57 protein-coding genes (2 of these 57 cut by a window edge) are annotated in these 55,530 nt (G+C 56.7%); 27 read left to right on the top strand and 30 right to left on the bottom strand.

Annotated elements, in window-relative coordinates; genetic code table 11:
* Nucleotides 1–728: the 3' portion of a 3-hydroxyacyl-CoA dehydrogenase gene (locus tag RYZ18_RS03095; protein ID WP_317654915.1), read on the top strand. Its footprint begins 205 nt before the window's first position; the window shows 728 of its 933 coding nt (coding positions 206–933); its start codon lies beyond the left edge, outside the window; its stop codon occupies nt 726–728.
* Nucleotides 729–733: 5 nt separating this feature from the next.
* Here the strand turns inward: RYZ18_RS03095 and RYZ18_RS03090 are convergent, their stop codons facing one another.
* From RYZ18_RS03090 to RYZ18_RS03035, 12 genes are all read right to left on the bottom strand, one after another.
* Entirely contained in the window at nt 734–2,365 is a 1,632-nt protein-coding gene (locus tag RYZ18_RS03090) for an acyl-CoA synthetase (RefSeq protein ID WP_317654914.1), read from the bottom strand.
* Nucleotides 2,362–3,171 carry an enoyl-CoA hydratase gene (locus tag RYZ18_RS03085; protein ID WP_317654913.1) on the bottom strand — a complete coding sequence of 270 codons (810 nt, stop codon included), beginning with the start codon at nt 3,169–3,171 and terminating at the stop codon, nt 2,362–2,364. Before RYZ18_RS03085 ends, RYZ18_RS03090 begins: the two co-directional genes overlap by 4 nt.
* Nucleotides 3,172–3,195: 24 nt before the next feature.
* A complete protein-coding gene (locus RYZ18_RS03080) occupies nt 3,196–3,642 on the bottom strand; it encodes an OsmC family protein (protein ID WP_317654912.1) in 447 nt (148 codons plus the stop codon).
* A gap of 27 nt (nt 3,643–3,669) precedes the next feature.
* Entirely contained in the window at nt 3,670–4,848 is a 1,179-nt protein-coding gene (locus tag RYZ18_RS03075; RefSeq protein ID WP_317654911.1) for an NAD(P)/FAD-dependent oxidoreductase, read from the bottom strand.
* Nucleotides 4,845–5,909: an Ldh family oxidoreductase gene (locus RYZ18_RS03070; RefSeq protein WP_317654910.1), complete on the bottom strand. Its 1,065-nt coding sequence runs from the start codon at nt 5,907–5,909 to the stop codon at nt 4,845–4,847. The genes RYZ18_RS03075 and RYZ18_RS03070 overlap by 4 nt, the downstream gene beginning before the upstream one ends.
* Before the next feature lie 76 nt (nt 5,910–5,985).
* Complete coding sequence (locus RYZ18_RS03065) at nt 5,986–7,179, bottom strand: FAD-binding domain-containing protein (protein WP_317654909.1); 1,194 nt, start codon at nt 7,177–7,179, stop codon at nt 5,986–5,988.
* A gap of 67 nt (nt 7,180–7,246) precedes the next feature.
* A complete protein-coding gene (locus RYZ18_RS03060) occupies nt 7,247–7,795 on the bottom strand; it encodes a carboxymuconolactone decarboxylase family protein (protein ID WP_317654908.1) in 549 nt (182 codons plus the stop codon).
* A gap of 15 nt (nt 7,796–7,810) precedes the next feature.
* A complete protein-coding gene (locus tag RYZ18_RS03055) occupies nt 7,811–9,847 on the bottom strand; it encodes an NADH:flavin oxidoreductase (protein ID WP_317654907.1) in 2,037 nt (678 codons plus the stop codon).
* A 109-nt stretch (nt 9,848–9,956) separates the two neighbouring features.
* Nucleotides 9,957–10,598 carry a nucleoside/nucleotide kinase family protein gene (locus RYZ18_RS03050; RefSeq protein WP_317654906.1) on the bottom strand — a complete coding sequence of 214 codons (642 nt, stop codon included), beginning with the start codon at nt 10,596–10,598 and terminating at the stop codon, nt 9,957–9,959.
* The gene (locus RYZ18_RS03045; protein WP_317654905.1) at nt 10,582–11,358 is read right to left on the bottom strand and encodes an ATP-binding cassette domain-containing protein; all 777 of its coding nucleotides are present in this window, start codon (nt 11,356–11,358) and stop codon (nt 10,582–10,584) included. Before RYZ18_RS03045 ends, RYZ18_RS03050 begins: the two co-directional genes overlap by 17 nt.
* Complete coding sequence (locus tag RYZ18_RS03040) at nt 11,355–12,443, bottom strand: ABC transporter permease (RefSeq protein ID WP_317654904.1); 1,089 nt, start codon at nt 12,441–12,443, stop codon at nt 11,355–11,357. The genes RYZ18_RS03045 and RYZ18_RS03040 overlap by 4 nt, the downstream gene beginning before the upstream one ends.
* Nucleotides 12,444–12,652: 209 nt before the next feature.
* Nucleotides 12,653–13,672 carry a substrate-binding domain-containing protein gene (locus RYZ18_RS03035; protein WP_317654903.1) on the bottom strand — a complete coding sequence of 340 codons (1,020 nt, stop codon included), beginning with the start codon at nt 13,670–13,672 and terminating at the stop codon, nt 12,653–12,655.
* Nucleotides 13,673–13,821: 149 nt separating this feature from the next.
* Between RYZ18_RS03035 and RYZ18_RS03030 the strand changes: the two genes are divergently transcribed.
* Complete coding sequence (locus RYZ18_RS03030; protein ID WP_317654902.1) at nt 13,822–15,024, top strand: ROK family transcriptional regulator; 1,203 nt, start codon at nt 13,822–13,824, stop codon at nt 15,022–15,024.
* 106 nt (nt 15,025–15,130) lie between these two features.
* Nucleotides 15,131–16,597: a methyl-accepting chemotaxis protein gene (locus RYZ18_RS03025; protein ID WP_317654901.1), complete on the top strand. Its 1,467-nt coding sequence runs from the start codon at nt 15,131–15,133 to the stop codon at nt 16,595–16,597.
* A 523-nt stretch (nt 16,598–17,120) separates the two neighbouring features.
* Here the strand turns inward: RYZ18_RS03025 and RYZ18_RS03020 are convergent.
* Genes RYZ18_RS03020 through RYZ18_RS02990 form a run of 7 tightly spaced genes read right to left on the bottom strand, consistent with a single transcriptional unit; the run spans nt 17,121 to nt 22,219 of the window.
* On the bottom strand, nt 17,121–17,567 hold the full coding sequence (locus RYZ18_RS03020; protein WP_317654900.1) for a hypothetical protein: 447 nt from the start codon (nt 17,565–17,567) through the stop codon (nt 17,121–17,123).
* 51 nt (nt 17,568–17,618) lie between these two features.
* On the bottom strand, nt 17,619–18,005 hold the full coding sequence (locus RYZ18_RS03015; RefSeq protein WP_317654899.1) for a response regulator: 387 nt from the start codon (nt 18,003–18,005) through the stop codon (nt 17,619–17,621).
* A 2-nt stretch (nt 18,006–18,007) separates the two neighbouring features.
* Nucleotides 18,008–18,916, bottom strand: coding sequence for a protein-glutamate O-methyltransferase CheR (locus RYZ18_RS03010; RefSeq protein WP_317654897.1), 909 nt, complete (start codon nt 18,914–18,916; stop codon nt 18,008–18,010).
* Entirely contained in the window at nt 18,913–19,386 is a 474-nt protein-coding gene (locus RYZ18_RS03005; protein WP_317654896.1) for a chemotaxis protein CheW, read from the bottom strand. The genes RYZ18_RS03010 and RYZ18_RS03005 overlap by 4 nt, the downstream gene beginning before the upstream one ends.
* 2 nt (nt 19,387–19,388) lie before the next feature.
* Nucleotides 19,389–21,530 carry a chemotaxis protein CheA gene (locus RYZ18_RS03000; RefSeq protein ID WP_317654895.1) on the bottom strand — a complete coding sequence of 714 codons (2,142 nt, stop codon included), beginning with the start codon at nt 21,528–21,530 and terminating at the stop codon, nt 19,389–19,391.
* A gap of 24 nt (nt 21,531–21,554) precedes the next feature.
* A complete protein-coding gene (locus tag RYZ18_RS02995; RefSeq protein ID WP_317654894.1) occupies nt 21,555–21,923 on the bottom strand; it encodes a response regulator in 369 nt (122 codons plus the stop codon).
* A complete protein-coding gene (locus RYZ18_RS02990; protein WP_317654893.1) occupies nt 21,920–22,219 on the bottom strand; it encodes a hypothetical protein in 300 nt (99 codons plus the stop codon). Before RYZ18_RS02990 ends, RYZ18_RS02995 begins: the two co-directional genes overlap by 4 nt.
* Nucleotides 22,220–22,445: 226 nt before the next feature.
* Here RYZ18_RS02990 and RYZ18_RS02985 point away from each other — a divergent pair, with 226 nt between their 5' ends.
* The 3 genes from RYZ18_RS02985 to RYZ18_RS02975 all read left to right on the top strand — a co-directional run bounded on the left by RYZ18_RS02985 (nt 22,446) and on the right by RYZ18_RS02975 (nt 26,237).
* Nucleotides 22,446–23,417, top strand: a complete 972-nt coding sequence (locus tag RYZ18_RS02985) for a CheB methylesterase domain-containing protein (protein WP_317654892.1) — start codon at nt 22,446–22,448, stop codon at nt 23,415–23,417.
* Nucleotides 23,414–23,962, top strand: a complete 549-nt coding sequence (locus RYZ18_RS02980) for a chemotaxis protein CheD (RefSeq protein WP_317654891.1) — start codon at nt 23,414–23,416, stop codon at nt 23,960–23,962. The genes RYZ18_RS02985 and RYZ18_RS02980 overlap by 4 nt, the downstream gene beginning before the upstream one ends.
* Before the next feature lie 136 nt (nt 23,963–24,098).
* Entirely contained in the window at nt 24,099–26,237 is a 2,139-nt protein-coding gene (locus tag RYZ18_RS02975; RefSeq protein WP_317654890.1) for a methyl-accepting chemotaxis protein, read from the top strand.
* Nucleotides 26,238–26,308: 71 nt separating this feature from the next.
* On the opposite strand, the gene msrA is transcribed toward RYZ18_RS02975, so the two are convergent.
* From msrA to RYZ18_RS02960, 3 genes are all read right to left on the bottom strand, one after another.
* On the bottom strand, nt 26,309–26,809 hold the full coding sequence (msrA, locus tag RYZ18_RS02970) for a peptide-methionine (S)-S-oxide reductase MsrA (RefSeq protein WP_317654889.1): 501 nt from the start codon (nt 26,807–26,809) through the stop codon (nt 26,309–26,311).
* Between the two features lie 3 nt (nt 26,810–26,812).
* A complete protein-coding gene (gene msrB, locus RYZ18_RS02965) occupies nt 26,813–27,256 on the bottom strand; it encodes a peptide-methionine (R)-S-oxide reductase MsrB (protein ID WP_317654888.1) in 444 nt (147 codons plus the stop codon).
* A 142-nt stretch (nt 27,257–27,398) separates the two neighbouring features.
* Nucleotides 27,399–27,953, bottom strand: coding sequence for a YcbK family protein (locus RYZ18_RS02960; RefSeq protein ID WP_317654887.1), 555 nt, complete (start codon nt 27,951–27,953; stop codon nt 27,399–27,401).
* Nucleotides 27,954–28,376: 423 nt separating this feature from the next.
* Between RYZ18_RS02960 and RYZ18_RS02955 the strand changes: the two genes are divergently transcribed.
* From RYZ18_RS02955 to RYZ18_RS02940, 4 genes are all read left to right on the top strand, one after another.
* Nucleotides 28,377–30,083 carry a murein L,D-transpeptidase gene (locus RYZ18_RS02955; RefSeq protein ID WP_317654886.1) on the top strand — a complete coding sequence of 569 codons (1,707 nt, stop codon included), beginning with the start codon at nt 28,377–28,379 and terminating at the stop codon, nt 30,081–30,083.
* 66 nt (nt 30,084–30,149) lie between these two features.
* Entirely contained in the window at nt 30,150–31,241 is a 1,092-nt protein-coding gene (locus RYZ18_RS02950; RefSeq protein ID WP_317654885.1) for a UDP-3-O-(3-hydroxymyristoyl)glucosamine N-acyltransferase, read from the top strand.
* Between the two features lie 32 nt (nt 31,242–31,273).
* Nucleotides 31,274–31,540, top strand: coding sequence for an acyl carrier protein (locus RYZ18_RS02945; RefSeq protein ID WP_317654883.1), 267 nt, complete (start codon nt 31,274–31,276; stop codon nt 31,538–31,540).
* Nucleotides 31,537–32,748, top strand: a complete 1,212-nt coding sequence (locus tag RYZ18_RS02940) for a beta-ketoacyl-[acyl-carrier-protein] synthase family protein (RefSeq protein WP_317654882.1) — start codon at nt 31,537–31,539, stop codon at nt 32,746–32,748. The genes RYZ18_RS02945 and RYZ18_RS02940 overlap by 4 nt, the downstream gene beginning before the upstream one ends.
* A 22-nt stretch (nt 32,749–32,770) precedes the next feature.
* On the opposite strand, the gene RYZ18_RS02935 is transcribed toward RYZ18_RS02940, so the two are convergent.
* Entirely contained in the window at nt 32,771–33,283 is a 513-nt protein-coding gene (locus tag RYZ18_RS02935) for an invasion associated locus B family protein (protein ID WP_317654881.1), read from the bottom strand.
* A gap of 480 nt (nt 33,284–33,763) precedes the next feature.
* On the opposite strand from RYZ18_RS02935, the gene RYZ18_RS02930 reads away from it, so the two are divergent.
* From RYZ18_RS02930 to rpsI, 10 genes are all read left to right on the top strand, one after another.
* Nucleotides 33,764–35,308 (top strand): helicase HerA-like domain-containing protein, encoded by a 1,545-nt coding sequence (locus RYZ18_RS02930; protein ID WP_317654880.1) that lies wholly within the window; start codon nt 33,764–33,766, stop codon nt 35,306–35,308.
* A 152-nt stretch (nt 35,309–35,460) separates the two neighbouring features.
* Nucleotides 35,461–37,440, top strand: coding sequence for a heme lyase CcmF/NrfE family subunit (locus tag RYZ18_RS02925; protein ID WP_317654879.1), 1,980 nt, complete (start codon nt 35,461–35,463; stop codon nt 37,438–37,440).
* Complete coding sequence (locus tag RYZ18_RS02920) at nt 37,440–37,913, top strand: cytochrome c-type biogenesis protein (protein ID WP_411567087.1); 474 nt, start codon at nt 37,440–37,442, stop codon at nt 37,911–37,913. Before RYZ18_RS02925 ends, RYZ18_RS02920 begins: the two co-directional genes overlap by 1 nt.
* 27 nt (nt 37,914–37,940) lie before the next feature.
* Nucleotides 37,941–38,717 (top strand): enoyl-CoA hydratase-related protein, encoded by a 777-nt coding sequence (locus RYZ18_RS02915; RefSeq protein ID WP_317654877.1) that lies wholly within the window; start codon nt 37,941–37,943, stop codon nt 38,715–38,717.
* A 113-nt stretch (nt 38,718–38,830) separates the two neighbouring features.
* Complete coding sequence (fabZ, locus tag RYZ18_RS02910; protein ID WP_317654876.1) at nt 38,831–39,313, top strand: 3-hydroxyacyl-ACP dehydratase FabZ; 483 nt, start codon at nt 38,831–38,833, stop codon at nt 39,311–39,313.
* Nucleotides 39,313–40,113, top strand: coding sequence for an acyl-ACP--UDP-N-acetylglucosamine O-acyltransferase (gene lpxA, locus RYZ18_RS02905; RefSeq protein WP_317654875.1), 801 nt, complete (start codon nt 39,313–39,315; stop codon nt 40,111–40,113). Before fabZ ends, lpxA begins: the two co-directional genes overlap by 1 nt.
* An 11-nt stretch (nt 40,114–40,124) precedes the next feature.
* Nucleotides 40,125–40,910 (top strand): LpxI family protein, encoded by a 786-nt coding sequence (locus RYZ18_RS02900; protein WP_317654873.1) that lies wholly within the window; start codon nt 40,125–40,127, stop codon nt 40,908–40,910.
* Nucleotides 40,907–42,094 (top strand): lipid-A-disaccharide synthase, encoded by a 1,188-nt coding sequence (lpxB, locus tag RYZ18_RS02895; protein ID WP_317654872.1) that lies wholly within the window; start codon nt 40,907–40,909, stop codon nt 42,092–42,094. The genes RYZ18_RS02900 and lpxB overlap by 4 nt, the downstream gene beginning before the upstream one ends.
* Before the next feature lie 169 nt (nt 42,095–42,263).
* Entirely contained in the window at nt 42,264–42,722 is a 459-nt protein-coding gene (gene rplM / locus RYZ18_RS02890) for a 50S ribosomal protein L13 (protein WP_317654871.1), read from the top strand.
* Nucleotides 42,723–42,725: 3 nt separating this feature from the next.
* Nucleotides 42,726–43,235 (top strand): 30S ribosomal protein S9, encoded by a 510-nt coding sequence (gene rpsI / locus RYZ18_RS02885; protein WP_317654870.1) that lies wholly within the window; start codon nt 42,726–42,728, stop codon nt 43,233–43,235.
* A 97-nt stretch (nt 43,236–43,332) separates the two neighbouring features.
* Here the strand turns inward: rpsI and RYZ18_RS02880 are convergent, their stop codons facing one another.
* A complete protein-coding gene (locus tag RYZ18_RS02880; RefSeq protein WP_317654869.1) occupies nt 43,333–44,736 on the bottom strand; it encodes a PAS domain-containing methyl-accepting chemotaxis protein in 1,404 nt (467 codons plus the stop codon).
* A 128-nt stretch (nt 44,737–44,864) separates the two neighbouring features.
* Nucleotides 44,865–45,647, bottom strand: a complete 783-nt coding sequence (locus RYZ18_RS02875) for a glycosyltransferase family 25 protein (protein ID WP_317654868.1) — start codon at nt 45,645–45,647, stop codon at nt 44,865–44,867.
* A gap of 226 nt (nt 45,648–45,873) precedes the next feature.
* Here RYZ18_RS02875 and RYZ18_RS02870 point away from each other — a divergent pair, with 226 nt between their 5' ends.
* From RYZ18_RS02870 to RYZ18_RS02860, 3 genes are read left to right on the top strand one after another with little or no spacing between them, the layout of a single operon-like run.
* Nucleotides 45,874–46,767 (top strand): ABC transporter permease, encoded by an 894-nt coding sequence (locus tag RYZ18_RS02870; protein ID WP_317654867.1) that lies wholly within the window; start codon nt 45,874–45,876, stop codon nt 46,765–46,767.
* Nucleotides 46,764–47,570, top strand: a complete 807-nt coding sequence (locus RYZ18_RS02865) for an ABC transporter permease (RefSeq protein WP_317654866.1) — start codon at nt 46,764–46,766, stop codon at nt 47,568–47,570. Before RYZ18_RS02870 ends, RYZ18_RS02865 begins: the two co-directional genes overlap by 4 nt.
* Nucleotides 47,567–48,655: an ABC transporter ATP-binding protein gene (locus RYZ18_RS02860; protein ID WP_317654865.1), complete on the top strand. Its 1,089-nt coding sequence runs from the start codon at nt 47,567–47,569 to the stop codon at nt 48,653–48,655. Before RYZ18_RS02865 ends, RYZ18_RS02860 begins: the two co-directional genes overlap by 4 nt.
* Here the strand turns inward: RYZ18_RS02860 and RYZ18_RS02855 are convergent.
* On the bottom strand, nt 48,652–48,894 hold the full coding sequence (locus tag RYZ18_RS02855; RefSeq protein WP_317654864.1) for a sulfurtransferase TusA family protein: 243 nt from the start codon (nt 48,892–48,894) through the stop codon (nt 48,652–48,654). The two genes, RYZ18_RS02860 and RYZ18_RS02855, sit on opposite strands and share 4 nt — an antisense overlap.
* 107 nt (nt 48,895–49,001) lie before the next feature.
* Between RYZ18_RS02855 and RYZ18_RS02850 the strand changes: the two genes are divergently transcribed.
* The 4 genes from RYZ18_RS02850 (at nt 49,002) to RYZ18_RS02835 (ending at nt 53,310) form a co-directional block, all read left to right on the top strand.
* Nucleotides 49,002–49,748 carry a cytochrome c biogenesis CcdA family protein gene (locus tag RYZ18_RS02850; protein WP_317654863.1) on the top strand — a complete coding sequence of 249 codons (747 nt, stop codon included), beginning with the start codon at nt 49,002–49,004 and terminating at the stop codon, nt 49,746–49,748.
* Between the two features lie 52 nt (nt 49,749–49,800).
* The gene (locus RYZ18_RS02845; RefSeq protein WP_317654862.1) at nt 49,801–50,973 is read left to right on the top strand and encodes a hypothetical protein; all 1,173 of its coding nucleotides are present in this window, start codon (nt 49,801–49,803) and stop codon (nt 50,971–50,973) included.
* Nucleotides 50,970–52,325, top strand: a complete 1,356-nt coding sequence (locus RYZ18_RS02840) for a cytochrome P450 (RefSeq protein ID WP_317654861.1) — start codon at nt 50,970–50,972, stop codon at nt 52,323–52,325. Before RYZ18_RS02845 ends, RYZ18_RS02840 begins: the two co-directional genes overlap by 4 nt.
* A gap of 91 nt (nt 52,326–52,416) precedes the next feature.
* The gene (locus tag RYZ18_RS02835; protein ID WP_411567070.1) at nt 52,417–53,310 is read left to right on the top strand and encodes a fructose bisphosphate aldolase; all 894 of its coding nucleotides are present in this window, start codon (nt 52,417–52,419) and stop codon (nt 53,308–53,310) included.
* Here the strand turns inward: RYZ18_RS02835 and RYZ18_RS02830 are convergent.
* The 4 genes from RYZ18_RS02830 to RYZ18_RS02815 form a co-directional block, all read right to left on the bottom strand.
* Nucleotides 53,292–53,522 (bottom strand): ribbon-helix-helix domain-containing protein, encoded by a 231-nt coding sequence (locus tag RYZ18_RS02830; protein ID WP_317654860.1) that lies wholly within the window; start codon nt 53,520–53,522, stop codon nt 53,292–53,294. The two genes, RYZ18_RS02835 and RYZ18_RS02830, sit on opposite strands and share 19 nt — an antisense overlap.
* Nucleotides 53,519–53,716 (bottom strand): DUF4169 family protein, encoded by a 198-nt coding sequence (locus tag RYZ18_RS02825; protein ID WP_317654859.1) that lies wholly within the window; start codon nt 53,714–53,716, stop codon nt 53,519–53,521. Before RYZ18_RS02825 ends, RYZ18_RS02830 begins: the two co-directional genes overlap by 4 nt.
* A 112-nt stretch (nt 53,717–53,828) precedes the next feature.
* Complete coding sequence (gene fumC, locus RYZ18_RS02820; protein ID WP_317654858.1) at nt 53,829–55,223, bottom strand: class II fumarate hydratase; 1,395 nt, start codon at nt 55,221–55,223, stop codon at nt 53,829–53,831.
* 66 nt (nt 55,224–55,289) lie between these two features.
* Nucleotides 55,290–55,530, bottom strand: the end of a protein-coding gene (locus RYZ18_RS02815; protein ID WP_317654857.1) for a methyltransferase type 12. The gene runs 320 nt beyond the window's last position; only the last 241 of its 561 coding nucleotides appear in the window; its start codon lies off the right edge, out of view; it ends in the stop codon at nt 55,290–55,292.

The raw sequence follows: 55,530 nt of genomic DNA, 5'->3' as shown, positions 1-55,530 counted from the left end.
CTGCGAGCTTGGCCGCGGCGCTTGAGGGGGTGATATATGTCCAAGAAAGTGGCCCAGAAAAACGCGATGTAAAGGCGACCCTGACTGCCGAAATGGATGCAATTCTGCCGCCCGATGTGCCGATTGGCAGTTCAACCTCGGGCATTCCTGCCTCGTCCTATGCGGCTGATGTCGCGGGGCGCGCGCGCTGCTTGGTCGTGCATCCGATCAATCCCCCCCATCTGGTGCCCGCCGTTGAGATTGTGCCTGCCCCTTTTACCGCAGCTGAGGTTACCCAAAAAGTGCGCGATTTGATTGCACAGACAGGGCAAATTCCCATTACATTGAAGCGCGAGATTGACGGGTTTGTGGTTAACCGATTGCAAGGTGCGCTGCTGATTGAGGCGTTTAAGCTGCTGCAAAATGATGTGGCTGCGCCCGAGGATATTGACCGCGCCATTTGCGATGGTTTGGGGATGCGATGGTCGTTTATGGGGCCGTTTGAAACAATCCACCTGAATGCACCGGGGGGCGTGTCGGATTATGTCACGCGCTTTGCGGGCATGTATCAGACCATGTTTGAGGGCGACACAAAGATCAGCGATTGGTCGGCTGCCTTAGACCAAGGACTGACGTCCTATTTGGATGATCTGCACCCGCAAGACAGCCTGCCAGAGGCGCATCGCGCGCGCGATCTAAAGCTTATGGAGCTTTTGCGCGCGCGGCGTGCGGGGGGGCGCAGGGGATAAGCCTGTTAGCTTGCCCCTGCCTTTGCCATGTCGCGCAGTTGGAATTTCTGGATTTTACCCGTGCTTGTGCGCGGGATCTCTGTGAAAATAAAATCACGCGGGCATTTATAATGGGCAAGGCGGTCGCGGCACCATTCGCGCAGATCATCGGCGCTTGCGCGTTCCCCTGATTTCAATTCGATAAAGGCACAAGGCGTCTCGCCCCATTTCTCGTCTGGCTTGGCCACCACGGCCACGACAGCCACGGCTGGGTGTCCGTAAAGCACCTCCTCCACCTCGATGGAGGAAATATTCTCGCCGCCCGAGATGATGATATCCTTTGAGCGGTCTTTCAGCTGAATATACCCATCTGGGTGGATCACCGCCAAATCGCCCGAATGGAACCAACCGCCCGCAAAGGTTTTTTCGGTGGCGCTTGGGTTGCGGAAATATCCTTTCATCACGACATTGCCGCGGAACATGACCTCGCCCAAAGTTTCCCCATCGCGCGGGACGGGCTGCAATGTATCGGGATCAAGCACATCCAACTGTTCTAGCGGCGTGTATTTCACGCCCTGACGCGATTTAAGCCGCGCTTGTTCGGGCGGGGGCAAATCTGACCATTCCTGATGCCATTCATTGACCACGGCGGGGCCATAGGTTTCGGTTAGGCCATAAAGATGGGTCACATCAAACCCCGCCTGTTGCATATCGGCCAAGACCCGCTCTGGTGGCGGGGCTGCGGCAGTAAAGAAATTCACCTGTGATGGCAGTTTCTCTCGCTCGGGCGCATCCAAGATCACCGACATCACAATTGGCGCGCCGCATAGATGGGTTACGCCATCCTCGGTCAAGGCGCGCCAAATCGGCGCGCTGCGCACTTGGCGCAGGCAGACATGGGTGCCAATGATGGCGGAAATTGTCCAAGGGAAGCACCAGCCGTTGCAGTGAAACATCGGCAAGGTCCACAGATAGACCGCGTGTTTCTGCATCGAAGTGATCAGCGCATTGCCCTGTGCCAGCAAATAAGCCCCACGATGGTGATAAACCACACCTTTGGGATCGCCCGTGGTGCCGGAGGTGTAATTAAGCGCAATCGCATCCCATTCATCATCGGGCAGGGCCCATTGATAGTCAGGATCGCCTTTGGCCAGATAGGCCTCGTAATCTTCGGCTGTTACATCGCTGCGCGGGCCGTCATATTCGGGGTCATCATATTGCACCAACTGCGGCTTGGATTTCGCCAGTTGCAGCGCCTCTTGGGCCAGTGGCATGAATTCCGCATCTACGATCAGGATTTTGCTTTCGGCATGGTCAATCTGAAAGGCGATGATGGCCGCATCTAGCCGCGTGTTAATAGAATGCAGAACAGCGCCGCACATTGGCACGCCGTAATGGCATTCCAACATGGCGGGTGTATTGGCAAGGATCACAGAGACATTATCGCCCCTGCGCACCCCGTCTTGTGTCAGGCGAGACGCCAATTGCCGCGCGCGCGCATAGAAATCGCGGTAACTGCGGCGCAAGGGGCCATGAATGATAGCCACATGATCTGGGTAAGTGCCTGCAGCGCGCTCAAGAAAACTCAGCGGGCTGAGGGGTTGATGATTGGCCGCGCGCCGCGCAAGGCTTGGGTCATCGTGATAAATCTGGCTCATTTGTCCTGCCATTGTGGATGACGTTTTTCGATAAAGGCCCCGATCCCTTCTTCGGCATCATGGGTCAGCATATTATCCACCATAACCTGCGCGGCATAATTATAGGCCTCGGCCAGCCCCATTTCGGCTTGGCGATAGAAGGCCGATTTTCCAGTGGCGAGGGTCATTGTGGATTTTGCGGCGATTTTGGCGGCCATCTCTTCGGTTGTGGCGCTGAGTTCTGCCTCAGGGACAGCCTTATTCACCAATCCCATCTCAACCGCACGCGGGGCCGCGATCATATCGCCCGTCAACAGCATCTCCATCGCGTGTTTATGGCTGACATTGCGCGACAAAGCGACCATGGGGGTCGAGCAAAATAGCCCAATATGCACCCCTGGTGTGCCAAAGCGCGCGCCGTCTTCGGCCACCGCCAAATCACAGGTCGCAACCAATTGGCACCCCGCTGCCGTGGCCACGCCCCGCACCTCGGCAATCACGGGCTTGGGGCAGGCCACAATCGCTTGCATTACGGATGCGCAAAGCGCCATGATCTTGGTGAAATAGGCGCGCCCCCCATCGCCCTCAGCGCGGGCGGCAGTCAATTCCTTCAGATCATGACCCGCACAAAAAGCGGGGCCACGAGAGGCAAGAATGACCACCCGCACCTCAGGATCATCGCCTGCCGCATGGATCGCCTCAAGAAGGTGGTTCAGCATCGCCTCGGACAGCGCATTGCGGCGTTTTTCGTCATTCAGGGTCAGACGTAAAATCCCCCGCGCATCAAGCGCGCTGTCTAGGATATTGGTTTGGCTAGCTATGGTCATGGCATCCTCTCCCAGATTAGGGGCTTAGCTGATCGTCACCTCAACATAGTCGGCGATGGAATTTGCAACAAAGCAATAACGATGGGCGCGGTGCTGCATCTCGTGAAGCGTTTCCTGATCCACCGAAAAGCCGGTATCAAAGGTCACTTTGGGGTGCAGATCAATACGGGTCACGGCCATGCGGCCTTTGGGGCTTTTGCCCAAATGGGCCACGGCATGGTCGCTATAGCTTGCCACAGGCCAACCTGCCTTCGCGGCAAGGGCCAGAAAGGTCATCATATGGCAACTCGACATCGCAGCGGCCAAGGCCTGTTCTGGATTGGTATAGGCGGCATTCCCGCCCCAATCGGGCGCGGCATCCCCCATGACCTTGGTGTCATCAGTATAGGTGATCTCATGGGCGTTGCTGTATTTCTGCGGGGTCAGCGTGGCCTCTTGGCGCTGCCAGTTTAGGGTGATGGATAGGCTCATGACGCGGCAACCTTTCTTTCGTTACAATCAGATAAATTTGGTTTTGAAATCGGTATCATACCCCTCAGGGGCGAGGGGTTGGCCTGTGGCCGCCAAAGCCCCCAGGCGACCGATTTCATCACAGCTTTTCGCGGCGGCCCCATTGCCGCCTGTCAGAATGGTCAGGTGATCATCAAGCCGCTCGATATAGGGGTATCCTGTGGCGGTGAAACTGATGACGCATGTATCGGTGTGATAGGATTGCACTGGCAGATCGGGCAAAATTGCCGTCAAATAGCCTTGCAAACGCGCGGCGGCCTCTGCGCTGCCCTGAGAGCGGAACCATGCGGTCATCTCGGCCTGATTGGTCAGGCTTGGCGAGGCAGGTTCGCCCCCGATTTTCAGATAATATTTCCCATCGGGATATTGGATCGGTGGCAGCAGATACAGGTCTTCATCCATGCGCCCATCTTCGGGCATGGAAATCAGCGTGGGCATCTCGGCCAAGCGCGCCACGTCATCCGGCGCGATTTCGGCCAAAAGCACGGTGCGTGCCATCACGTTCATATCGGGGCGGGCGGGCAAAAGCCTGTCGGTGCGCGCATAGCCCCCCGTGGCGATGACGACATGCCCCGCATCCACTGTTTCGCCGGTTGTAAGGGTGACTGTGCTCTGATCCTGCGCCACGGCGGCGGCGTCAATCACCACGCCCCCTGCCTGTTCCATCGCGCGTTCCTCTGCGGCGCGCAATAAGCGGGGGTTGATCCAACCGCCTGCGGCCTCCCATGCGGCGGCTGTTCCTGCGGGAAACCGCATAAAGGGAAAGCGCGCGGCAAGCCCTGCATCATCAAGCCGCTCATGGGGAATGGCCAAGGCCTCAGCCGCCTGCAGAAAGGCGCGAGTAAAATCCGCAGCGGGCCCTGCGATTGGCCCTGCCATCATCACCCCGCATGGGGTGTAGAACCTTTGCCCTAATACCGCCTCAAGTTCACGGTATCGCGCCATTGAACGTAAGGCGAGGCGGGACCAGTCCGCCTTTTCAGCAAGGCCGCGCGTGATCCTGCCTGCGTCATGGTGGCTGCCAAAGGGGCCATCATGGGTTGCACGGTTCTGCGGCTCGGAGGGGCCGATTAGGGCCACGCGATGACCCATTTGCGCCAGATACCGCGCAGCGGCTGTGCCCATCAGGCCACGACCAACCACCGCGATATCAAAGCGCCCCGTCACAGCGACAATCCTGTTGTCTTGGTCAGTTCGGCAAAGCTTGCTTGGGTAACAGGGTCAAGAGGGATACCCTTTTGAGCGCGTAAGGCTGCCACATCCCATTCGCGATCCCCAGGCGCCATGACGCGCGCGCCTGTGCGTGGCGTGCTGGTGCGCAGCTTGGTCAGGTAATGCTCCATGCCCGCAATGAACATCGGGCCTGTTAAAAAGGCCTCTGGGTCAATCGCAATCACAAATCCCCCCACGCCCCGCGGACGGGTCATGTCACCGCCCACCATCGCATCGAGATCGGGCGAGATTTTCATGCCCGTGAAAACCGCCGAAAAGATTTCTGCAACGCCCCCCAATGCGGCCCCCTTAAACCCGAATTCGCCCCCGAGCGGGGCCAACATTTCAGCTTTATTAGGGTCGGTTGTGTTCACACCTGCGGCGTCAGATGCGACATCTTCGGGCAAGGTCACGCCAAGGGAGGCATAAAGTTGCACGCGGTTATAGGGCACAGAACTGGTCGCCATATCCAAAAGCCAAGGGTTTCCTGCGGTGGGAAAGGCGATGGAGATCGGATTGGTGCCATGAAACCGTTCGGCCCCGTCATGCAGGCGCACAAGACTGTCTGAATTGCCAAAGACCATCCCACCCATCCCGCGCTTGGCCAAGGCCATGGTATAGGCCCCCGCAGCGCCGTAATGCGAGCTGTTCATCACCCCAACCGCACCAATGCCCGCCTCACGGGCCAAATCGGCGGCATGATCTGCTGCAGCATAAAGTGCGCGCGCACCATGCGCATCATCCGCGTCCAACATGCCCGTGCCTGCACGGGTTTTGGTGAATTTGAGATTGGGGCGCGGGTTAACACGCCCGCCGCGCATCACCGCCTGATAATGCGGCAAAAGGCGGAAGCCGTGGCTGTCTACGCCATGCAGGCTGGCATGCATCATGGCATCTGTAGTGGTTGTGGCTGTGGCCTCATCTGCGCCCGCAGCGCGCAATATGGCGTGGCTGAAATTTGTTATTGCCTCGGCACTGACCCAAATTTGATTATTATCCTGCCCTTGCGCTGTCATTTTACCCTCCCGCCAGCTTACAATTTCGCGCATGTTGCCTCAGCGCTACGGGCGATGCCAGTTAAGAATTTATCTCTCAATCCAATGCGGCAATCAGCTGGGGGATTTTCTGTTTTACTTTGAAGAAACCCGCCGTGGCATGGGGCCATATCCTTTGATCCCAAGGGTCGCACCATTCGGCGAAGGCGATATTTGCGGCCTCAAGGGGCCTGCGCGCCTCGGTCATCCAATCGAATAACGGCCCTTGCGGGATATAGGGGGTGGCGATTTGCACGGCCCCAAGCCGGGTGGCCATTTGCGCCAAGAGTTTTGGATCGCGCGCCTCGACCATTTCAGCGGTCAGGTCAAGCCGATTTGCGCAATCGCGAATGGCCTCGGCCTCGAAGGCGGCGACACTTGGGCTTGCATGGCGCAAATGCGATTGGGTCAACCCCACCACGGCAACAACATCAAAGCCCGCAATATCGGCGCCTGTGATCCCGCAGTCTTCATCAGTGATCAGCAAAAGGGTTTTCTTCCCCGTCTGTGGCGCAACGGGGCGGCGCAGCGGTAGGGTCGGGGGCAGGCCATCAGGTTCGGTTGCTTCAAGCCCTTCTGTCACCACGGCCAAATCTACATCGCGCGGGGTAAATCGGTTTTGCGTGAATTTTGCGATATTCCACGCCTCGGCCGCGTAGAATTTGCCCCGTGTATGTAGGCCCGCAACCCATCGCCAGCCCAAGGTATTAGACGCTGCATCCCCATCCAAGAGATGACGATAAAAGAAATCCGCGCCAAGCCGCCATGGCAATCGCAGCGTGAATATCCAGATCGAGGCAAACCACATCCGCGCGTGATTGTGCAGATAGCCCGTTTCAACCAATTCGCGCGCCCAATGGTCAAAGCAGTCTATCCCCGTGCGCCCTTCGATGGCGCGGGTATAGGCGCGGGACAAAGGGCGATCTTGGTCGAGCGCGCCCATATCGGCCTCAAGACCTGATACGTAACTGCGCCATATGGCAGGGCGCATCTCAAGCCAGCCTTTGAAATAGCTGCGCCAAATCACCTCTTGAATGAATTTTTCAGCGGCAACCGCGCCATGTGTGCCAAGCGCGGTTTTGACGACCTCTGCCTCGCGGATCAGGCGGCGGCGGATATAAGGCGACAGGCGCGACACAGATTTATGTGCGCCATGTCCCAGATCGTAATTGCGGCCATTGGCATAGGCCTTGCCCATTTTGGGGGTGAATTCGATGAGACGCGCCTCTGCCTCTGCCCGTGTAGCCTGCATGTTTTTGCCTCGCTTGGATGTGCGTTGCGCATCTAGCTAAGGCAGCAGGGGGCAAGGTCAACTGCGCCTAAGCGCCCTCAAACGGGGTTTCGCGCAGCTCGCGCGCGACCGCCTCATCCAGCGGTGGGGGGAAGGAATTGAGGATAAAACCAAGCGTGCTGTAAAAGCCCACTGTGGCAATCAAATCAAAAATGCCCTCTTTGCCAATTTCCGCCTCAAGCGGCCCCTGCATCTGGGGGGGGATCGCGCGCGCGCTCATCAGGGCATCGACTGCGCGGGCGATGGTTTGATCCTGACCTGTGATCTCGTCAATTGGGCCTGCGAGACGCGCGATGCGGTGATCTTCAAACCCGAGGGCGCGCGCACGGCTGACATGATGCGCCCATTCATAATCCGAGCCCATCCAATGCGCGGCACGCAGGATCACCACCTCGCTCAATTCGGGGCCAAGCGCGGTTTTGACCACCACATGATCCCGCAAATCTGCCCAAGCCCGTAGTAATGCAGGGTGATGCGCCATCACCCGATAGACATTCAGCCGCCCCGCAAACCCTGCTTGCATATCCGCGATTTCGGCGGGCCAATGGGCGTTGTCTAGGGGCGGGTAGCGGGTCATTTTTGGGCTCTTTTCTTAGAGGCTGCGCGCAAGGCGCAACCCATCATAAATTGCGGCATGGGTGTTGCGCGGTGAGACTGCATCACCAATGCGGTAGAGGTCAAACTGCCCGTCTGGATTTTTGATAATCTTTTGGGACTGCCCTGCAAGAAAGGCATGGTAATCCATCTCGCCCAAATTGCGCGACTGTGGTTTGAGCGCAAAATAAAGATCATCAAGCGGCGTTGTGCCTTGATTGACCACGACCTGATCCACCTCGCGGGTTTCGATTTTGTCGCTATAGTCACTGACTAAATGCGCGGTCAGGCGATTGCCTGTGCGCGTTACATGGCTGAGATACCACGTGATGGTCATCTGCGCGCCTGAGTGTTGCAGCGCACGAATATAGGGGGTGAGGTTCATGCCCATCACCTCGGGCGCGATGGCGCGGTCGCGGGTGACGATCTCAATGCTGCGGGCATGGGGGGCTGCAAATTCCGCGGCCTGCAACCCCGCGTGATCGCCTGCCTCATCAAAGATCAGCATATCGCCTTCGGGTTTGACATCGCCCGACAAAATATCCCATGCGCTGCAAATGAGGTCGCTGCCCGTCTCTAACCCCCCTTCGCGGGCCATGCCGCCTGTGGCCACAATCACCACATCGGGCGCAGTCGCCAAAACATCTTCTGCCTCGGCATAGGTGTTATATTGCACGCGCACGCCCAGCTTTTCGCATTGTGCAACCCGCCATTCGGTGATCGCCAGCATCTCGCGGCGGCGGGGCGATTGCGCAGTGAGGCGAATTTGCCCGCCTGCCTGCGGGGCGGCCTCAAGGAGATGCACCTGATGCCCGCGCGTGGCCGCAACCCGCGCGGCCTCAAGGCCCGCAGGGCCCGCGCCGATAATGGTGACGCGGGTCGGGGTGTCCGTTGGGGCAATCTTATGCGGTTGGCTTAATTCCCGCCCCGTTGAGGGGTTATGCAAACACAGCGCTTTTTCGCCCTGATAGATGCGGTCGATACAGTAATTTGCCCCCACGCAGGGGCGAATATCCTCCTCGCGCCCCTCGAGAAGTTTTGCCATGATATGCGGGTCGGCAATATGTGCCCGCGTCATCCCCACCATATCCAACTTGCCCGCAGCAATGGCATGACGCGCGGTCGATAAATCGGGAATACGCGCGGCGTGAAAGATCGGTATGCCCGTTTGCGCGCGTAACTCGCCCGCAAAATCCAGATGCGGGGCCGAGGCCATGCCCTGCAACGGGATCACGCGGGTCAGGCTTGCATCGGTGTCGATATTGCCCCGAATGACGTTTAGGAAATCGACCAACCCGCTGTCGCGCAGACGGCGGGCAATCTCTTGGCCTTCGGTGGCAGAAATACCGCCCTTGATATCTTCATCGGCCACAAAACGGACGCCAACGATGAAATCATCCCCAACGCGGGCACGAATGGCGCGCAGGACATCCATCGAAAAGGCCATGCGCGTCTCAAGCGTTTCAGCCCCGTATCGCCCGTCTAGGTGATTGAGGCGGGGCGACCAAAACGCATCCATCAAATGGCCGTAGGATTCCAATTCGATCCCGTCTAGCCCTGCATCCTTCATCCGTTCAGCCGCATCGGCGTAATCACTGATGATCCGCGCGATGTCCCAATCCTCAAGCACTTTGGGATAGGCGCGATGTGCGGGTTCGCGCAGCGCACTTGGCGAGAGGACAGGCAGCCAATCGCCTGTGTCCCACCGCGTGCGCCGCCCCAGATGGGTGAGTTGGATCATCACAGCCGCGCCCTCGTCATGCACTTCGCGGGCAAGACGGGCCATATGCGGGGTAATCTCGTCCCGATAGGCCAAGAGATTGCCAAAGGCGGGTGGGCTGTCGCGGCTGACCACGGCAGAGCCCGCCGTCATGGTCAGAGCAATGCCAGCACGGGCGCGCTCCACATGATAGGCGCGATAGGCATCGGTGGGTAGGCCATCCTCGCTATAGGCGGGCTCGTGGCTGGTGATCATGACCCGATTGCGCAAGGTCAGATGTTTCAGCTGAAACGGCTGCAAGATCGGGTCTGCCATAGGATGCCTCTTAGCGGTTCGCGACTGTGCCAGCCTAGGCTGGCCGTGACGGGCTCTGCTTGTCAAGGAAGGGGCGCGTCACGAAAAGGCGCGTTTGCGCCATTTGCGCCTAGGCGGCCTCCGCCATGACCCAATCTGCCGGCAGGGCATTGGCCAAGACCAATTCGGCATTTGGCAGGTCATTCGCATCGCGCCTTGCGCGGGCCGCTTCGGGGGTGTGACCGTGATCAATCCATCTCTGCAACAGCCGCGCCTCAATTTCCGCGCGCGGAGGCATCAACATAATTGCGCTGTCCCAAAACTTGCGCAAATCACGCCATCCGTCTTGATCCAAAAGCAGATAATTACCTTCGACAATGACAAATTCCACGGAGCGGGGCAGGGTGGCTGCCCCCGCGATCGAGATATCACGCGCCCGATCAAATAAGGGATAAGCGATCTCAGCCTCGGAATTTTCGGAAATACGAGCCAAAAGCTGCGTAAAGCCCTGTAAATCAAAGCTATGCGGCGCGCCTTTGCGCGACAAAATCCCGCGCGCCGCAAGCACCGCGTTATCAAGGTGGAACCCATCCATTGGGATCACGGCGGCGGATTTACCTGCCCGCCCAAGGGCATGGGCAAGCGCGCGCGCAGCGGTGCTTTTGCCCGAGGCGGGCGGCCCCGCAACCGCAATGATCTGGCGCGGTTTCTTGGGCAGGCCCAAGATGTGATCGCGCATTTGACGGGCAATCTCTTCAGGCGGCTGCGACATGATCGGGCTGCATTGCTCCTGTCATCAGGGCCACGGCATCGGACATAGAGACTTCACGCGGGTTCACCACGCAGAGCCGTTTGCCCAAGCGGTGGATATGGATGCGGTCGGCCACCTCGAACACATGGGGCATGTTATGGCTGATCAAAACCACAGGCGTGCCACGCGCACGCACATCTTGGATAAGATCCAGAACCTTGCGGCTTTCTTTCACCCCGAGGGCTGCGGTCGGCTCATCCAAGATAATGACCTTTGACCCAAAGGCCGCAGCACGCGCCACAGCCACCCCTTGGCGCTGCCCCCCTGACAGGGTTTCAACCGCCTGATTGATGTTTTGGATGGTCATCAGACCCAATTCGCTGAGTTTTTGCCGCGCGAATTCCTCCATCGCGCGATGGTCAAGCATCCCAAAAACCGAGCCCAAAATACCCTTTTTACGCAATTCGCGGCCCACGAACATATTGTCCGTGATCGACAGTGCGGGCGACAGCGCGAGGGTTTGATAGACGCATTCAATGCCCGCTTCGCGCGCCTCTAGCGGCGAGGTGAAATTGATTTTGCGATCTTCAAGAGTGATTTCGCCCTCATCGGGGGTGACCGCCCCTGATATCGCCTTGATCAGTGACGATTTGCCAGCACCATTGTCACCGATCACGGCCAGAATTTCACCGGGCATCAGATCAAAATCAGCATGATCTAGGGCGGTGACACGGCCATAGCGTTTGACCAAACCGCGCGCTTTGAGAATGGGTTGTGTCATGCGGAGACCCTCCTGATCCATTGGTCAACGGCAACGGCGATGATAATCAGCCAACCGATTGCGAAAATTTGCCAAAGCACATCCACCCCCGCGAGGCGCAGACCTGACTGGAATACGCCCACGATGAGGGCGCCAAAGAGCGCGCCCATGATAGAACCACGCCCCCCAAAGAGGCTGATGCCGCCGATCACAACAGCCGTGATTGATTGCAAATTGCCCTCATAAAAACTTTGGGGTGAGATGGACCCAACCCGCCCGATTGAGGCCCAGGCCGCAAGCGCGCAAATGAACCCCGCAAGCATGTAAACCTGACGCAGGGTGCGGTCGGTGCGAATACCTGCCAATTCGGCCGCGTCCTTGTCGTCACCGATCATATAGACATGGCGGCCCCAAGCGGTTTTGTTCAGCAAATACCAAAGACCCGCAAAGACCAACACCATCAGAACCGTGCCATATGTCAGCCGCGCTGAGCCCAGTTCGATATTCTCACCAAAGAATTTGAGGAGGGGGGCGGCGTTGTCGATATCTTCGCCACGGATAGATTGCGCGCCAGACAGCCACAGGTTCAACGCGAAAAAGATATTCCATGTGCCAAGCGTTGTGATGAAGGGTGGCAGTTTAATCTTTGTGACCAACAGACCATTGAGATAGCCTGCAAATGTGCCTGCGACAAAGCCGATGAGGATGGCAATTGGGGCGGGAACGCCAAATTCCACCGCCAATTTTCCAGAAATTACGCTGATCAAGACCATGATTGCCGCAACCGACAGGTCAATCCCTGCGGTTAAAATCACAAGGCTTTGCGCTGCGGCAAGGATCCCGATGATGGAAACCTGCTGCATGATCAAAGTCAGGTTAAACGGGGTGAAGAACCGCTCGCCTGCAATTAGGCCAAACACCAAAACGGCGCTAACCAACACGATCACAGGCACAAATGTGGGGTTGCCGTGCAAAATATGCTGCAGCTTGGCCGCAAAGCCCCGTTTTTGATGCTCAAACTGCGCCACGCGATCATCGCTTTTGGCGAGATCAGCCTCGTAATCTTGGCCCTTCGGGGCAGGTGCGGTGCGTTCTTGGTCTTGCATGGCTCTCTTCCAATTGGGGCGGTCGCGCCGCGAAAGTTTCGTCAAAAAACCTGCGCGCGGTCAAACCAAAACCGATGGATCAAAGTTTTGCCCCTGTGTCCCCAAAGGGGGAAGGGCGGGTCAGATGGGCGCGGTGCGTAGGATGCGCCGCGCCCTCTGGGATTGGGGGGCGGCAAGCCACCCCCTTTGGGATAGATCAGGTCAGGAGCTTAGCCCCAGCACTGCTCCAACGCTTCTTCGGAAGAGATCGACTCGATGCCGTCTACAGGCTGGTCAGTGACCAAGAGAACGCCTGTGTTGAAGAAATCGAGGCCATCTGTGTTTTGTGGCATCGTGCCATCGGCTGCGAATTGTGCAATCGCGTCAATGCCCAATGAGGCCATCTTCAGCGGGAACTGCATGGAGGTCGCGCCGATCACGCCCGCAGCAACATCACGCACGCCAGGGCAGCCGCCATCGACCGAAACGATTAGGGCTTGGCTTTCCAAACCAAAGGCGCGCAGCGCCTCATAGGCCCCTGCAGCGGCAGGTTCGTTGATCGTGTAAACCACGTTCACGCCGCTGTCGATTTGCAGCAAGCTTTCCATCGCGGTGCGGCCACCTTCGGACGAGCCGTTGGTGACATCATTGCCAACAATGCGCGGGTCATCTTCATCACCGATATCGGTTGGGTCTTTTACATCGACACCAAAACCCGTGAGGAAGCCTTGGTTGCGCAGATAGTCCACCGAAATCTCGGACGCGTTGAGGTCAAGCATAGCGATCCGTGCGGTCGAGGTGTCCCCCATCGCAGCAGCGGCCCATTGGCCGATCAATTCGCCTGCGCGGAAGTTGTCGGTGGCAAAGGTTGCATCAGCCGTATCTGCAGGCTCAAACGGTGTATCAAGCGCGATCACCAAAGCACCAGCTTCGCGGGCCTGTGTAATCACAGGGGCCAAGGCACGGCTGTCAGATGGTGTGATCAAAATCCCTTGTGCGCCTGCCGCGATGCAGGTTTCAACAGCGGCAACTTGGCTTTCAACATCGCCATCAATCGCGCCTGCGTAAGTTTGCAGGTTAATCCCTGCCGCTTCGGCGGCAGCGGTCGCGCCTTCCTTCATTTTAACAAAGAAGGGGTTTGTGTCGGTTTTTGTGATGAGACATGCGGTGATGTCCTGTGCTGATGCAACATTTGCAAAACCGAGGGCTGCAACACCCCCCAACAGCACTGTTTTCAAACCTTTGGTCATTTTTTCCTCCCCAATGATCCAATGGAGGCAGAATCTGCCTATGCCCAATGTGATGCGCGATGCATTTAGCCCTGTCAATAAATAAATCACTCTTATTTATTAATTGACAGGAGGTGACAGCGCGCGCATCTTTTGGCAGGGAGGATGTCATGGCAGATGGCAGTGACAAAACAATAGCACAGGGCGGGGCCGAGTTTCGCGGCACCAACCAAACGGGTATGCGTGCGCAAAATGAGCGCGTGGTTCTCACATTGATCCGCCGTCACGGGGCATTGGCCAAGGCAGAGATCGCGCGGCTGAGTGACCTGTCGGCGCAGACTGTTTCGGTGATCATGCGCGCGCTTGAGGAAGACGGGCTTCTTTTGCGTGGCGAGCCGCAGCGCGGTCGCGTGGGGCAGCCCTCCGTTCCGATGACGCTAAACCCCAATGGTGCCTTTTTCTTGGGTCTGAAAATTGGGCGGCGTTCCTCGGAAATGGTGCTGACCGATTTCTTGGGCAATATTCTAGAGCGGCGAATAAATCTGCAGGTTTATCCCGATTATGCGGATGTTCTGCGCTTTGCCCTTAGGGCCGCGTCTGACTTGCAGGAGACGCTTCCCAAAGAAGCGCAATCGCGCATCGAGGGGTTGGGGATCGCGATGCCCTTTCAGATGTGGGACTGGGGCCCCATTATCGGCGTAAGCCCCGCCCAGATGGAGCCGTGGCGCCATCACGATATTCAGGCCGAATTGCAGGCGGAATTGCCGTTTCCAATCTTTCTACAAAATGACGCCACCGCGGCCTGCGCGGCGGAACTGGCCTTTGGCACGGGCAGTCAGCCCGCTTCGATGCTGTCCTTCTACATCGCCTATTTCATTGGCGGCGGCGTGGTCATGGAGGGCGGGCTTTATGCAGGGGTGACGGGAAATGCGGGGGCGATTGGCTCGATGCCAGTGCCCGATGCCGAAGGCGAATTGCGTCAGTTGATTGACCAAGCCTCGCTTGTTTTGCTTGAACGCGCGCTTGAGGCGCGGGGGATCGACCCGATGACGCTGTGGCGCACGCATGCGCAGTGGGACATTCCCGATGATATTCGCAATGGCTGGATCGCACAGGCGGGGCGGGCGATTGCCCATGCGACCCATGCCGCGATTTCGGTGATTGATTTTCCCGTGATCCGTATTGATGGCTGGATGCCAAGTCTCATCCGTGCGGCCTTGGTGGCGCGGGTTGAGGCAGAATTGGCAGGGCTTGATTTCACAGGCCTAGAGCGACCCGTAGTGCAAGAGGGCACAGTTGGCGCAGATGCCCGTGCCCTTGGCGCGGCAAGCCAACCCCTGTTTCGGCGGTTCCTGACGGGGCTGACACGCTAGATATTCTTCGCGCAGATTTACCGAATTTTATGCTTTCTGCTCCACAGACAGCGCGTGGGTTGGCTGTGTTGCACGCCCCTTACACACGCTGTTTTTGGAGTGCGCGATGAATCGTCCGCTGAATGCGAAAGCCCTTATTAATGGTGATGATGCGGTATTCGGCTCGCCCGTTGAACAACAGACGCGCCAAGCTGCGAATTTGGGCGGCGTGATTCAAGATGTGGCGGATCGGGTTGGGGTCTTATCGGTCACATTGGCCGAGGTGTCTGGCGATGTGCAGGATGTAACGGCGCTGTATAAAAGCAAGACCAAAGGCTTTCAACAATTGCGCACGGGCGTCCATTCCATGGCTGAACGCGGGCGGCAGGTTGTTCATGCCGCGGGCGAGGCGTTGGATACGGCGGCCAATGCGCGTGCGCGGGTGGACGAAACATCGCACAGGTTAAAACAGGTGATGCAAGATGTGTCTGCGCTGACCGCCCATGTGAATGATATTTCGGCCCAATTGTCGCGCGTGTCTCATAGTATGGTTGAGGTGACAAAAATTTCGGCCCATGTGTCTGAATTGGCGCGTCAGACGAACCTTTTGTCTTTGAATGCGGCGATTGAGGCCGCCCGTGCTGGGGAACATGGGCGCGGGTTTAAGGTGGTGGCAGGCGAGGTGAAGGAGCTGTCAAATCAAGCAGGTAATGCCACTGCGGAAATTAGCAAAACCATGGATGCGCTTGGCGCGCAGATGAATGCCGCAATCGCGCAGGCGGGGGCGGCTACGAAATTGGCCGACCAAATCCGCAACAGCACCGATATGGTCGGCGCCGATGTCGAGGTTTTGCCCAAGGTTTTGACAGTCGTGCATCAGGTGCAAACCGATATTGTGGGCGCGGCGCGTGCCATCGGGGATGATTTGAACCATGCAGAGACCGAAATTGACCAGATGACCAAGGCGGTTGAAACGGCGTCCGTTTCTCTTGCCTCTGCCTCGGATAAATTGACCGCCCTGACCGATACGTCAGAGCAGATGATCTCACTGACCGCGCGGCTTGGGGTTGACACAGTTGACACAGCTTACATCCGCGCGGTGCAGCAGGTGTCCCGACAAGTGGCCGAGCGGTTTAGAGACGCAGTTGAGGCGGGGCAGATTTTGCTAAACGACCTCTTTGACGAGGTCTATGTGCCGATCGAAGGCACAGATCCGCAACAACATATAACGCGCTTTACCGCCTTTACCGATGAGGTTTTGCCGCCACTGCAAGAGCCCGTATTGAAATTTTCAGACAAGGTCGTGTTTTGTGCGGCCATTGACAGGAATGGGTATATCCCAACCCATAATGTGAAATTCAGTCATCCGCATCGCCCAAATGAGGCCGATTGGAATGCGCGCCACGGGCGTAATCGGCGGATCTTTAATGATCGCGTGGGGTTGAATGCGGGGCAAAATCAACAACCCTTCCTCTTGCAGGCCTATCGCCGTGATATGGGCAATGGGGAATTTGCGATGATGAAAGATGTCTCTGCCCCGATTGATATCTTTGGCAGGCATTGGGGTGCAGTGCGTTTGGCATATCTGGTTTAGCGCAAGGCCGCGGCCTCCAAAATATTCCGCCGTTCAATTGGTCAAATCATGGGGCCCTCCATAGCGATCGCTGGTGCCTTGGTTGCGCCCTGCGGAGGGTGTTGCCGAATGCCCAAGGGCCTGTGGCCGACCCTGTTGGCAAGGATAGGCGCCCATTCCGTGCGAAGGTTCAACCTTTCTTCCGAAGTCAAGCTTCCCCGCGAGATGCGCAGAAAACCGCGGTTCTTCTCGTCATCGGTTCATGATTGGGGGGCCAAAAGGTCAACACGCACCGATACTCGATACTGGGTTGCGCCTATACACACGGCGTTGCGCAAGGGGCGCGCGACCTTCCTCCTGCGGCCTTTGCCAAAATGAACTTGACCATGCGAGCGAGATTTTTTCTGGGGTTTCGCCCGCAAATTTTGGCCCCGCGGGGGGATCTCAGGCGCAGGGGTGTCAAAATAGACATCCCGCGATTGCGGTTCACCCATGTGGATCAAACAGGGCAAGGTCCTACTGCATCGCGTTCTCGGATCGCTTTTCACCCATTCTGCGCGATGCGGCTGCGCTGTGCGCCCAAGAGAAGCCTTGCAACGGTTTGGCCGTCCTCAATCGGCTGCCGTAAATCTCCAGCACGATCAGAGGAAATGTCGCAAAGACCCTGGCTGTATATTTGCGCCCCTTCTAAAAGTTGGCACAACAGATCTAGCTTCTGCAAAGCTGCAAGATGGGTTGTGCTAAAATGCTTGGTCATTTCGGGGCTGCTGCCAATGGCCTGATCGAGATCTCTTGCTATCTCGGCGCATAGAGAAATTTCGGCGTAAAGCCGTTGCATACAAATCTCAAAAGGGCGGGCGCCGTGGCCTTCGCTGTCCGAGATGTCATGCGGCCCGTCATCCAATAACTGATATTCGTTCAATTCAATGTGCCAAAGGTCAAGATCTGTTTCGGCACAGTCTGGCACAGTCTGCGGCTGGCTGTCAGGCATTGTGATCCCGTCTTATTGTGGCAAGTTTCAAACTGCGAGCGGATCAACGCCTCACAGGGGGCCAAAAACAGATTCAATCGAGTGTGCAAAAGCATCGCGCGTAAAGGGTTTTTTCAGGTAATTATTCATTCCCAAAGCCCGACCTCGGTCGATCAAAGCCTGATCGATGCGGCCTGAGATTAATATAAAACCAATGCGCTGCGTGGCAGGGTTGGCGCGCAAATTCTGGAGCAGCGTCAAACCATCCATTTCAGGCATATTGTAGTCCGAAATCACAAGATGCACGGGCTGTGCCTGCAAACGGCGCAGCGCGCTGCGACCATCAGGTTCATAGACGACATTTTCAATGCCAATCCAATCAAGCGCCTGATCAATTAAGCCACGGCTGACGGACATATCGTCAACAACCATGACATGTAGTTGCTTCTTTAGGCTCATATTCAGGCTCCTTGTTGCATTTTTAGGGCCATGGGGGCGCTGTATGTGGTGTCACCCTGTGCCTCTGCGCTACGGCGATAGCTGGTGGTGCCGTTTAGGTTAAAATGCGCTAACGCCTGCGTATCGAGACGTTCTGAATGGCCTGTGAACAGCCAACCCCCAGGTGCTACGATTTTCGCAAAGCGTTGCCATAGCTCTGTGCGGGTGGCTTCATCAAAATAGATCACGACATTGCGGCAAAAAATAACATCGAACGGGCCGCGCATTGGCCAAGGGCCATGTAAGTTCAGTGGTTCAAAGGCAATCAGATGACGCGGCTCCGCGCGGATATTCAACCACGGCTCGCCTTGATGATGTTCTTCTTGGAAATACCGAGATATTTGGTCTGCGCTGAGGCCCTTTGTCAGCCCCGCGCGATATCGGCCTGCACGCGCCTTGTCGATGGCATAGGTGTCAATATCCGTTGCGAGGATTTTGATGTCATATCGGGCCGCATCAGGCAAAAGATCAAGCAGAGTGATGGCGATGGAATAGGCCTCTTCGCCAGTGGAACACCCCGCTGACCAAATCCGCAGGCGCGCATCTTGTGATTTCGCCCGCGCAATCAGAGGTGGCAGAATATCGCGGGCAAGCTGTTTGAAATGATGCCCTTCGCGAAAAAACGAGGTGACATTCGTGGTCATGGCCGCGACAAATTCGCGGCGCTCTTGGCCCGTTTCATCTTGCTCTAACGCCAGCAAATAGCGATCAAAATCCGTCAGGCCCAGATGGCGCAAACGGCGATTGAGGCGCGAGACCATCAAGCTCGATTTTGAGGATGAAATGACAATACCGCTTTCGCGATAGAGCATGTCGCGCAGCCCTTCAAAGGCCACGCTTGACAAGGTGGGGTCACAATCGGGTTGGGTCATCTGGCGATGGATTTCGCATCTGGCAGGATGCGCGTCAGATCAAGCTTGCGCAGCAATCGGTTATCATCAAGTGTGACCAAGCCTGTTATAAAGGCTTTTGCCTCTTCAGCGGCGACATCGGGCATGGGTTTGATCGCCTCGGGAGGAACGGGCAGAATATCGGCAACATGATCCGCCAAAAGACCCACGGTTTGATTTTCCACCTGGGCGATAATGATGACGTTGCGCGGGTCTTCTTGGGTGGTCCCCAGTCCTAATCGAGCGGCCAGATCAATCACCGCAACCACAGCACCGCGCAAATTGATCACCCCTTTCACATAGGGCTGCGCATGGGGCAAGAATGTGGTTTCTGACCAGCTGCGAATTTCGCGCACCATCCCGATATCAATGCAGAAATCCTGATCAGCGACCCGAAAGGCGACCATGTCTTGGCGCGTGTCAGACGCAGTGCGCAGGGTATTGTCGAGCATGTTCAAGCCTCCAAAGCAATGGGAAGTGGTCCTGCACCTGCGGCATGGACAATTTCGTCAGGGTCAAGGATCAGCGCAATCCTACCATTTCCAAGGATTGTAGCTGCGGAAATGCCAGGAATTTCACCGTAGTTTTCTTCGAGACTTTTGATCACCACTTGGCGTGTATCGTGGATGCGGTCGACCAAAAGTGCTGCGCGATTGAACTTATCCGTTTCAACAATGATCAAAATTCGATCCGTTATATTTTGCAGCGGCGCGCGCAGGTTTAAGGAGTGCCCCGCATCGACCAAGGGCACCAAGTCACCGCGATTTTGCACCACGCGGGTATGGGTGCCCGTGCTGTGAATTTTGACCGTATGGGGTTGGATCGTCTCAACAATTGCATTGATTGGAATGACCACGGTCTGGCCTTCGACCTCGACCAACATGCCCTGCAACACCGCTAATGTGAGCGGGAGAGATATGGTAAATGACGTCCCGATCCCATTAGTGGATTGTATGATGACCCGCCCGCCAAGCGAGGTGATTTCACGGCGCACGACATCTAGGCCAACCCCACGACCAGAGAGAGCGGAAATCTCGTCTTTTGAGGAAAACCCAGGTAAGAACAGAAGGTTGTCGATCTCGGTCTGACTGAGCTGCGCGTCAGGTGAGATCAGGTTTTTGCTCTCAGCAATTTTGCGGACTTTTTCGCGGTTTATGCCCGCACCATCATCGCTGACCTCAATCACGATCCGACCTGATCGATGTGCGGCGGTGAGGCGAATTTCGCCTTCCTCATCCTTGCCCGCAGCGCGGCGCTGCGCGCTTGGTTCTAGGCCGTGGTCAATCGAATTGCGTAACATATGGGTGAGCGGATCAACCAATTTTTCGATGATGGTTTTATCAACCTCTGTCTCTTCCCCCTCGGTCACGAGGCGCACAGGTTTTTGCGTGGCATCACTGGCCTCGCGGATCACGCGATGCATCCGCTCGAACACCGATTTCAGGGGCTGCGCACGGATCGCCATGACACTTTCTTGGATTTCAGACGCTAATTGTCTAACCCCATCAAGCCCTTTGTGAATGTCCGAATTTTGCGGCAGCCCCGCCATATCAATGGTTTGTTCAAGCATCGCTTCCTTGATCACCAATTCCCCAATGAGGTTGATCAACCGATCAACGCGGTCGAGATTGACACGAATGGTCGCCACCGTTTTCGATTGGTTGGCGGTGCCCATCCCTTGCGCGGGTTGGGGCGGCTGTTTCTGACTGAGGGCGGGGGGCGCATCTTGGCCCTCTGCAAGTTTTTTGGGGGGAAATGCGTCTGTCGGCTCAGGGGGCGCTTGAATTGTTTCAGAGGTCGCCATGGATTGATCATCAACTCTGCGGATGGCGATATCGGCCAAATCTTCGACAAATTCGAAGATCCCGCTGATTTCTTGATCACTGGCATCGCTGGTGAGGGTGATGTCCCATGACAGACCCGCAGATCCGATATCAGCATCCGTGAGATTTGGTAGCTCAGCATGGGTTAGGGTGACATCGATTTGGCCCAAATCGGCCAAGGCGCGCATGAAGAGTGCAGGGTCATGGCCCGCGCGATAGAGGCTAGCATGCGGTGCAAACCGAATGATCCGCTGAATAAGGGCGGGGTTTTTGTCACTTATGGCGTCTCGCGGATTTTTTGTGTCGGGCAGCGCAAGCCCTGTGAGGGCATCGAGGGACAAGGTGAGGGGGGTAAAGTCAGGGATGACCTCTGCTGCCATCTCTGCATCGGCGGGCAGGGCCGCATCCATGGCGGCAAGAATTTTCGGATCACTTTCCAGGATTGGATCAATAGCGCCTTTCGCAGCATTCACATGGTCGCTGAGGTGGTCGCCCGCCCGATGCAAAAGACCCATCAAATCGGGATCAGGGGCCAAACGGCCCGCGCGGATATGATCCAAGAGCGTCTCAAACCTGTGTGCGAATTCCACCAATTGGGAGAGATCAAATGCACCAGCGCCCCCTTTAATCGAATGCACGGCCCGAAAGACGGAATGAATGGCCTCGCCGCCATCCGAATGTGCCTCCATCTCGCGCAGGCCTTCGGCCATGGCTTCGAGTAATTCGTCACATTCTTGAAAATACAGCTCTTTTAAATCGGCAAGACTGGCCATCTTCACCCTCCTTCGCGCCGCGCCTTATGCGCCGATCGTGCGACCGATAATGGCGCGCAGCTTTTCTTCATCGAAAGGTTTGACGATCCATCCCGTGGCCCCCGAGGCGCGCGCGCGCGCCTTAAGTTCGGCCCCGCTTTCCGTGGTCAGAACAAGGATCGGGATACAGGCGTAATCCGCAGTCGCACGCACAGCCTCAATCACGCCGAAACCATCCATCCGTGGCATATTAATATCTGTAATCACCAAATGCGGGTCGGCTTGGGGTAGGATCTCCATCCCGGCTACGCCATCTTCTGCGAAATGCATGTCATAGCCATGCGGCTCAAGCGCCGCGCCGATCAAATGGCGCATTGTGCGCGAATCGTCTATCGCCAGAATACGCAGGCTCATGCGGCCTCTCCTGTGAAAATTGCCGATGGGGTGGTTCCAAGCAGGGCTAAATGTGTAGGCCATTCCGTGCCGCGCCAAAGAAAGGGCAGGGTCTGCTTGCGCCAAGCCTCGCCTGCGATTAGCACGACCTCAAGCGCGGCGGCCCCCAAGAATTGCAGGCCATGCGCCTCGATGATGACGGGGTTTGTTTGGCTTTGCAGCAATGCATCGCGCAGCTGGGTCGCCGCGCGTGTGTCGACCCGCGCGGGCAGCGCGATCACCCGCCGGCCCTGTTCATCAAGTATTTCTAAATCCATTCTTAAATCCCTGTCTTGCATCCGCGTCACGGCACAGGAGTAGGGCAGGATATTTAACGAAGCGTTGCCAAGCTGCGGAAAAAGCCCGTGCAAACTGAGCTAATTTTTCATCATTTCGCTAATTGAACTGGGGGAGGAGAAGGCCAATTTAAATCTTGCGTTAAGGGCTGCTGCCTATGGTCGCGTTCATAGGTTTTTGGCCCATAGGGGCGTTGGGGTTCGGCCGATGTCGCATATCAAATTGCTGGTTATAGACAGTCGCGCGCCGCGGCGACACATCTTGGTTGAGGCGCTTGGCACAGTGCCCTCTGCGCGTCTGTTGGGGCAGGGGGCGGATCTCAGCGATGGCCATGTTCTGGCCGAAGATCACATGCCTGATGTTATTCTTCTGTCATCGGAATTGGCGGCCTTGCCTGAGTTTGAGATGTTTTTTGCCATGATCCGAATGATCGGGGCACAATGTTTGATCTATGGCTCCCAATCCGATTTTGGCGATTTGCCCGCGCTTTGTTTGCCCCTGAATTCACAGGCCGATGCGCTGAGCATCGCGCAACGGTTTGCCGCGCGCCCAAGCCCTCAGGATGTGGGAACCTTTCGCCCTGACCCGCAGGCAATCGTGGTGATTGGTGCGTCAACGGGTGGGGTTGAGGCGCTTGATCATATTATGTCCGATTATCCCACAACCTGCCCCCCAACTGTGATTGTGCAGCATATTCGCGGGGCTTTTTCCTATAGTCTTGTGTCGCGATTGGATCGGATCGCCCGCGCGTCTGTGCGTGCCGCGGAAGAGGGGGCGTTGCTTCGTGCGGGCACGGTCTATGTGGTTTGTGGCAATGAGCACCACGCCCGCCTTGTCGGGCGCGGCGTGCCTTACATCAGTTTGCAAGGGGATCTGCCCGTCCATGGCCACAGGCCATCGGTCGATGTTCTTTTCACCTCCGCAGCGGAGTATGGGGCGCGTGTGACGGGGGTGATATTAACAGGGATGGGCCATGATGGGGCCGCGGGTTTGATGGAAATTCGCCGTGCAGGCGGCAACACAATCGGGCAAGATGCCCAATCAAGCCGCGTATATGGTATGCCACGGGTGGCGGCTGAACGCGGCGCCGTGCAACATCAAGTGCCGCTATCCGACATCGCGGCAAAAATTCGTGACCTAACGGCTGCGACCCTTCAGGGCGAAAGGGTCAAGGCATGAATATCTCTGCGCGTGATGGACATGCCGCCTTGCCCGCGCGCGTCATCCATGTGGTTCAAGGCGAATTTGCCGTTTCAAAAGACGCAGATGTGGTGATGTCCACTGTGCTTGGATCTTGTGTTGCGGCCTGTCTCTTTGATCCGCTGCGTGGGATTGGCGGGATCAATCATTTTTTACTGCCAAATGCGCGGGGCGATCATTCTGACATCCGCTTTGCGGCCGCCGCGATGGAGCAATTGCTCAATGCCCTGCTGAAAAAAGGGGCGTTGAAATCTGATATTCGCGCCAAGCTGTTTGGCGGTGCAAAAATGATCAAAACACTGCCCGATATCGGCCGCAATAACGGGCTAGCTGCATTTGAATTTCTTCGAAACGAGGAAATCCCCTGTTTGGCTGAATCCTTAGGCGGAACACGGGCCAGACGTTTGCGCTTTTTCCCAAATACGGGTCGGGCCCAGATCAAATTCTTGGGCGATGATGTGCCCGATCCAGTGGTTCATGCCGCCCTGCCTGAGCCACGGGCAGGTGAGGCTGAACTTTTCTAAGCGGTGTATACGGAATTTTATCACTTAGGGACGTAGCACAGCTGAAAGTGAGTGGCGTGACCGCAGCTAGATCACGCAAGCGCATTAAGGCCTTCACATGGCCAATTTGATACACCGCGGAAGGAGTTGATGTTCCATGGTTCGTTCTGAAATTTTCCATCGGGTCTGGGGGCAACGCCCTTTGCGGTTTAAAATGCTCGCCATGATCCTGGCATTGTTGACAGCAAGCACTGTTGCCATTTCTGCGATGCTCATCGAAAGCATGCGCCAAAATATGGTCGAAAATATCGAGGAGACGCTGTCGAAATCAGGCCGTGTCGCCGCTGAGTTCATGGCCATTTACGCGGTCGATTTCGAGGTTGAAAAAGATGCGTCCGATACGATTACACAGGTGAATTGGGGGCAGGTGCCCGATACATTCTCATTCAGTGTGATCGATCAAATTGGGGTTCTGACCCGCGGGTATGTCACGCTATTTGTATGGGATGAAGGGCAGGGCGAATTCGTGCGTCGTGCGACCAATATTACCCGCGCCGATGGCACCCGTGCAATTGGAACAGTTTTGGGAAATACGGGTGCCGTTCATCAAGAGATTATCGCGCGGCAAGCCTTTCATGGCCGGGCCGATATTTTGGGGCTGCCTTATTTCACCCATTATTATCCAATTATTGACAGTTCGGACCAGGTTGCAGGCATTTTATTCGTTGGGCAAAGCTGGGCCCCTTTTCAGGCGAATATTCAGGCAAAAATTTCCTATGTCATCGCGGCTGCACTTGGGATTTTTGCAATATTCGCCTGTGCGATTTATGTCGCCATCGGTCAACTTCTGCGTCCGCTTGAGCAGCTAGCCCAAGACATCACCACAATATCCGAAGGCGACTTGTCGTTAAAAATTGCGATGCAGGATCGGCAAGATCCGATTGGCGATATCGCGCGGGCCTTGGTCAAGTTCCGCAACAAGTTGCGTGATACGCGCCTTCTTGAGGAGCAGCAAAACCAACTGCAAGCAAAAATAGATCAAGACCGCATTGAACAAGGCGAGGTTATGGCGGTTTTAAGCGAAGGGTTAAAGCATCTTGCCGATGGTAATTTGACCCATCGTATTCACAGCAGTGCAGAAAAACCTTTCCCCCCTGATTACGAGCCTTTGCGCGTCAGCTTTAACGGTGTGGTAGATCGTTTGTCTGAGGCAGTGCAAAGCATCCGTGCGGTGGCAACGGCCGTGCGTGGCGGGTCAGAGGAAATCACCAAGGCGAGCGAGGATTTGTCGGGCCGCTCTGAAACGCAAGCGGCCACTTTGGAACAATCATCTGCAGCATTAAACCAGTTGACCGAAAGTGTGCGCAGCACCTCCGAGCGCGCAGAGCGCGCCAAGGAGGCCAGCCGCGCCAATCGTGAACGCGCCGAGCACGGCGCCTCGGTCATGCGCGAGGCGATGGATGCCATGGCGCGCATCGAAGAAAGCTCTGGTCAAATTACGCGGATCATCGCCGTGATCGAGGATATTGCTTTTCAAACCAACCTTCTTGCGTTGAACGCAGGCGTTGAAGCCGCCCGCGCGGGCGAGGCAGGGCGCGGGTTCACGGTTGTGGCCTCCGAAGTGCGGCTTTTGGCGCAACGCGCCTCCGAATCTGCCCGCGAAATTCGCAATCTGATTTCCGAAAGCACCGCGCAAGTCGCGAACGGGTCTGATCTCGTAAAACGCTCGGGCGGCACATTGGATGAAATCCTACAAACTGCACAGGAGGCCTCAAGCCTCGCCAGTGAGATTGCATCTGCGGCGCATGAACAGGCCATAGGCCTAGAGGAGGTGACGACAGGTGTGAATACCCTTGATCAAGTCACACAACAAAACGCCGCTGTCGCGGAGGAGGCAAATGCCGCAGCGGCAACTTTGCTGGCCCGCGCGGAGGATTTGATCACGGCGCTTAATGGTTTTCATTTAACTGGGCAGGGGGATGCCGCGGTGAAGGGTCAAGCAAAGGCCAAGCCCCGCACGGATATGGCGGCAAAAGACGGGCATCACGCCCTGCCTTATGGCGCGCGCGCAGAAAAATTAGGCTCGGCAAAAGATCAAAAATCGCAAGATTGGGGTGAGGCTGCCCGCGCGGCATTGCTCAATGGATCAGATGTTATGGCCGACCCTGCCCCCCCTCAGATGCAGGATCATGGGACGAAGCAGGCGCCAGAAAAGCCCGAGATCATCCCCACACCGCAACGCCCGTATCTGCAACGTGAGGCCAGCACGGGCGGTGTTGTTTGGGAAGATTTTTAAAATTGATGAAACCGCAGAACGCAAAAATGGGCCAGCGATTTGGCCCATTTTTTGATCTAATCGGTTGTCATTTAGGCGCGCTTTGGCAGCACCCAATCAGGGCGCGGGAAATGACAGGTATACCCATTGGGAAGGCGCTCAAGATAATCTTGATGTTCAGGTTCTGCCTCCCAAAACGGGCCCACAGGCGCTACCTCAGTCACAACCTTTCCAGGCCAAAGCCCCGATGCGTTGACATCTGCGATAACCTCTAACGCGGTTTCGCGTTGCGCTTCATCGACATAAAAAATCGCAGACCGATAGGACATCCCAATATCATTTCCCTGACGGTTCAATGTGGTGGGATCATGAATTTGAAAGAAAAACGCCAACAGATCACGATAGGTTAGGCGCTCGGGATCAAAGAAAATTTCAATCGCCTCGGCATGGGTGCCATGGTTGCGATAGGTAGCATTTTGAACATCGCCCCCCGAATAGCCAACACGGGTTGCACACACCCCATCCATGCGGCGGATCAATTGTTGCATGCCCCAAAAGCATCCACCCGCTAAAACCGCCCGTTCTTGCGCCATTGTTCACGCCTCCAACATCATCAGATACTCGCCATACCCTTCGGCCTGCATATCTGCTTCGGGAATGAAACGTAAAGCGGCCGAATTGATACAATAGCGCAAGCCCCCGCGATCCCGTGGCCCATCGGGAAAAACATGGCCCAAATGGCTGTCGCCATATTTCGAGCGCACCTCAACGCGCACCATCCCATGGCTGAGGTCGCGCTTTTCGACCACCATTTCATCGCTGATGGGCTTTGTGAATGAGGGCCAACCACAGCCAGAATGAAATTTGTCATTAGACAAAAACAGCGGCTCGCCAGATACGATATCTACATAAATCCCGCGCGCCTCTAAATCGGTATAGGCCCCCGTAAAGGGGCGCTCGGTGCCATTTTCTTGGGTAATGTGGTATTGCTCGGGCGTCAGTGCCGCGATGGCCTGCAGCGTCTTTTGATATTTTGTCATTAGGAACGGCTCACTCCTTATGGGGTTTGAGCCATAATGTGGGGGCGGCGCGAAAATTATCCAGTGAAAATGGCAAGCCACACAAAGACGTTACGCCGAAATAAGCGCACTTTATGCCGAATTGAGGCGAATAATGGCTGACTTACCCGCCCCAATGGCGGACATCGCCGCAATCCATATGCACAAAGTTCGAGCGCGAATACCGCCCAACCCCACCTGCGGCGCAGCTTTCAGCCGCGCGCGCAATTTGACTGACATTGCGGGAGGTGAGGCGCAAATCAGCCGCCTCGCCAACCATATGGAGTGAGTTGCGAGCAACACCTGACGAGCGTTGACGCAGCATCGCGTTGGTTGCAGGCGAGCGATAGCCAGACAACAACAGATAAGGTTCGTTTGTATCCAACAGATTATGAGAGGCTGCCATGATGTCCAAGGTGCGCGGGTCAATCGCATGCACCTCATTTTGGCGCCAGTCGCGCATGAAGTAGCTGATTTCTTCAATTGCGGGGCGAATATAGTCGCCATCAATCCAGTAAATCATATCCAGCGTTTCGCCCGTGCGGCCATTATGCATGCGCAATTTGCGAAAATCGCCTGCGCCGCGCAAAATCCCAAAGGCGTTAGCAGATACAGGTGCCGCCGCGATCGTTGTCGCAGCAAATGCCCGCAATAAGCCCCGACGGCTAATCAATTTCATTCCAGTCCCCATGCTTCTGCCCTGATTACCACTACACTTGCTACGGGTGCCTCTGTCCCTGAGCTGGACGGATCCAGCGTGAATGGCAGCGGGCGGTTTTTTATTCGCACGTTACGTCACGAAATATGACACAGTTGAAATGATTGTGAAAGCATTGATTAACCTTTTGGCGGAAAGGGTCTTTCGATTCGGCGGAAATTTGCCAATCGGTGTAATGCACTGTTTTTGCGTAAAAATTCACCTGCCTCTGCGCGGGTTTGGCCTCGTGGCGGCCATCAGACCCTCGTAAAGGGTAAAAAACATCTGTTGCAACGCTGCATAGGCGTGACGCCTGAGCGATCGTGCGCCCGCGATTGAACATGGACGGCGCGCGCCTTCTTCCCCATATTTGGCATAGGGGTTCGTTTGAAAATAGGTATTATCGTGCGTGTTGAAAGAACTGGTTTTTGGGTTGAGTTGGTGACTGGCGCGGGCTTAGGCCTGATCATCGCGGGCGCTGCTGTGGCGCAAAGCCTGCCTGCCACGGTGGTTACCTCTCCGCCATCATCGGCGCAGTTCTGGCAGGATGTCGCCGCGCGCCAGGCGGTGGCGGCCCGCTTTGCAAGCCATCCTGAGGTATTCGACTTTTATGCCGCACGCGACTTTGCGCCAATTTGGACGGGCGAGGGGCCTGAATTTGAGCTGCGCCGCGCTGCGCTGCTCGCGGCCCTCGAGGCATCTGGCGATCACGGCCTGCCGCGCGCGAGTTATGACATTGCAGGTTTACGCGCGGGCTTTGCAACTGGGGCAGATATTGCAACCGAGTTGCGCGCGGCTTTGACCTATCTGGACTATGCGCAAGATATCAGCGCAGGGGTGTTAGAGCCTGCGACTTTGGCCGAAGACATTCATAAAACCACCCCGCGCCAAAGCAGTGAGGCCCTGCTGTCAGGTTTTGCATCGGCTGATAATCCATTGATATATTTGTCAAATTTGACACCGAAGCACCCGCAATATGCCCGTCTTCAGCGCGCAATGTTTGATTTGGCGCGCGTGGTTGAAGCGGGCGGATGGGGCGCGCCTGTGGTGGCGGAAAGACTGGAATTGGGCGACCAAGGGCCCGCTGTCGCGGCCTTGATCGCGCGGTTGCAAGCGATGGGATATCTCGCCGAAGAGCCCAGTTCTGCATCCGTAACCCTATCAACCGCGAATGATGCGCAAACGGCCACCGAAGCGCCTGCGCCAGCCCTGTTTGATGATAGGCTGGTCGGGGCGGTGATGCGCTTTCAAGCGGATAACGGGTTAACCCAAGATGGAATTGTTGGCGCCAATACATTGGCCGCGATCAATGTGGATGCCGAAACGCGCCTTAAAGATGTGATCTTGGCCATGGAGCGGCAACGTTGGATGAATTTTGACCGCGGTGAGCGCCATGTCTTGGTCAATATCCCTGACTTCCATGCGACTGTGGTGGATCAAGATGTCGTGACCTTCTCAACCCGTTCGGTTGTAGGGCACCCCGATCCACGCCGTCACACGCCCGAATTCTCGGACGTCATGGAATATATGGTCATTAACCCCAGTTGGACGGTGCCCCGTTCAATCACCACACGCGAATATCTGCCGCAATTGCAAGAAGACCCCACAGCGCAAAGTCAGTTGGAATTGTGGAGTGGGGGGCAAGTTGTCGATCGCGCGCAGGTGGATTTCACCCAATACACGGCGAGCACCTTCCCTTATACGTTGCGCCAAGCCCCCTCGACCAGCAATGCTTTGGGGTTGGTGAAATTCATGTTCCCCAATCCGTGGAACATTTACCTGCATGACACACCTGCAAAAAACCTCTTCGCGCGCGAAACGCGGGCCTATAGCCATGGCTGCGTGCGGCTGCAGGATCCGTTTGATTTCGCCTATCATCTTTTGGCCCCTCAAGTGGACAATCCCGAAGCCTATTTCGCGCGTATCCTTGCAACGGGTCGCGAAACAACGGTGCAGCTTGAAACGCCGATCCCCGTGCATTTGGTCTATTGGACATCCTTTGTGGATCCCGATGGGCGACTGCAGCATCGCGCCGATATTTACGGGCGCAATGCCGATTTGTGGCAGGCCCTTGAGGCGGCGGGGGTTTCCGTTGCGGCAATCTCAAGTTAAAGGCTCAAGGTAAAGGCAAAGGGTGGCCCCGTGGTTGGGCCATAGCAAGAATAAGGCGCATCCCACATGGCTGGCAGCAGCATTGAGCATATCGCCAAAGAATTGGGCGCAAAAGCCGAAGGCGCGGTTGGATTAGTCGTCTCGCGCCTGTCCGAGCCCGCCATGGCCGCCGCTGATCATCTGGCCTTGGCGATGTCAGAAAAATATTTGCCCGATTTGGCCAAAGGACAGGCCAAGGCCGCGATTGTGGCCGAGGGCACGGATTGGAAGGCGCTTGGATTAGAGGCTGCGATTTTAATCGCCCGCCCGCGCTATGCGATGGCGGGTGTCACGGCTCTCATGGATCAAGGGCCACATATTGTGGCCGGAATTCACCCCAGCGCGGTGATTGACCCAAGCGCCCAAATTGGCGCGGATGCCGCCATCGGGCCTTTCGTGGTCATCGGGGCGGGCGCCATCATTGGGCCGCGCGCCCGCATCGCCCCGCATGTCAGCATTGCCGAAGCCGCGGAAATTGGTGCCGATGCGTTGATCCATGCGGGTGTGCGCATCGCGCATCATGTGCAAATTGGGGATCGTGTGATCATTCAACCCAATGCGGTGATTGGGGGGGATGGGTTCTCTTTCGTCACCCCAGAAAAATCCCAAGTCGAAATTGCCCGCCAATCCTTGGGGAAATCAGACGCGGCGCAGACCCCGCAATCTTGGGCGCGCATTCACTCCTTGGGTCGTGTCGTCATCGGGGATGATGTCGAAATTGGCGCAGGCGCTGCGATTGACCGCGGCACAGTGGCCAATACGGAAATCGGATCAGGCACAAAGATCGATAATTTGGTTCATATCGGCCACAATTGCCGCATTGGTCGCGATTGCCTGCTCTGCGGGCAGGTCGGGTTTGCGGGATCTTGTAGCGTGGGCGATCGCGTGGTTTTGGGCGGACAGTGCGGTGTCTCCGATAATATCGAGATCGGCTCTGATGTGGTCGCCGCAGGGGCCACCAAGATTTATTCTAGCCTTCCATCGGGCAGAATGGTGATGGGCAGCCCGGCTGTCAAAATGGAGACACATATCGAGATGTATAAGGCGCTAAGGCGATTGCCGCGTCTTGCAAAAACTGTGGCGGCGCTTGAGAAGAAACTGACCAATCCGAAAGGCTAGGCCTTTGGATATGCTGATGGAGGCAAGGTTTTATGTCTGGAGATATTTCTGAGCGGATCATCAAGATCATTGCAGAACAAGCGGTGCTTGAGACAAGCGATGTCTCGCCTGAAAAAACACTCGAAGATTTGGGGGTCGACTCGTTAGGGTTGGTCGAAGCCATCTTTGCCATCGAAGAAGAATTCGACATTCAGGTGCCGTTCAACGCCAATGAGCCTGACAAAAGTGATTTTGATATCTCATCGGTTGCGGCCATTGTGGCGGCAGTCGAAAAACTCGTGGCCGAGCAGCACGGATGAGACGTGTTGTTATCACGGGGCAGGGCACAATCAATGCATTAGGGCATGATGTGCCGACCACTTTGGCGGCGATGCGCGAAGGCAAATGTGGGATAGGCCCGCTTGATTTGCGCGATGTGGATCGGCTGTCCGTCAAAATTGGGGCGCAAGTGACGGGCTATGATCCAGAGGCGCTGTTCAACCGCCAGCAAATTGCGCTCTATGACCGCTTTACGCAATTCACCTTAATCGCTGCGCATCAAGCCTTGGATCATTCTGGCCTTGTTTTTGGGGGCGAGGCGGCCACGCGGGCGGGCGTGGTTCTGGGCACGGCAGGGGGCGGTGTTAATACATGGGACGAGAATTACCGCACTGTCTATGAAGAGGGGAAAAATCGCGTTCACCCCTTTGTTGTTCCCAAGCTGATGAACAATGCCGCAGCCAGCCATGTGTCGATGGAATGGAACCTTAAGGGGCCATCCTTTTCGGTGGCCACCGCCTGCGCCTCGTCAAACCATGCGATGGGTTTGGCCTTTCAATTGATCCGCGGCGGGGCCTGTGACGTGATGGTCACGGGCGGGTCTGAGGCGATGCTCTCCTTTGGTGGGGTGAAAGCTTGGGAAGGGTTGCGGGTCATGTCCAAAGATGCCTGTCGTCCTTTTTCGGCCAACCGCAATGGGATGGTGCAGGGCGAAGGGGCCGCGGTGTTTGTGTTCGAAGAATATGATCACGCCAAACGGCGTGGCGCCGAGATTTTGGCCGAAGTGGTGGGGTTTGCCATGACATCGGACGCGGCGGATATCGTCATGCCGTCCAAACAAGGGGCAGGTCGGGCGATTTCAGGCGCGCTCAAGGATGCGCGGCTGAACCCTGAGGATATTTGCTATATCAATGCGCATGGCACGGGCACGGCGGCCAATGACAAGGTGGAATGCGCGGCTGTTGCCGATGTATTTGGCCATCACGCCGATGATCTGATGATATCCTCCACCAAATCGATGCACGGGCATTTAATCGGCGGCACAGGCGCGGTCGAGCTGTTGGCCTGTATCATGGCGCTGCGCGATGGGGTGATTGCGCCCACCATCGGCTATGAGGAGCCCGACCCTGAATGCGCCCTTGATGTTGTCCCCAATGAGGCACGAGAGGCCAAGGTTGATGCGGTTCTCTCCAACGCCTTTGCCTTTGGCGGGTTAAACGCAGTTTTGGCATTAAAAGCAGCGCCCTAAGCGGGGCGCTGCTCCTGATGGTTTATTCAGGTTGAAGGCTGGCAAAGGCTGCGGTGAACCCGTCAAAAGACAGGGTTAGGGCAACCTCTGCATCGGGCGCTGCAATTGGCACGATGGTGACAGCTGCCGCCGTGGCCCCTTCGAAGGCGTCAATATTGTCTTGCGTCAGACCAATTTGCACCACGCATCCACCGGGTTGGCAGAAATTGAACGGTAGGCGGTTTTCATCGAATTCATCGACCTTGAACCGAACACCTGGCAAAAGCAGCGTATCAAGCGGGGTTGCGATGCTGATCGCGCCCACCGTATCGCCGCCGTCAATGACATCGGCAATACTGACCTCGGCCACGTTATTGCCATCCGTATCTTGCAGCACCTGCGAAATCAGACAGGTTTGTGCCTCGCCTTCGCCGCTGCAAATTTTCGTCCATGCGCCAAAGGTTTCAGTGTCTTGCGCGATGGCCTGTGGGGCCACGCCCCCGCAAAGCGCCAGAGCCAGAACCGTGTGCAAAAGGTGACGTGAAAATCGGGTCATAATATCCTCATATGTCATATGACCCCTGCGCTAACATAGCATGGCACCATTGTCAGCGGGTGCAGCGCGATATGATCTAAATTCTTGGCCGGCGGGGCAGAATTGCCATGTTTTCCATGTGGCGCGTCCCCAACAAAAAAGAGCCTCAAAACGAGGCTCTTTTTTGATCAGTCTTTGCGACTGATTTATCGCTCCCTGTCGGACTGGCCCACTTATTGATGCGAACGCTATGTCAGGATTTTCATTCCGTCAACAGGGGTTTTTTATGAAGCTGCGATTTTTTACTGCGGGCCGATGGGGCACAAAAAAGCCGCGCCAGCAGAGATGCGTGGCGCGGCCAGTCCACAGGGAGAACAATGACGCCAACACCCAAGAGGAGGATACAAAACACACAAGCATCAGCATCACTGCAAATCATACTGGCACAAAAGCATTAAGAATGTATTGTTTGGGCAGGGTTACGAAATTTTGGGGTTACTTATGTCGGATGAGGCCATTTTTATAGGTGGCGGCGGGGCGAATTATGCCACGGCGCAGCAGTTACTTTTGAAATACGCCAATCGCCACGGGCTGATTGCGGGCGCAACGGGAACGGGAAAAACCGTCACCCTTCAAATCATGGCCGAGGCCTTTTCCGCGCAAGGCGTGCCTGTGTTTCTCTCTGATGTGAAGGGGGATCTGTCGGGTCTGGCCGAGGCGGGCAGCGCCGGGTTCAAATTGCATGATGCCTTCATGTCGCGCGCGCAGAAAATCGGTCTTGCGCCCTATGATTATCGCGCTTTTCCCGTCAGCTTTTGGGATATTTTCGGCGAAAAGGGCCATCCTATCCGTGCCACGGTGACCGAGATGGGGCCTGTCCTTCTGTCGCGTCTGTTGGAATTGACCGAGGCGCAAGAGGGGGCGTTGACCATTGCCTTTCGCCTTGCGGATGAAGAAGGAATGGATCTTCTTGATCTCAAGGATTTGCAGGCCCTGTTGGTTTTCGCGGGCGAAAATGCAGATCAATTGCAATTGCGATACGGCAATATCGCGGCCGCCTCTATCGGGGCGATCCAGCGCCGTCTATTGGTGTTAGAGGATCAGGGCGGGGCAGGTTTCTTTGGGGAACCTGCATTGGAATTGGCAGATTTAATGCGCTGCGATGCGGATGGCCGTGGGGTGATCAATATCTTAGCGGCGGATCGTCTGATGATGTCACCGCGCCTTTATGCAACCGCGCTTTTGTGGCTGTTATCAGAACTTTTTGAAACGCTGCCCGAGGTGGGGGATCCAGATAAGCCAAAATTGGTGTTTTTCTTTGATGAGGCCCATCTTCTGTTCAATGACGCGCCAAAGGCCTTGGTTGAAAAGGTCGAACAGGTCGCCCGCTTGATCCGATCAAAGGGGGTGGGGGTGTATTTCGTCACTCAAAACCCCGCCGATGTGCCCGATGAGATTCTCGGCCAACTGGGCAATCGGGTGCAGCACGCATTGCGGGCCTTTACCGCCAAAGACCAAAAAGACCTGCGTCAGGCGGCGGACACCTATCGCCCGAACCCGAATTTCGACACCGCCGAAGCCATCCGCGAGGTGGGGGTGGGGGAGGCTGTGGTGTCCTTCCTTGAGGCAAAAGGCGCACCAAGCGTGGTTGAACGCTGTTTGATCCGCCCGCCATCGTCCAAATTGGGGCCAATGAATGAGGCGGCGCGGCAGGCGATGGTGAAATCCGCGCCTCTGCAGGGCAAATATGGCCCTCCACTCGATCGTGAAAGCGCCTATGAGATCCTACAGGCCCGCGCGGCAAAGGCCGCAGCCGAGGCAGAAGCCGCCGCTGCACGCGAAGTCCAAGAGGTGGCCGAGGCAGAAGCCGCGCGCGAGTTTACCGCAGCGCGCCGTTATACTGCGGGGGGCAGCCCCAAGCCAAAAGCATCCTCGCGTGGCGATAGTGTTGGCACAGCCTTTGCCAAAAGTTTCGCCCGTCAAATGGGCACAAGGGCAGGGCGCGCCGTAATGCGCGGTGTCTTGGGGGCACTCACAGGGCGCTAAGATGTCCGTTGGTAGATCACGGCGCTGTGAGCAGGGGTGCGGCTCTTTCGCGCTAACCCCTTGGATGCGGGTGGCTTTGTCGTTACTCTTCGCCACGAAGGGACGGCAAAATCTAGATCATGCGGGTCGTGCTGTGATGAAGGAGGGCAGAGATGATCGTTGAATTTGGCCATTTTGCTTTGGTTTTGGCCTTTGCCGTGGCTGTGTTCCAAATGATTGTGCCGATGATTGGCGCACATAAAAATTGGAGCGCGTGGATGGCGGTTGCCAGCCCTGCGGCCAGCTTGCAATTCGCGCTTGTGGCGATTTCCTTTGCCGCGCTGACCTATGCCTTTGTAACCTCTGATTTCTCGCTGAATTTGGTTGTTGCCAATTCCCATACCGACAAGCCGCTGCTGTATAAAATCAGCGGTGTCTGGGGCAATCACGAAGGCTCGCTTCTTCTATGGGTTTTGATTTTGGCGCTATTTGGGGCCTCAGCCGCGTGGTTTGGTGCAAACCTGCCGCCGCGCCTGCGTGCGCGCGTCTTAGCCGTGCAATCTTCGGTGGGGGTTGCGTTTTACGCCTTTATTTTGTTCACATCGAACCCGTTTTTGCGGCTCGAATTGCCGCCCTTTAATGGCCAAGATTTGAACCCGCTTCTGCAAGATCCTGGTCTCGCCTTCCACCCGCCGTTTTTATACTTGGGGTATGTTGGCCTTAGTATGGCGTTCTCTTTTGCTGTGGCGGCCTTGATCGAAGGGCGCGTTGATGCAGCATGGGCCAGATGGGTGCGCCCATGGACATTGGCGGCATGGGTGTTCCTGACCATCGGGATCGGACTTGGGTCTTGGTGGGCCTATTACGAGCTTGGATGGGGCGGGTTCTGGTTCTGGGATCCAGTTGAAAACGCCTCTTTCATGCCGTGGTTGATTGCGGCGGCGCTGTTGCATTCGGCAATTGTGGTCGAAAAACGCGAGGCGCTGAAAAGCTGGACAATTCTCTTGGCGATTTTGGCCTTTGGTTTCTCGCTCATCGGCACATTTATCGTGCGCTCGGGCATCATCACATCGGTTCACGCCTTTGCGAATGATCCAGAGCGCGGGATGTTCATCCTGCTAATCTTGGCCGTTTTCATGGGCGGGGCCTTTACGCTCTATGCTTTCCGTGCTGGCGCGATGGAGGCTAAGGGCGTGTTCTCAACTGTGAGCCGCGAAAGCGGTTTGGTCTTGAATAACCTTCTTTTGGCGGTGTCATCGTTTGTTGTGTTCATCGGCACAATCTGGCCCTTGGTGGCAGAGATGTTCTGGGGCCGCACCGTTTCGGTAGGGCCACCTTTCTTTAATGCGGCCTTTACGCCCTTTGCCTTTGCCATTGCGGTGGCCTTGCCCATTGGGGCGGTGTTGCCGTGGAAACGCGCGCAGCTTGGCCGTGCCATGCGCCTGATGAGTGGTGTTGCCCTTTTGACCATCGCGCTTTTGGGTTTGTTTTATGCGCTTGGAACGGGGCGTTCCTTGGCGGGGTTGATTACCCTTGCGCTTGGGGTTTGGCTGGTCGCAGGGGCCGCCGTTGATCTGTGGCAGCGCACAGGGCAGGGGCGTGAGATTGCCGCGAAATTTGGCCGCCTGACCCGCCTGCCGCGCGCCGATTGGGGCAAGGCCGTGGCCCATGCAGGGCTAGGCATCACCTTTATTGGTGTGGGGGCCTTGGTGACCTATCAAATCGAAGATATCCGCGTGGCACAAATCGGCGAAGAATTCGATGTGGGCGCCTATCATTTGACAGTGCGCGATGTGCGCGAGGTGCAAGGGCCAAATTACATCTCAACCATGGCCTTTGTCGAAGTCGCCAAAGACGGGCGTATCGTGGATGTTTTGACCCCTGAAAAGCGGATATATCCCGTGGCGGGCATGCCCACCACGGAGGCAGGGATCGACAGTGGCTTTACCCGTGATGTTTATGTGGCGCTTGGCGATCCCCAGTTGGATGGGGGGTGGGCCGTGCGCACATGGATCAAACCCTTTGCAAATTGGATTTGGGGGGGCGCAATCATCATGGCGCTTGGCGGGGCGCTTAGCCTGACCGATCGGCGTTATCGTGTCGCGGCAGGGGCCGCGCGGGATCGCGCCGCTGTTGGGGTGCCTGCGGAATGATGCGGGCCTTCGCAAAAGCCGCGCTTGCCGCAGTATGGTTGATCTCAACCCCCGCGCTTGCGGTGCAGCCTGATGAGGTTTTGCCTGATCCTGCCCTCGAGGCGCGGGCGCGTGAGATTTCAGCAGATTTGCGCTGCGTGGTGTGTCGCAATGAATCGATTGACGAAAGCAACGCCACAGTCGCCCGCGATCTGCGCATTTTCGTGCGCGAGCGGATCATGATGGGCGATAGCAACGAGCAGGTCATCGCAGAAGTGGTGGATCGGTATGGTGAATATGTGCTGATGCGTCCGCCGATGTCGGGTAGCAATCTGGCGCTTTGGCTCGCGGGGCCTGCCTTGCTTTTGTTGGGCTTTGGTGTGGCCTTTGCCTTTATCCGCACGCGAGCGCGCAGCACGAACCCCACCGAAGCAGAGCTCACCCCAGAAGAGCAGGCCGCGCTTGCGCGTATTCTTGGCGACAAGCAAAGTTGAGCCTTCCAAACCTAAATTGAGGCGATCATGAACTACGAGCGGATTCTCTATGAATTGGATGATGGCATTGCGGTGATTACGCTCAATCGTCCCGATGTCTTAAATGCGCTCGACACGCAGATGCGGGCCGAATTGACCTATGCGATTGGTCAGGCGGGGGCCTCTGCGCGGGTTTTGGTGATCACGGGCGCAGGTCGCGCCTTTTGCGCGGGACAGGATCTAGGCGATGCGGGCCGTGTGGCTGATCTCAATCTTGAGCGGGTTTTGCGGGATGAATACATGCCGCTGATCTCGGCGATTGCCGATTGCCCGATCCCTGTGATTGCGGCGGTCAATGGCGTGGCGGCGGGGGCGGGTGCAAGCCTTGCCTTGATCTGTGATGTCGTCATTGCTGCCGAAAATGCGCGATTCATCCAAGCTTTTGCGCAAATCGGCCTCATGCCTGATGCGGGGGCAACTTGGGTTTTGCCCCGCCTCGTGGGGCAGGCCCGCGCCATGGGGGCAGCACTTTTTGGCGAACCTGTCACCGCGCGGGAGGCCGAAGCGATGGGGATGATTTGGCAAGCCACAAGTGAGGCCGAATTTGACGCCACATGGCGCGCCCGCGCCGCGCATTTGGCCAGTGGCCCCACACAGGCCTACAGTAAGATAAAATCTGCACTGCGCGCCTCGGCGCAACAGGGGCTTGAGGCGCAAATGCTGCAAGAAGCCGCGCATCAAGGCGCGCTCAGCCGAACGCGCGATTTCAAAGAAGGCGTTTTGGCCTTTAACGATAAGCGCAAACCCACATTTGAAGGGCGCTAAGGCCGCTTGCGCAGGCTTGCCCCAAGGGGCGCCAAAGTGCTAGGGATGCAAGGCCGCGGGGGGATGTGACCGTCCCACCCACGCAAGGCGGAATTTGATAAAGGAAGACCAAAATGACGGGCGAGACGCCGAAAGAGGCAGATATTCATCTGATCCAGCGGATTATTCCGCATCGCTATCCGTTTTTGTTGATTGACCGCGTGCGCGATATCGAAGGGTATCATTCGGCCACGGGCATCAAGAATGTCACCTTTAATGAGCCTCATTTTCAGGGTCACTTCCCATCCGCCCCCATTATGCCCGGCGTCACAATCATCGAGGCGATGGCGCAAACCGCCGCCGTGATGGTTGGGGTGGCTATGGATATGGCGGATCGCAATTTGCTTGTGTATTTCATGGGCATTGATGCCTGCAAATTCCGCCGCAAGGTTGTGCCGGGCGATGTGCTGGAGCTGAAAATCGAAACCACGCGCGGCAAGCCCGGTGGTAAGGTCTGGCGCTTTAAGGGGCAGGCCACTGTCGAGGGGGAAATGGCAGCCGAGGCTGAATTTACCGCGATGATGGATCTTGAGGGTGCCACGGGTGGGGCGGCGTAATGGCGATTGATCCTTCGGCCTCGATCCATCCATCGGCTGTCGTTGAAAGCGGGGCGAATATCGCTGCGGGCTGCCAGATTGGCCCGTTTTGCCATGTTGGCCCTGAGGTGACCTTGCATGAGGGGGTGGTGCTGAAATCCCACGCCGTGGTCACAGGATTGACCGAAATTGGCACTGAAACCGTGATTTTCCCCTTCGCGAATATCGGCGATATTCCGCAGGATTTGAAATATGCGGGTGAAAAGACGCAGCTGATTGTGGGCAAACGCAACCGCATCCGCGAAGGTGTGACCATGAATACGGGCACAGATGGCGGGGGTGGGATCACCCGTGTTGGTGATGACAACCTCTTTATGACAGGCGCGCATGTTGGCCATGACGCAATCGTGGGCAACCATGTTGTGGTGGCCAACCAATCCGCCATTGCAGGCCATTGCATCATTGAGGATGGCGTGATCATTGGCGGGCTTTCGGGCATCCACCAATTTGTGCGCATCGGGCGCGGGGCCATCATTGGCGCGGTCACGATGGTGACCAATGATGTTATTCCCTATGGCCTCGTGCAAGGCCCGCGTGGGGCCTTGGATGGTCTGAATTTGGTCGGCCTAAAACGCCGTGGCGTGGCCAAGGATGATATCACCGCATTGCGCGCCGCCTATCAGGCCTTGGCGCAAGGCGAAGGTGCATTTCAGGAACGCGCGCGCCGTCTATCAGAAGAGGCACCAAATTCCCAATATGTGCGGGATGTGGTGGATTTTGTGCTCAAAGGCTCGGATCGGTCATTCTTAACGCCGGGTTGAACGGGGGGATCATGCCAAAACGCGCAATCTTGGCAGGTGGGGGTGCCCTTCCGCAATCGCTGCTTGAGGCGGGGGACGCGATATTGGTCACCTTCCACGGCACGCCCGTGGACGCCCGCGCATCGCAGCAGATTGAGGCGCGGTTCGAGCAATTGGCCTCCCTGTTTGCGCGTCTGAAATCCGAAGGCGTGACGGAGCTGTGCCTTGCTGGTGCAATGCGCCGCCCCGTATTTGACCCCACCGCGCTTGATGCGGGCACAGCCGCGCTGATGCCACGCCTTATGGCGGCCTTGCAGCAGGGCGATGACGGGCTGTTGCGCGCCGTGATCGCGCTGTTGGAGGAGCAGGGATTCACCATTTGCGCCCCGCATTACATCCGCCCCGATCTTTTGGCGTCCGAGGGCGTGATGGTGGGCGAGGTCAGCGCGGCCTTGCAGGCCGATGCACATCGCGCTGCCGCCGTTTTGGCGGCCCTTGCACCCCAAGATGTCGGCCAAGGTGCCGTGGTGGCCAAGGGCCAAGTTCTAGCGATTGAAACCCTACCGGGCACAGATGCGATGCTGGAATTCGTGGCGCAGACCTGCCCCAATTCGGGGGGTATTCTGATGAAGCGCCCTAAGGCAGGACAGGATTTGCGCGTTGATATGCCCGGAATTGGCCCGCAGACGATTTCGATGATGCAAAAGGCGGGGCTATCTGGCTTGGTGGTGCAGGCAGGCGGCGCGCTGATCCTTGAGCGGGAAAAGGTTCTCGCCCGCGCGGCATCGGCGGGCATCACCCTATGGGCCGCGCCGTGAAACTGTTTCTCATTGCGGGCGAACCTTCGGGCGATGCGCTTGGGGCCAGCCTGATGGCGGGGCTGAAGGCCGCGCGTTCTGACATTGAATTCTCAGGCATTGGTGGCCCGTTGATGCAGGCCGAAGGGCTAAATAGCCTCTTTCCCATGTCCGATCTGTCGGTCATGGGGCTGGCCGAGGTGCTGCCGCGCCTTCGGCATTTGTTCAAGCGCCGCGATCAAGCGGCCAATGCAGTGATTGAGGGGCAGATTGACGCGCTTATCACTATAGACAGCCCCGATTTTTGCTTGCGCGTGGCAAAGCAGGTGAAGAAACGCGCTGCAAAGCTTCCTGTGATCCATTATGTCGCCCCAACTGTCTGGGCATGGCGGGCGGGGCGTGCGCGTAAAATGGCACGCTTTGTTGACCATGTGCTGGCGCTGTTCCCGTTTGAGCCGCCATTGATGCAGGCTGTGGGGATGGGCTGTGATTTTGTGGGGCATCCAGTCGCGCAGATGCCGCAAGCCGCGCCCGAGGACTGCAGCGCCTATCGCGCGGGCCTTGGTGTTGGGGCAGGGGATCCCATGCTGTTGATGTTGCCTGGTTCGCGGCGGGGCGAAATTGCGCGGCTTGGCCCCCGATTTGGGCAGGTGGCGCGCGGGTTCTTGCAGGCGCATCCACGCGCCCACATCGTTTTGCCTGCGGCCCCCGCCATTGCCGATGATGTCGCGCAGATGATGGCTGCTTGGGATCTTGGGCCAAGGGCGCACCTGCTCGACCCGCGGGCCGCGGGCGCGGACTATCCACATCAAAAATCCTGCGCTTTTGGGGCGGCGGATCTGGCGCTTGCGGCTTCGGGAACCGTGTCCTTGGAATTGGCTGCCGCAAAAACCCCGATGGTGATTGCTTATGATATGGCGCCGCTGTCACGGGTTTTGATGCGGTGGATGTTGAAAATTGACACGGTCACTTTGGTCAATTTAATCAGCGAAACCCGCCATATCCCCGAATTTTTGGGGAAGGGTTTTGAACCTGCGCCTGTTTTGACGGCGCTTGAGCGGTTGGTGAGCGATCAGACCGCGCGCAATGATCAAATCCAAGCTGCCGAAGTGAGCATGGCGCGGCTTGGGGCAGGGGATCGCGACCCAAAGGCCCGCGCGGCTGAGGCAGTTTTGCGGGTTTTGGGTAAGGAAATAGTGGGGTAAAATATAACCCCATATTTAAGCGATTGATTTTAAATAATTAATTAGAATTTGATCGCGCTAAAAAGGCTTGACCTTACCCCGTCTCTGCCGCATAAGCCTGCCATCTTTAACGGGGGTCGCACAGGCGGCCTCTTTTTTCGGTCAAAATCTAAGACCAAGGAACGTATACATGAAAACCTTTACCGCAACTCCTGCGGATATCGACAAGTCATGGATCGTGATTGACGCTGAGGGCGTTGTTCTCGGTCGTCTTGCCTCGATCATCGCCATGCGGCTGCGCGGCAAGCACAAGCCGTCCTTCACGCCCCATATGGATATGGGCGACAATGTCATCGTCATCAACGCTGAAAAGGTGCAGGTGACGGGCAACAAGCGCAACAAGCCAAACTATTGGCACACAGGCTATCCCGGCGGGATCAAGAGCCGCACCACAGGCCAGATCCTCGAAGGTGCGCATCCTGAGCGCGTTGTGATGCAGGCGGTCAAGCGCATGCTTCCTGGTGGCCCGCTGTCGCGCCGCCAGATGACCAATCTGCGCGTCTATGCAGGTGCAGCGCACCCGCATGAGGCACAAAACCCCACAGTTCTGGATGTAAAATCCATGAACAAAAAGAACACGCGGAGCTAAACCATGGCCGAGACACTCTCTTCGCTCGATGAGCTGAAAGGCGCCGTGGCTGAGGGCTCTGCCCCCGCCGCAGGTGCGACATCCATTTCCGTGGATGCCTCCCCCCGCGAGCCTGTGCGCGATGCGCTTGGCCGCTCTTATGCAACGGGTAAGCGGAAAGATGCGGTTGCCCGCGTCTGGATCAAGCCAGGCTCTGGCAAGGTCACCGTGAACGGCAAAGAGATCAAAACCTATTTTGCCCGCCCTGTGTTGCAGATGATCCTGCGTCAGCCTTTCTCTGTGGCTGGTGTGGAAGATCAGTTTGATGTGATGGCAACCGTCAAAGGCGGTGGCTTGTCAGGTCAGGCAGGCGCGGTAAAGCACGGCATCTCTAAGGCGCTGCAGCTTTATGATCCCTCCTTGCGCGGCGCGCTGAAGGCGGCAGGCTTCCTGACCCGCGACAGCCGCGTTGTGGAACGTAAGAAGTTCGGTAAGCGCAAAGCACGCCGCAGCTTCCAGTTCTCCAAGCGTTAATCTGGATCAACGCTTTTCAAGATTACAAAAAGGCCACCCGTTTGGGTGGCCTTTTTCTTTGTCCCTTTGACGCGTCCCCATTTTGTGCGCGCTCAATTTATATGGCGCGCGCATAGTCCTGTTGTGATGGCATCGGCCCGCTCTGTGCTGGATAGGCGCGATCATAGCCCTGTGTCGCCCCCCCAAGCTTGAAGAACTGCAATTCCCCCGTCAGGCCCGTTGCGGCTTGGGTCATGGCGCCGCTGTCTTTGACCAATTCTTCGGCCATCGTGGCATTTTCTTGGGTCGCGCGTTCCATATTGAAAATGGCGCTATTAATATCAGCAAGGGCGATGCTTTGTTCGCTGACACCCGCCACGATTCCATCGACCTCATGGGCGACTTGGCCAATATCTTCGAAGATGCGGCGCAGTTCGCTGCCTGTTTTATCGACCAAATCAACCCCGCCTGTGACATGGCGGCGGCTTTCTTCGATGAGGGTGCTGATTTCGCGCGCGCTATCGGCGCTGCGTTGTGCCAATTGCCGCACCTCCGAGGCCACGACCGAGAACCCGCGCCCTGCTGCGCCCGCGCGTGCGGCCTCAATCGCGGCATTCAGAGACAGCAGATTGGTCTGTGCCGCGATCCCGTCAATCACGGAAATGATTTGCGCAATACGATCAGAGCTTTCCTTGATTTTATGCATGGCGGCAACGGCATTAGCCACCACTGCCTCGCTCTCGCGGGTGCGGTCACGGGTGGAATTGGCCCCTGATAAAACCCGCCGCGCGGTGTCGACATTGGCCTTTGTCGAGGTGGTGAGTTCCTCAACCGCAGCAGCCGTTTGTTCGATCTGCGCGGCCTGTTCGGTGGCGCGATTTGCCAATGCATCTGCGGCGCTGTTGATGGCTTGACCCACCTCCTTCACCTCGCGGCTGACATCGGTTGCATTGCGCATCAGATTACCCAATTGCGTTGCGGCCTCATTATAGGCCACAGCCACCTTTGCCAGATCAGGCAGTTGGCTGAGGGCGACCCGCGCGGTTAAATCGCCGTCGCGCAAGGCAAATAGCGCCTCTGCGATTTCCTCGATTGCTGTGACGCGTTCGGTGATATCGGTTGCGACTTTGACAACACGGGTCAGGTTGCCGTTCTCATCCTTCACGGGCGCATAGGTGGCTTGGATCCAGATGGTTTGACCTGTCTTGGTGCGGCGTGGAAATTGATCCGTGAATATTTTGCCGCTCTTCAGATCATCCCAAAATTTCGCATAGGCCGCGCTGCGGGCATAGTCAGGATCCACAAAAAGGGCGTGATGTTTCCCCACCACCTCATCTAATCGATAGCCGAGTGTGGAAAGGAAGTTGTGATTAGCCGTAATGATAGTGCCGTCAATTTTGAAATGAATGACCGCTTGGGTGTCATTCACCATGGACAGGAGAGCCTGATCTGCGATGGCAGAAAGGCGGGCTTCTTCGCCATCAATATCATGCTGATGTGGTGTGGCGCGCTGTAGGGTCATGAAGGCATCCGTCATCTATATTCAGTTACAGATGATAACGAACAGCTTAAGGTTGAGTTTAGACTCTCGCGTAAAAAATATTTGATGCAAAGATTTTGAATCAAAGCTTTGATTTTGCTGCGATCATCTTATCGCAGAAGGCCAGTGCCCCATGCACGGAATAGTTGAAATAGCCGTATGATCAAGCGAGAGACTTCCAGCCATGCGCGATAGGGCAAAACCGTCAAATAGCGCCATTTGGGCAGTTTGAAATCCGGCCCTTGGTTTTGGATTTGCGTCACCTCGCCCGTAATTTGCGCGCAAGGCAGGGGTTTGACGAAAACCGCCCGCAGGCCTGCAAGATATTCGAGGTCAAACATAATGTCATAGGCCAACCGCATGGGCAGTTGCCGCACCAACCATTTGGCCGCGCGCCGATTGACCATATAGGCCCCCGCACCTTTTTCTCGGGTCAGGGCCACGGCCAGACGATAGCGCCCTGTAAGCCCGCTATAGGGAATGGCGCGGCCCGTATTCACAGTTGAAAGGCGCAGAATATCCCATTCGCCCGCGCGCGCGATCGCGGCCTGCATCACCTGCGTAAAATCAGGCTCGAATGTAATGTCATCCTCTAAGATCAACGCGTGATCCGCGTCACTGTTTAGAAATTCGCGCAAGGCCTCGATATGGCTGAGGTAACACCCAACCTCAGCGGGCGCGCGTCTGCGGCCATGCAGCAGGCGATAGGCCAAATCGCTGAAATCAGGATGCGGAAACTGCAGCATTTTGCCATCCACCGCCGCGATCCGCTGATAGGGCAGGCCAATCGCCCGAAGCCGCGCGTCAAGTTTGGCCAAGCGCGCAGGCGCGCGATCCAAATTGATCAGATAGGTTTTGACCTTATCAAGGGAGGCGCGTGCAGATTGGGGCATAGATATTATGATGGGCCTGTCAGTGTTGGTGAAAAAGGGGCTACAGGCTTGCCTGCGTTGGTGCAAGGGCCAAGGCGTAGGCAATGGTGCGGCACGACTGTGCAGAATATTCGCGCAAGCGCCCGATCTTGCGCCTTCACGCATCGAATCCCTTGCGCAAAGATTGATTTCTTCTAAAGGTCGAATGCTATGCACCCCTGATTAGGGGCGAATTTGGGGGATATAAATGGCCCGATCCTTTGATCTGGGAAGGTTCCTGCGCCGCGATGAGACCAAAGGAATGGTTCTGATCGCGCCCCCATTCATTTACGCGGTTTTGCTGCTGGCGGCGCCTTTGGCCGCGATTGTTTTGTTTTCCTTCTGGACGCAGGATTTCATGACGATTGATCGCAGCTTTACTTTGTCGAATTACCGCGAGGCCTTCACAGACCCGCTATATATGGAATTGCTGTCGCGCTCTTTGCGTATATCGTTGTCGGTGACGGCTATCACGGTCGTATTGGCCTTTCCCGTGGCCTATTTCGTGTCTTTCTATGTGGCCCCAGAACGCAAATCCTTGTGGTTGTTTTTGATCACAATCCCGTTTTGGACAAGCTACCTGATCCGCGTGTTTTTGTGGCGGGTGATCTTGGCCTATGATGGGCCCGTAAACGGCACATTGGTGGGCCTTGGTGTGATAGACGAGCCTTTGGCCTGGATCCTCTACTCGGCCAATTCCGTGGTTATTACGTTGGCGCATGCTTACGCCCCATTTGCGATTTTGCCGATTTTCGTCAGTCTTGAGAAAATAGATAGATCCTTGCATGAGGCGGGGCGCGATTTGGGAGAAAATCGCGTAATGGTGTTTTTGCGCGTCACATTGCCCCTTGCGATGCCGGGTGTTTTGGCGGCGGTTTTGATCGTGTTTATTCCGACAATCGGCGATTACGTCACCCCGCGTCTTGTGGGCGGGTCGGATGGCACGATGATTGCCAATATGATCCAAACACAATTCATGCGCCTCAATAACGCGCCGATGGGGGCGACCTTATCGGTTCTGGCAATGTTGATGGTGGGGTTTGTCTCGCTTGTGATGATCCTTGGCACATTGCGGTGGACACGCGGGGGCAAGTCGAAATGAAGGGGCAAAGCCTTAAGATCTATGTGATCCTTTATTTGGTGTTTTTATACGCACCGATTGTGCTTTTGCCTTTATTTGCCTTCAATTCGGGCACCGTCATCGCCTTCCCGTTGCAGGGCTTTACCTTTGGCTGGTTCATCGAGGTTTTCACCACCCAAGCCTTGGTTGAAGCCACGCGCAATTCCGTCTTTATCGCGGTTTCGGTTGCGGTCTTGTCGACCTGTTTTGGCCTGTTCGCGGCACGCGCGGCCACGCGGTATAATTTTCCTGCCAAAGGGGGAATTGTGGGCTTTGTCATGTTGCCCTTGGTCCTGCCCGAAATCATCGTGGCGGTGTCCTTATTGGTCGTGTTGATCCAAGCGGGGCTGTCCACGGGGATTTGGTCGGTGATTGCGGGCCATGTTTTGATCTGCACCCCGTTTTCAATTGCGATCCTGCAAGGCAGCTTTGCCAATATGGACAAAAGCCTGGAAGAGGCGGCTGTGGATTTGGGCGAAACACCGCTCAGCACGTTTCGCCTTGTCACTTTGCCGCTTGTCGCACCTGGGATCATTGCGTCCCTTTTGATCTGCTTCACGATCAGTCTGGACGAATTTATTATCGCCTTCTTCCTGTCTGGGAATGAGCCAACCTTGCCCGTTTATATCTGGGGTTTGCTGCGCTTTCCTGCGCGGGTTCCTGTGATCATGGCGCTTGGCACATTGTTGGTGTCGTTGTCGATTATTCTGTTGATCACTGCCGAATATTTCCGCCGCCGTGGCCTGCGCCGTGCAGGCAAGCGCGATGTTGGAGGGTTTTTATGACCAAGCAAGAGCCAATCATCCGTCTAGAGAATGTCCACAAATATTACGGCGATTATCATGCGCTGCGGGGCATCACGGCCGAAATCGGGCAGGGTGAATTCTTTTCGCTGCTCGGGCCATCAGGCTGTGGCAAGACCACGCTTTTGCGCGCGATTGCGGGCTTTGAGGAGATCTCCTCAGGCGCGATCATGCTTGGCGGCAAGAATATGGAGGGGGTGGCGCCAAACCATCGCCCCACCAATATGGTGTTTCAATCCTATGCGATTTTCCCGCATTTGAATGTCGAGCAAAACGTGGCCTTTGGTTTGCGAAAATCGGGGATGTCTACAGTGGATAAGACACGCGCCGTAGGGCAGGCCTTGGAAATGGTGGGCCTTGGGGGCTATGGCGCGCGCGCGGCACATGCGCTTTCGGGCGGGCAAAGGCAGCGTGTCGCCTTGGCCCGTGCCCTGATCCTAAAGCCGAAGGTTTTGCTTCTTGATGAACCGCTTTCGGCCTTAGACAAAAAAATGCGCGAGGTGATGCAGGTTGAATTGATCAAACTGCAACGCGAAGTGGGGATTACCTTTATCCTTGTGACCCATGACCAAGAAGAGGCTTTGGTCATGTCTGATCGCATCGCGGTGATGTTCGAGGGCGAGATCGCGCAATTGGATGACCCCGAGCGCCTGTATCGCCGCCCTGTCAGCCGTAGGGTGGGGGAATTCATCGGGATGATGAATTTCCTTGAGGGCAGTTTGGAACACTCGGGCGGTTTGTCTGTAGATATCGCGGGGCTTGGCCGCGCGGAGATCGCCCCCGAGCAAGTGGTTGGATCAGGCGCTGCGGGGGCCGTTTCTATTGGGCTGCGCCCTGAAACCTTGTCGATCCTCTTTGACGATGATCCCAAATCCGCGCGAACCGCCCAAGGTGTGGTGGATGAGGTCGTCTATTATGGCGATATGACCTATTATGATTTGCGCCTTGACGGGGCAGCGCGCCCTGTGCGGATTTCTATGCGTAATGTTGTAGGCCGCCCCGTTCTCGAGGTCGGCGCGCGCGCCCGCGTCAGTTGGGATCCCCGCGCGTTTACGGTTTTCACTTAACCGCGTTTTTCCACAAAAAACGTATAGGTGCCATTCTCTTGGTGAGATGAGATGAGGGCGTGGCCCGCCTCGGCACAAAAATGCGGCACATCAATCTGGGCCATCGCATCGGTGGCACAGAGCTTGACCACCGCGCCGATCTGCGCCGCCCGTATCGCCTTTTGCAGACGCAAAACAGGCAGAGGGCAGCGCAAATCGCGCGCATCAATTTCAATCTCATATGGGGGTTGGTCTTGCATGGGGTGTGGCTTAGCCTGCGGGCCTGCCTGCCGTCCACAAGAATGTGATCTCCCGCGCAGACAGGCCATGGGTGACGCAGGGGCAAAAATACCCTAAAGCCAAACTCATGTTCGGAATCGATTTATATGACGCATCGCTTTTGCCCGCGGTCTTAGTGGCGTTAACCGCAGGGGTGCTGAGTTTTCTCAGCCCTTGTGTGTTGCCCATTGTTCCACCTTATCTGGCCTATATGGGCGGGATCAGCCTAGACGAGGCTAAGGGGCGGGGACGCAATCGTGCGGTCGTTGCGGCCTTGTTTTTTGTTCTGGGCCTTTCGACCGTGTTTTTATTTTTGGGCTTTACCGCCTCGATTTTCGGCAAGTTTTTTCTGCAAAACCAAATTCTTTTGTCCCGTATCTCAGGCGCGGTTATCATCGTGTTTGGCCTTCATTTTTTAGGGGTTTTCCGTATCCCGATGTTGGATCGCGAAGCACGGCTTGATGCGGGTGATCGGGGCGGGTCTGCACTTGGGGCCTATGTTTTGGGCTTGGCTTTTGCCTTTGGCTGGACGCCGTGCATCGGCCCGCAGCTTGGCGTGATCCTGACCTTGGCCGCGAATGAGGCCAGCCTTGCGCGCGGCACAATCTTACTTGGGGTATATGCCGCAGGCTTGGGGATTCCGTTTCTGCTAAGCGCGCTGTTTCTTGAGCGTGCGATGGGGGTCATGGCGCGGCTCAAGCGCCATATGAAGCTGATCGAGCGGCTGATGGGCGCGCTTTTGATTGTCGTGGGGCTTGCCCTTTTGACGGGTGCGTTTTCCGCCTTTTCTTTCTGGCTTTTAGAGAATTTCCCAGCCCTTGGTTCGCTTGGTTAAAGGTTTCTTTTTCATATAGCAATTTTCACTCTTTCGGCGATAGTCTGGCCGCATGGATAGGGTGGGTCATATCGTGCGCCGTAGGGCGGTGTTCTTTGTGCCAGGGTTTGACCCTGCGCCGCCACGCGCCTTGCGCGAACGGTATCGCCGCGAGGCCGCGAAACAGGCCCGTCTCTCAGGCCATGTGATCCAAATCAGCGCGGATGGCAGCCACGCATGGCGCGTGGATGCGGTGATCGAGGGGCAGGAATGCGAAACACGAATTGAGGTTCTGGCATGGTCTGATTTGGTGCGCGCAGAAATGCGTGGGGGCGGTGTTTGGCGCAGTTTTGTTAATCTCACCCGTGCGGCGATGACCTATATTCGGGCTGGGGCGATTGCGCCCTTATTCTCGCTGCGCAAGGGGCCCGTGATTGCGATCTCTTACCCTGTCTTGGTGCTGCTGACTGAATTATTGGTTGCTGCGCTACTGGTGGGAGCAGGGGCACAATTTGGCCCCATTGGCGCGCTTGTTGGAGGCGTGGCAGGTTATGCCGCATTGTCACTGGCCGCCCGAAAAGACCCGATTTTTGCGCATTACCTGATTGATGCTTATGCCTATGCCGCGCGGGAAGATGGGGCTTACCCGCCCGCGCTTGAGGCGCGCTTGGCGGCGTTTCAGGCCAAACTCGCCGCCGCCTGTCTTGCTGACTATGACGAGGTTTTGCTGATCGGTCACAGCTCGGGCGCGTATTTGGCAGTGTCCTTAATGGCGGATTTGCGCCGCGCAGGAGGGGCGCATTCCGCGCTATCGCTGTTGACCTTGGGCCATGTCGTGCCGATGGTCAGCTTTTTGCCACGCGCAACGCGCTTGCGCGGCGATCTGGCGGCGCTAAGCACCGATCAGGCCCTGACATGGGTCGATATCAGCGCGCCTGCCGATGGGTGCTGCTTTGCGCTCTGTGATCCTGTGGCTGTGTCTGGCGTGGCCCCTGACAACCAATCTTGGCCGCTTGTCATTTCTGCCGCCTTTTCTCAAACCCTGACACCCGCCACATGGGCGGCGCTGCGGTGGCGGCTGTTCGAGACGCATTTTCAATATCTCAACGCGTTTGATGGGGGCGGGGATTATGATTATTTCGCGCTTACCGCAGGCGGGCAAAGTTTGGCTGCCCGCTATAGTGGGCGCACGCCATCGCCCTCGCGGATCACGCGGGCCGTGTCGCCGCATCGGGGTGTAACATGAACGCGCCTCTCCCCCCCAAGCCGCCCGCCCGCGCGGATCGGGTGGGCCTCCTCCAATATCTGCGGCTATTTCGCCGCGATATCCTGTCTGCGCAGCCCGCGCGCCTTTACCACGCATGGATGGCGGAATTTCGCACCCCGTTTTTCCGCTCTTACCTGCTGAACCAACCCGATTTGGTTGATTTGGTCTTGAAAGAACGTCCCGATGATTTTCCAAAATCTGATCGCATTTCCGAAGGCCTGCGCCCGCTTTTGGGGAATTCAGTATTCCTGACCAATGGTGAGACATGGAAGCGGCAGCGCCGTATCATAGACCCTGCCTTCGAGGGGGGGCGCCTGCGGGCCACATTCCCCGCAATCTGGGCCGCTGCCGAGGCTGCGGTGGCACGGCTGCCGCAAGGCGAGGTCGAGATTGAGGCGCAGACCAGCCACGCTGCGGCTGATGTGATCTTTCGCACCTTGTTTTCAGTTCCGATTGAGGATCAAACGGCCCAATCCGTGTTTCACGGGTTTCGCGCCTATCAAAGAACGCAGCCCTTGGTGAATTTGGCGGCATTTTTGCCATTTCCGCGATTTATGCCGCGATTTATGCCACGTGGCTTTGCAAAATCCACCAAACGGGCCGCGCGCGATATCCGCACCTTGATCGCGCGGATGACAGAAAAGCGCGTGGCTGAGATTGCCGCAGGGCAGGCCCCAGATGATCTGGCAACCAAGATTTTGACGATGCATGACCCGCAAACGGGGCAGGGCTTCTCGCCTGATGAAATGGTGGATCAGGTCGCGATTTTCTTTCTGGCGGGTCATGAAACATCGGCCAGTGCGTTGGCATGGGCCATATACCTTTTAGCACTTTACCCTGAGTGGCAGACCCGTATCGCCCATGAGGCGCGCGCCCTAGAGGGGGGATGTGATTTTGCGGTGCTGTCTCAGTTGCCCGTCACGCGCGATGTGTTTCGCGAAACATTGCGCCTTTATCCGCCCGTGCCCATGATGGTGCGCGAAGCCACGCGCCCCGAGCGGTTTCGAGATCGCGTGATCAAACGCGGGGCGCAATTGGTCATCTCGCCCTTTCATATCCACCGCCATACACGGCTGTGGGACAATCCTGATGAGTTTGACCCCACCCGATGGGAAAAAGGGCGCAGGCGGGGGCCGTATTTGCCGTTTTCAGCGGGGCCGCGCATCTGCACAGGCGCGGGCTTTGCAATGGTCGAGGGGGTTGTGCTCTTGGCTATGCTGGCCCGCGCCTATCGGTTCGACTTGATCGAAGGGCGCGCCCCTCCGCGCCCTGTGGCCCATCTCACCTTGCGCGCCGCCAATGGGATTTGGCTAAATATCACGCAGCGCTAACGGTAGCGATAACATCGCCCATGCCCCTATGCAGCCTTGTTTTATTGGCGTATGCAGCCAAAAGGCGCAGCTAGAAAAAGGCGGTTTTACGATGTTTGATATGTTCCAAGACATGCGCACGCGCATCATGACGGATGCAGGCTTTATCGCCGCTTTGGATCAATCGGGCGGCTCCACCCCAAAGGCGCTGGCGCTTTATGGCATCACGGAAGATGCTTATAGCAGCGAGGCGGAAATGTTTGCGCTGATGCATCAGATGCGCGCACGGATCATTATGGCGCGCGATTTCACCGCCGAGAAAATCCTAGGCGCGATCCTGTTCGAGCGCACCATGCGCGACACGATCAACGGCACGCCTGTGTCAGAACTTCTGTGGCGCGATAAGGGCGTAGTGCCGTTTTTGAAAATCGACAAAGGCTTGGAAGAGACACGCGATGATGTGCAGCTTCTTAAACCGATTTCGGGCTTAACGGCACTTTTGTCAGATGCGCGCGCCTTTGGCGTCTTTGGCACCAAGGAACGCTCGGTCATCCATGCCGCCAATGCTGGTGGCATCGAGGCGGTCGTGGCGCAACAATTCGATCTTGCGGCAGAGGTCTGCGCAGCAGGGTTGGTGCCGATTATTGAGCCAGAAGTGAATATTCACGCAGATACAAAATCCGAGGCGGAAACCCTATTGCGCGATGCCATTGCCCGCCATTTGGATCAACTGGCCGTTGGCCAGGAGGTGATGCTCAAGCTGACCATTTCAAATGAAGCAGGGCTTTATGATGGTTTGGCCGATCACCCCCGTGTCTTGCGGGTGGTGGCCCTGTCGGGGGGCTATAGCACAGATGACGCTTGTGCGCGCCTGTCGCAAAACCCAAAAATGATAGCAAGCTTTAGCCGTGCCCTGACCGAAGGCTTAAATGTGGCGCAATCCGATGCCGAATTTAACGCGGCACTTGGGGCGAATATTGATAAGATTTACCGCGCGTCTCTTTGAGCGCGCAGTTCCTTCAGGACAAATAATCTAATCGCCGTGGCAAGGCCCGAGGATAATCCACGGGCCTCGTCTATTTCTGCGGCTAGGGCATTCACCGACTGCCCGCGCGCAGCGGCAATGGCGCAGAATTCCTCCCAAAACGGATCCTCCAATGAGACGGAGCTGCGATGCCCGCGCAAGGTGAGGGAACGCTTTTTGGGGCGGTCAGTCATTCTGCATCATATTCTGAATCGGGGGTCAGTTTATGCTGATCCAACACTTCGCGTAGACGCGCCTCGCGCGTGGCGGCGAGTAATTTCTCAGCCTTTGATTGGCCAAATTTTACAGCATTTTCAGATGCCTGTTCGCGGTTCTTCATGCGTTGTTTTTCCTTGCGCGCGCGGCGTAGATTGATGATCTGGCTCATACTCGTCACTCTTTGCAAGGTGGCTATCTGGCGGTTTCATCAGTGATTTGGCAAGAAAAATGGGGTGCCTGCAAGAGGCACCCCATCATCCGTGATGAAAATGCAGCAGTGATTAGCCTTTGGGGCCAATCATATCTTCGGGGCGGACCACGCGGTCAAAGGTTTCCCCATCGACAAAGCCCAGATTAATGGCCTCTTCGCGCAAGGTGGTGCCATTCTTATGCGCAGTTTTCGCAACCTTGGTGGCATTGTCATAACCGATTGTGGGCGCAAGCGCGGTGACCAACATCAGGCTTTCGCGCATCAGTTTTTCGATCCGCTCGACATTGGCCTGTGTGTCTTTCAGCATACGCTCGGTAAAGCTATCGGCAGCATCCCCCAACAGCTGCATGGATTGCAGCAGGTTATAGGCCATCATCGGGTTATAGACGTTCAATTCAAAATGGCCTTGGCTGCCCGCAAAGGAAATCGCGGCATCATTGCCCAAGATATGGGCGCAGACCTGTGTCATCGCCTCGGCCTGTGTTGGGTTCACTTTGCCGGGCATGATCGAGCTGCCTGGTTCATTTTCGGGCAGGATCAATTCCCCAAGGCCAGACCGCGGGCCAGAGCCCAAGAAGCGCATATCATTGGCGATCTTATAGGCGGCCATCGCCGTTGTTTTAATCGCGCCCGACATAAAGACCATCGCGTCATGCGCGGCCAAGGCTTCGAATTTATTGGGCGCGGTGATGAAGGGCAGGCCCGTGATCCGCGCCATATTGGCCGCAACGGTGGTGTCCCAGCCTTTATCGGTGTTCAGGCCAGTGCCAACCGCTGTGCCGCCCTGCGCCAACTCGTAAATGCCCGGCAGGGCCATTTCGATACGGGCAATCCCATTGCGGATTTGCTGCGCATAGCCCGAGAATTCTTGCCCCAAGGTCAGCGGGGTCGCATCTTGGGTATGGGTGCGCCCAATCTTGATAATGTCTTTGAACTCCTTGGCCTTCGCCTCAAGGGCGGTGGCCAGTTTGTCGAGGCCAGGCAGCAATACATCGCGCGCGGTCATTGCGGCGGCGATATGCATGGCGGTGGGGAAGGTGTCGTTAGACGATTGCCCCATATTGCAATGGTCATTGGGGTGAACGGGAGTTTTCGACCCAATCACACCGCCCAAAATCTCAATCGCGCGGTTCGAGATCACCTCATTCGCGTTCATGTTGGATTGCGTGCCAGAGCCTGTTTGCCACACCACAAGGGGGAAATGATCATCAAGCTTGCCATCGATCACCTCTTGCGCGGCGGTGATCATGGCATCGGCCAAGTCCGCGGGCAGCTTGCCGCTTGCCTTATTCGCCTCGGCACAGGCGCGTTTGATCACCCCAAGGGCACGCACGATGGCAACGGGCTGTTTCTCCCACCCAATGGGGAAGTTCATCAGGCTGCGCTGTGTCTGCGCGCCCCAATAGCGGTCGGCAGGAACCTCCAACGGGCCAAAACTATCGGATTCGGTGCGGGTTTGGGTCATCAAAGATCCTCCAGTATGCTGTTGCATACCAAATAGGGCCTGCGCCGCTTAATCGCAACGGGGAATTTAGTGCATCGGCCTCGTAAAGCGATAGACGCGGGCAGGGGGCAGGTTGCGCCAAATCTTATCGCTGCGTGTCCATGACAGGGCCATCTCTTTGCGCAGATCGGCATTCACCGAAGGGTTTGGCCCATAGGTGAATTGCACAAAGCTGCCCTCGGGCGCGAGGCTGTTGAAACTGCCTTTGAGAATATCGCGCTGCACCTCGATGGGCATCGACAGGAGCGGCAGACCCGAGATCACGGCC

Source organism: Roseovarius sp. 10, from assembly GCF_033100315.1.
Lineage (GTDB): Bacteria > Pseudomonadota > Alphaproteobacteria > Rhodobacterales > Rhodobacteraceae > M30B80.
Note: the sequence above shows the minus strand (reverse complement) of the source record. Positions and strands in the feature narration are given on the sequence as shown.

Bases quoted from the DNA above. Each gene is read 5' to 3' on its own strand.
- RYZ18_RS03090 (WP_317654914.1), bottom strand. From the start codon at position 2,365: ATGAGCCAGATTTATCACGATGACCCAAGCCTTGCGCGGCGCGCGGCC.
- RYZ18_RS03085 (WP_317654913.1), bottom strand. From the start codon at position 3,171: ATGACCATAGCTAGCCAAACCAATATCCTAGACAGCGCGCTTGATGCG.
- RYZ18_RS03080 (WP_317654912.1), bottom strand. From the start codon at position 3,642: ATGAGCCTATCCATCACCCTAAACTGGCAGCGCCAAGAGGCCACGCTG.
- RYZ18_RS03070 (WP_317654910.1), bottom strand. From the start codon at position 5,909: ATGACAGCGCAAGGGCAGGATAATAATCAAATTTGGGTCAGTGCCGAG.
- RYZ18_RS03065 (WP_317654909.1), bottom strand. From the start codon at position 7,179: ATGCAGGCTACACGGGCAGAGGCAGAGGCGCGTCTCATCGAATTCACC.
- RYZ18_RS03060 (WP_317654908.1), bottom strand. From the start codon at position 7,795: ATGACCCGCTACCCGCCCCTAGACAACGCCCATTGGCCCGCCGAAATC.
- RYZ18_RS03055 (WP_317654907.1), bottom strand. From the start codon at position 9,847: ATGGCAGACCCGATCTTGCAGCCGTTTCAGCTGAAACATCTGACCTTG.
- RYZ18_RS03050 (WP_317654906.1), bottom strand. From the start codon at position 10,598: ATGTCGCAGCCGCCTGAAGAGATTGCCCGTCAAATGCGCGATCACATC.
- RYZ18_RS03045 (WP_317654905.1), bottom strand. From the start codon at position 11,358: ATGACACAACCCATTCTCAAAGCGCGCGGTTTGGTCAAACGCTATGGC.
- RYZ18_RS03040 (WP_317654904.1), bottom strand. From the start codon at position 12,443: ATGCAAGACCAAGAACGCACCGCACCTGCCCCGAAGGGCCAAGATTAC.
- RYZ18_RS03035 (WP_317654903.1), bottom strand. From the start codon at position 13,672: ATGACCAAAGGTTTGAAAACAGTGCTGTTGGGGGGTGTTGCAGCCCTC.
- RYZ18_RS03030 (WP_317654902.1), top strand. From the start codon at position 13,822: ATGGCAGATGGCAGTGACAAAACAATAGCACAGGGCGGGGCCGAGTTT.
- RYZ18_RS03025 (WP_317654901.1), top strand. From the start codon at position 15,131: ATGAATCGTCCGCTGAATGCGAAAGCCCTTATTAATGGTGATGATGCG.
- RYZ18_RS03020 (WP_317654900.1), bottom strand. From the start codon at position 17,567: ATGCCTGACAGCCAGCCGCAGACTGTGCCAGACTGTGCCGAAACAGAT.
- RYZ18_RS03015 (WP_317654899.1), bottom strand. From the start codon at position 18,005: ATGAGCCTAAAGAAGCAACTACATGTCATGGTTGTTGACGATATGTCC.
- RYZ18_RS03010 (WP_317654897.1), bottom strand. From the start codon at position 18,916: ATGACCCAACCCGATTGTGACCCCACCTTGTCAAGCGTGGCCTTTGAA.
- RYZ18_RS03005 (WP_317654896.1), bottom strand. From the start codon at position 19,386: ATGCTCGACAATACCCTGCGCACTGCGTCTGACACGCGCCAAGACATG.
- RYZ18_RS03000 (WP_317654895.1), bottom strand. From the start codon at position 21,530: ATGGCCAGTCTTGCCGATTTAAAAGAGCTGTATTTTCAAGAATGTGAC.
- RYZ18_RS02995 (WP_317654894.1), bottom strand. From the start codon at position 21,923: ATGAGCCTGCGTATTCTGGCGATAGACGATTCGCGCACAATGCGCCAT.
- RYZ18_RS02990 (WP_317654893.1), bottom strand. From the start codon at position 22,219: ATGGATTTAGAAATACTTGATGAACAGGGCCGGCGGGTGATCGCGCTG.
- RYZ18_RS02985 (WP_317654892.1), top strand. From the start codon at position 22,446: ATGTCGCATATCAAATTGCTGGTTATAGACAGTCGCGCGCCGCGGCGA.
- RYZ18_RS02980 (WP_317654891.1), top strand. From the start codon at position 23,414: ATGAATATCTCTGCGCGTGATGGACATGCCGCCTTGCCCGCGCGCGTC.
- RYZ18_RS02975 (WP_317654890.1), top strand. From the start codon at position 24,099: ATGGTTCGTTCTGAAATTTTCCATCGGGTCTGGGGGCAACGCCCTTTG.
- msrA (WP_317654889.1), bottom strand. From the start codon at position 26,809: ATGGCGCAAGAACGGGCGGTTTTAGCGGGTGGATGCTTTTGGGGCATG.
- msrB (WP_317654888.1), bottom strand. From the start codon at position 27,256: ATGACAAAATATCAAAAGACGCTGCAGGCCATCGCGGCACTGACGCCC.
- RYZ18_RS02960 (WP_317654887.1), bottom strand. From the start codon at position 27,953: ATGAAATTGATTAGCCGTCGGGGCTTATTGCGGGCATTTGCTGCGACA.
- RYZ18_RS02950 (WP_317654885.1), top strand. From the start codon at position 30,150: ATGGCTGGCAGCAGCATTGAGCATATCGCCAAAGAATTGGGCGCAAAA.
- RYZ18_RS02945 (WP_317654883.1), top strand. From the start codon at position 31,274: ATGTCTGGAGATATTTCTGAGCGGATCATCAAGATCATTGCAGAACAA.
- RYZ18_RS02940 (WP_317654882.1), top strand. From the start codon at position 31,537: ATGAGACGTGTTGTTATCACGGGGCAGGGCACAATCAATGCATTAGGG.
- RYZ18_RS02935 (WP_317654881.1), bottom strand. From the start codon at position 33,283: ATGACCCGATTTTCACGTCACCTTTTGCACACGGTTCTGGCTCTGGCG.
- RYZ18_RS02930 (WP_317654880.1), top strand. From the start codon at position 33,764: ATGTCGGATGAGGCCATTTTTATAGGTGGCGGCGGGGCGAATTATGCC.
- RYZ18_RS02925 (WP_317654879.1), top strand. From the start codon at position 35,461: ATGATCGTTGAATTTGGCCATTTTGCTTTGGTTTTGGCCTTTGCCGTG.
- RYZ18_RS02920 (WP_411567087.1), top strand. From the start codon at position 37,440: ATGCGGGCCTTCGCAAAAGCCGCGCTTGCCGCAGTATGGTTGATCTCA.
- RYZ18_RS02915 (WP_317654877.1), top strand. From the start codon at position 37,941: ATGAACTACGAGCGGATTCTCTATGAATTGGATGATGGCATTGCGGTG.
- fabZ (WP_317654876.1), top strand. From the start codon at position 38,831: ATGACGGGCGAGACGCCGAAAGAGGCAGATATTCATCTGATCCAGCGG.
- lpxA (WP_317654875.1), top strand. From the start codon at position 39,313: ATGGCGATTGATCCTTCGGCCTCGATCCATCCATCGGCTGTCGTTGAA.
- RYZ18_RS02900 (WP_317654873.1), top strand. From the start codon at position 40,125: ATGCCAAAACGCGCAATCTTGGCAGGTGGGGGTGCCCTTCCGCAATCG.
- rplM (WP_317654871.1), top strand. From the start codon at position 42,264: ATGAAAACCTTTACCGCAACTCCTGCGGATATCGACAAGTCATGGATC.
- rpsI (WP_317654870.1), top strand. From the start codon at position 42,726: ATGGCCGAGACACTCTCTTCGCTCGATGAGCTGAAAGGCGCCGTGGCT.
- RYZ18_RS02880 (WP_317654869.1), bottom strand. From the start codon at position 44,736: ATGACCCTACAGCGCGCCACACCACATCAGCATGATATTGATGGCGAA.
- RYZ18_RS02875 (WP_317654868.1), bottom strand. From the start codon at position 45,647: ATGCCCCAATCTGCACGCGCCTCCCTTGATAAGGTCAAAACCTATCTG.
- RYZ18_RS02870 (WP_317654867.1), top strand. From the start codon at position 45,874: ATGGCCCGATCCTTTGATCTGGGAAGGTTCCTGCGCCGCGATGAGACC.
- RYZ18_RS02865 (WP_317654866.1), top strand. From the start codon at position 46,764: ATGAAGGGGCAAAGCCTTAAGATCTATGTGATCCTTTATTTGGTGTTT.
- RYZ18_RS02860 (WP_317654865.1), top strand. From the start codon at position 47,567: ATGACCAAGCAAGAGCCAATCATCCGTCTAGAGAATGTCCACAAATAT.
- RYZ18_RS02855 (WP_317654864.1), bottom strand. From the start codon at position 48,894: ATGCAAGACCAACCCCCATATGAGATTGAAATTGATGCGCGCGATTTG.
- RYZ18_RS02850 (WP_317654863.1), top strand. From the start codon at position 49,002: ATGTTCGGAATCGATTTATATGACGCATCGCTTTTGCCCGCGGTCTTA.
- RYZ18_RS02845 (WP_317654862.1), top strand. From the start codon at position 49,801: ATGGATAGGGTGGGTCATATCGTGCGCCGTAGGGCGGTGTTCTTTGTG.
- RYZ18_RS02840 (WP_317654861.1), top strand. From the start codon at position 50,970: ATGAACGCGCCTCTCCCCCCCAAGCCGCCCGCCCGCGCGGATCGGGTG.
- RYZ18_RS02835 (WP_411567070.1), top strand. From the start codon at position 52,417: ATGTTTGATATGTTCCAAGACATGCGCACGCGCATCATGACGGATGCA.
- RYZ18_RS02830 (WP_317654860.1), bottom strand. From the start codon at position 53,522: ATGACTGACCGCCCCAAAAAGCGTTCCCTCACCTTGCGCGGGCATCGC.
- RYZ18_RS02825 (WP_317654859.1), bottom strand. From the start codon at position 53,716: ATGAGCCAGATCATCAATCTACGCCGCGCGCGCAAGGAAAAACAACGC.
- fumC (WP_317654858.1), bottom strand. From the start codon at position 55,223: ATGACCCAAACCCGCACCGAATCCGATAGTTTTGGCCCGTTGGAGGTT.